Source organism: Polaribacter sp. (assembly GCF_051251875.1).
Classification (GTDB): Bacteria; Bacteroidota; Bacteroidia; order Flavobacteriales; family Flavobacteriaceae; genus Polaribacter.
Map to the genome: position 1 here is coordinate 57,672 of NZ_JBPOGL010000009.1, position 57,671 is coordinate 115,342.

Consider the following 57,671-nt stretch of genomic DNA (forward strand, 5'->3'; position numbering starts at 1 on the left):
TTAAAGGTCAAAAAAATATTAATGTAGAGTTTGTCTATGATAATATGAAACTTCTTAAGAAAAATCTTACAAATGAACAGTACATGACAGAACATGCTGCAGGTTTAGAAGAAAAAGCAAAAGGTAAAGGAAAAACATGGAAAAAAAGTTGGATTGCTAGTAGAGAACTTATTTATGCGCCTAAGTTTTTAGAGCTAATGAATAGAATTTTATATGAAGACCATGGCGTTTATTTTGAAGAAGGATTATCAGACACATAATACACATTAATTGTAGAAACTGTTTGGGTATATCCTGGATGGAATGCAATGGTTATGAGACAACCTGCAAAATTAAGTACTTTACTTACATTTGTAGAAACTGAAAATAGAGAAAATGTAGTTTTAGAATTATCAAGTACAAATGCACCAGGAAACAGATTTGGAGGCACTTTTAGTAATGAAGACCGTATTGGAGAAGGCTACGCTAAAACAGGAAAAACCTTAGCTAAAAAAATAGCAAAAAAGGCTTTTAAATAAAACAAATTACTTTTAAAATTGATACTATAAGCGAATAACTTCTGTTATTCGCTTTTTTCTTTTTCCATATCTATTAAGTATGCAATATTTTTTATCAGTCTTTTGTGTTTGGTAACAAACGGATTGGTTTTATCCCAAACATAACCCGCTAAAACTGCACAAATTTGGCTTTTAATTTCAGGGTTTTCTGGTTGATGAAAAAATAATTTTTGAAGATTTCCAGAATACCATTCTTTTACATAGGTAGAAAAAACCGCAACTCCTTGTTTCATATACCCTGCATATTCTTCTTCCCAATTAACCTGTTTGCCTTGTAAATCTTTCGTAATTAATTTAGCAGCTAACAAAGCAGATTCCGTTGCAAACGTTACGCCAGATGAAAACACCGGATCTAAAAACTCTGCACTATTACCGGTTAACACATACCCTTTGCCATATAATTGTTTTACGGATTTAGAATAGTTTTTTATTTCTCTAGGTTCAAAAATAAAGTCTTCATGCTCAAATCTAGGAAAGAAATATTTAGATAGTTTCAGCATTTCTTTTAATTTTTCTGAAGAATTTCCTTTAAAAGAATCTAAAAAATCTGTGGGACCAACATAACCCACACTTGTAATTCCATCAGAAAAAGGAATAACCCACAACCAAGCTTCTTTACTTATTACATCAAAAGTTATGGTAGTACCTTCTACTCCATTTGGTCTATTACTATCGTTTACATGGGTAAAAATTGATCCATATTTTGGCAATTCAGAAGGCTTTTCTAAATCTAATAATCTAGGCAAAACTCTTCCGTAACCACTAGAATCTATAATATATTTAGCCCTAATAGTGGTTAAACAATTGTGTTCATCTTTTATGGTTGTTATTGAATAATTTTCCTCAATTTTTACAGCAACCACTTCTTTTTTAAAATCAATTGTTATTCCTCTGCGTATAAGTTCATCGGTTAAGGTTTTATCAAAATCTGCTCTGGGTACTTGCCAGGTCCAATTCCATCCATCAGTATGTTTTTTACTAAAATCAAAATTACAGACTTCATCATTTCTAATAAACCTAGCTCCTTTTTTTAATTCATAGTTACGCGCCTTTAAACAATCTAACAAACCTACTTCATCAAAATGATCCATACAACGTGGTAACAAGCTCTCTCCTATTACAAATCTTGGAAATTCATTCTTTTCAACAACTTTTATTTTATAACCTTTTTGCTGTAAAAATGCAGCAGCAACAGACCCTGAAGGCCCTGCTCCAATTATTAAAACATCAATATTTTCATCATTCATAATACAATTTTGGTACAGGACTTTAATTATTATAGATTTGCACACCAAAATAACTGCTTTAATTTTAGTTATTAAAACAATATTATTAATTATTTGAGTAAACCAATAAATGCTAATACATAAAGAAGAATTAAATATAGAAGATTTTTATACCATTCTATTTCATAACAAATCTATTTCCATAGACACATCTACCATAGAAACTGTTGAAAAAAGTTTTGAATTTTTAAAAGAATTTGCTGAAGACAAAGTTATTTATGGTGTAAACACTGGCTTTGGGCCAATGGCACAATACAGAATTAATGATATAGAAAGAATTCAATTACAATATAATTTAATAAGAAGTCATGCTTCTGGTACAGGCAACCCAATTCCGCCAATGTATGTTAAAGCAGCTATGCTTGCCCGTTTAAATACTTTATGCTTAGGATTTTCTGGAGTTCACAAGTCTGTAATAGATGTTATGACAACGCTAATTAATAAAGACATTACCCCATTAATTTATGAACATGGTGGTGTTGGCGCAAGTGGCGATTTAGTACAACTAGCACATTTAGCCTTAACGCTTATTGGTGAAGGTGAAGTATTTTACAAAGGAGAAAGAAAACCCACAGCAGAAGTTTTTAAATTAGAAAAAATAGCACCCATAAAAGTAGCTCTTAGAGAAGGCTTAGCATTAATGAACGGTACCTCTGTAATGACAGGTATTGGTTTAGTAAACACTATTTACACACGCAGATTATTGGATTGGGTAATTACAGCATCGTGTGCAATTAACGAAATTGTAAACACCTACGACGACCATTTATCACATGAATTAAATCATGCTAAAAAACACATTGGTCAGCAACAAATTGCCAAACAAATGCGCTCGCATTTAAAAGACAGCACTCTTACTAAAAAACGAGAAGATCACCTGTACAACAAACAATCTACAGAAACTGTTTTTAAAGAAAAAGTACAAGAGTATTATTCGCTTCGTTGTGTTCCTCAAATATTAGGACCTGTTTTAGACACCCTAAATAATGTAGAAAAAATTTTAATTGAAGAAGTAAATTCTGCCAATGACAATCCTATTGTAGATGTTGCCAAAAAGCATGTATTTCATGGTGGTAATTTTCATGGAGACTATGTATCTTTAGAGATGGATAAATTAAAAATTGTAGTTGCAAAAATGACCATGTTAGCAGAACGACAATTAAATTATTTATTAAATCCAAGGTTAAATGATATTTTACCTCCATTTGTAAATCTTGCAAAACTGGGCTTAAACTTTGGTATGCAAGGTGTTCAATTTACGGCCACTTCTACCACGGCAGAAAGCCAAATGTTGGCCAACCCAATGTATGTTCATAGTATTCCAAACAATAATGACAATCAAGATATTGTGAGTATGGGAACTAATGCAGCATTAATTACTAAAAAAGTAATTGAAAATGCTTTTGAAGTTGTTGCCATAGAATTAATTACCATAATACAAGCAATAGAATATTTAGAAGTACAAGACAAAGTGTCTACAAACACAAAAAAAATGTACGATCAAATAAGAAAAATTGTCCCAGTATTTAAAGAAGATGTAGTTATGTATCCGTACGTGAATAGCGTAAAAGATTATATCATTAACAATAGCTAAAAGATTATATCATTAACAATAGCTAAAAGAATGAAATTTAGATTGCTTTTTTTTATCATTACCTCTTTATATATCTTCTACACTTTTTCTCAAGAGCTTGCCTTGGTTAGAGAAAATAGTACTTTTGGGTATCTTAATAAAGTAGGAAATTATGCTATAAAATCACAATTTAAGATAGTAAAAAGTTTTTCTAATGGAATGACTAATGTATTAAAAGAAGGTAAATGGAGCTCAATAAACTCTGATAGTAAAAGAGTCTTATTACCAGCAAAAAAACATATTAAACAATTTAATTCGGGTTTTATTTTAGCTTATAAAAATAAAAAATGGGGATACCTAACAACAGAAGGAAAACCTCTTGAAAACAAATGGTATAAAATGCTGAATTATGTATACATCAATAATAGAATTGTATGAAAAAAACATTAATAGAAAAAACTAAATATGCACTTGTAACAGGTGGATCTAGAGGAATTGGTAGAGCGGTTTGTATACAATTAGCTAAAGATACAGATTATATTATTTTAGTAAACTATAGAGGTAATGAAGCCGCCGCAAATGAAACCTTAGCACTTATAAAAGATGCCGGTGGAAAAGGAGAATTATTGCCTTTTGATGTTGCTAATAAAGACGAAGTAAAAACAGTCTTAGATACTTGGCACGAAACACATAAAGACACTATTATTGAAACCATTGTAAACAATGCTGGTATTACCAAAGACGGTTTATTTATGTGGATGAGCAATGATGATTGGTCTAGTGTTATAAATACCAGTTTACAAGGTTTTTTTAATGTTACAAATTATTTAATTCAAAAATTATTAGTAAACAGATACGGACGAATTATTAATATGGTTTCCTTATCTGGCCTAAAAGGTACAGCAGGACAAACAAACTATTCTGCGGCAAAAGGCGCAGTAATAGGAGCAACAAAAGCCTTAGCACAAGAGGTAGCTAAAAGAAATATTACAGTGAACGCAGTGGCACCTGGTTTTATAAAAACCGACATGACCAGTGCATTAGATGAAAAAGAATTAAAAAAATTAGTACCTTCCAATAGGTTTGGTGAGCCAGAAGAAGTAGCACATCTTGTTTCTTTTTTAGCTTCTAAAAAAGCTTCTTATATTACAGGTGAAGTTATCAATATTAATGGCGGAATTTATTCGTAAGTTAATACACATAAAATGAAAAGAGTTGTTATCACAGGAATGGGAATTTATTCTTGTATTGGAAAAAATTTAGAGGAAGTTAAAGAATCTTTATACCAGGGAACCTCTGGAATTGTTATAGACAAAGACCGTGAAGAATTTGGTTACAGATCTTGCCTAACGGGTATGGTTGATGAACCAAATTTAAAAAAATTACTATCTAGGCGTCAGCGCATTAGTCTTGGTCAAGAAGGCACGTACGCTTATGTGGCAACTTTAGAAGCATTAAAAAATGCACAAATAGACCAAGATTTTTTAGACAAGCACGAAGTGGGAATTCTTTACGGAAATGATAGCACAGCACAATCTGTAATAGAATCTGCAGATAAAATCAGAGAAAAAAAAGACACCACACTTGTAGGTTCTGGAGCCATTTTTAAAGGAATGAATTCTTCTGTAACCATGAACCTTTCTACCATTTTTAAACTTAAAGGTATTAACTTTACAATTAGTGCAGCTTGTGCCAGCGGTTCTCATGCAATTGGCATGGCGTATCACCTTATAAAAAGTGGTTTACAAGATTGTATTATTTGTGGCGGTTCTCAAGAAATAAATAAATTAGCAATGGGTAGTTTTGATGGTTTGGGAGTATTTTCTACAAACACTGAAGACCCCACAAAAGCTTGTCGTCCTTTTGATGCCAATCGTGATGGTTTAGTACCTAGCGGTGGCGGAGCAACGCTTGTTGTAGAAAGTTATGAATCTGCCATAAAAAGAGGCGCACCAATATTAGGCGAGATTATTGGTTACGGTTTTTCATCAAACGGAGAACATATTTCTACCCCAAATGTAGATGGCCCGTCAAGAGCTATGAACAAAGCTATTAGCCAGGCCAATATAAAAGCCTCTGATATAGATTATGTAAATGCGCATGCAACATCTACACCTGTTGGCGACTCAAATGAAGCAAAAGCAATTTTTGATGTTTTTGGAGAAAACGGACCTTCTGTAAGCTCTACAAAATCAATGACTGGGCACGAATGTTGGATGGCCGGCGCAAGTGAAGTTATATACTCTATGTTAATGATGCAACACTCATTTGTGGCGCCTAACATTAATTTAGAAACACCAGATGAAGATGCTGCCAAATTAAATTTAGTTCAAAAAACATTAGATAAAAAAATTGATGTATTTTTGTCGAATTCCTTTGGATTTGGGGGGACAAATTCTGCATTAATTATTAAAAAGATAGACCATGAATAAAGAAGTTATTATTGACAAAATAAACAACTTTCTTATAGATGAATTTGAAGTTGAAAGTGAAGACATTTCGCCAGAAGCTAACTTAAAAGAAACACTAGAACTAGATAGTTTAGATTTTGTAGATTTAGTAGTAGCCATAGAAGCTAACTTTAGTATAAAATTAATAGGTGAAGATTTTGTAGGTGTAGTAACCCTTGAGGATTTCTACAATCTTATTGAAAGAAAATTAAGCTAAAAACACCCCATAAATAATGGCAACTGAATGGAAAGGAAAATCCAGAGGTTCTGTACTAGGATATAAAATTTTTGTATTCAGCATTAAAAACCTTGGTATCCGTTCTGCTTATTTTATATTGTATTTTGTTGCAGTATATTTTTGTCTTTTCGCAAAAAAAAGCACCAAGGCCAGTTACTATTATTTTAGAAGTCGTCGTAATTATTCAGTAGTAAAAAGCTGTTTACTCGTTTATAGAAGTTACTATAAATTTGGTCAAACAATTATTGATAAAATTGCCATTTCTTCTGGCCTTAGAAATACGTTCACATATCATTTTGATGGAGTAGAAAAATTACAAGATTTACTGCATCAAAAAAAGGGTGGCGTTTTAATTAGTGCTCATATTGGTAACTTTGAAATTGCAGAATATTTTTTAAATGAGCTAGATGAAAGTCCGGCTATAAGTTTGCTTACAACAGATTCTGAACACAAAGCAATTAAAGAATATTTAGAAAGTGTTACTTCTAAATCTAGCATTAATTTTATCATTATAAAAAATGATTTGTCGCATATATTCGAAATAAACGCGGCATTATCTAGAAATGAATTAATTTGCATTACTGGAGATAGATATATAGAAGGTGCTAAGTTTTTAACCGCCCCTTTGCTAGGTAAAGACGCTAAGTTTCCTGCAGGTCCTTTTTTAATAGGATCAAGGTTAAAAGTACCTGTTGTTTTTGTTTATGTTATAAAAGAAACAACAAAACATTACCATTTATTTGCAAGAACAGCAGAAGTATCTCATAGAGATGAAATGGGTTTGTTAAAAAAATATACAGAAAGTGTTGAAGATATTTTAGATAAATATCCGTTACAATGGTTTAATTATTTTGACTTTTGGAACGACATAAAGTAATAAAGAAGCATGAATTTATTAAAGAAAAAAATAACTGACATTACCATAATAAAAAAGCTTATTCCGCAAAGAGAGCCTATAATTATGGTAGATTCTTTACACTATTATGACAGTTCTAAAGTAATATCTGGACTTACCATTACCGCTTCAAATATATTTGTTAAAAATAATACTTTTACAGAACCTGGCCTTATAGAACACATGGCACAAACTGTTGCTTTATATACTGGGTATCATTTTTACATTAAAAAATTACAAGCTCCTGAAGGTTATATAGGAGCAATTAAAGGTGTTGAAATTAAAAAACTTCCACTTGTGGGGACTGAAATAAAAACAGAAGTTATTATCTTACAAGAAATTATGGGAGTAACTTTAGTGGAAGGAGTTACACGTTTAAACAGTGAAATTATAATGACTGCACAAATGAAAACTGTGTTAAAAAAATAATATCAATGAAGAAAAAACAGGTAGCCGCAACTAAATTAAAAGCAACACACCAAATAAGAGTGCGTTTTAACGAAACAGATCCGTTAGGTATTGTTTGGCACGGAAATTATATAAAATATTTTGAAGATGGCAGAGAAGCTTTTGGTAGAAAATTTGGTATTTCTTATTTAGATGTTCATAAACACGGCTTTGCCACACCCATTGTAAAGTCTTCTTGCGAACATAAACTGCCATTAAAATATGGAGAATTAGCCAACATAGAAGCTACCTACATAAACAGTCCGGCAGCAAAAATGATATTTTCTTACAGCATTACCAATGAAGCAGGTAATATTGTTTGTATAGGCGAAACTGTTCAAGTTTTTGTAGATGATAATGGTATATTATCATTAACAAATCCTTCCTTTTTTGAAGAATGGAAACAGCAAATGGATATCGATTAAAACACTATGAGACCTGTATATATTTCAGCAAATAACATTATATCACCTTTAGGTTTTAATAGCGAAATTAATGTTGCTAACATTGAGCAGGAAAAATCTGGAATATCACTGCATACAATTGATTCCTTATCTGATTCTCCTTTTTACGCATCTATCATAAATAACCAGCTTTTAGAAGAAGCGTTTCAAAAAATAACAGACGGAAAAACATACACCAAGTTAGAAAAAATGATGATTTTATCTTTGCATGACACTATTGCAAAGGCATCTTTTACAATTACTGATAAAACGGTTTTAGTAATTTCTACTACCAAAGGAAACATAGATGTTTTAGAAAAAAACAGTCCTTTTTCAGAAGAACAAGCTTATTTACCAGTATTAGGAACTAAAATAAAAAACTTTTTTCAATTTAAAAACGAACCAATTATTGTTTCTAACGCCTGTGTTTCTGGCATTTTATCAGTAGCAATTGCCAAGCGTTTTATTCAAAGTAATTTTTATGACAACGCCTTTATAGTTAGTGGTGATATTGTTTCTAAATTCATTTTATCTGGTTTTAATTCTTTTCAAGCAATTAGCAACACGCCCTGTTTACCCTTTTCAAAAAACCGAAAAGGAATCACTATTGGCGAGGCTGCAGCTTCCGTTGCAATTTCTTCTGTGAAAGACACAAATACGGAGGTTATTAAAATAATTGGAGACGGATCTTGTAATGATGCCAATCATATTTCTGGTCCATCTAGAACTGGCGAAGGTTTGTATAGAAGTATTCAGTCGGCTATAAATGAAACCACCCTTAATGCCTCAGATATCGATTATATTTCTGCGCACGGAACAGCAACTTCATTTAATGATGAAATGGAAGCAATTGCATTAAACAGATGTAATTTAAGTAAAACTCCTGTAAATAGTTTAAAAGGATTTTACGGACATACACTTGGGTCTTCCGGCTTATTAGAAACCATTATTGGCATTCATTCCATCAAAAACAACACATTGTATACCTCTTTAGGTTTTGATGAATTAGGCGTTTCTATGCCTTTAAATATTATACAAAAAACCACTAAAAAAACATTGAATACGTTCTTAAAAACAGCTTCTGGTTTTGGTGGATGTAATACAGCAGTACTTTTTAAAAAATTATAACCGTTGAAAAATAAATTAAAAATAGCTTCTTTTTGTAGCATTAAAAATAACAAAGTGTATTGCAACGGTATACATGTTGCCGTCAAAGAAAACGCACTAGATATTAATGCTTTTTTAAAGGAAATCTATAAAGATCACATAAACGGCTATCCTAAATTTTTTAAAATGGATACAGCTAGTAAATTAGCATTTACTACTGCAGAGTTTTTAATAAACAATTCTAAAATTCCTTCGGAAGAAAAAGAAAATGTGGCTGTTATTTTATCAAACAATAGCGCGAGTTTAGATACTGATAGAAAACATCAAGAAACAATAAATAACAAAGATAGTTATTACCCAAGTCCTGCTATTTTTGTTTATACTTTACCAAATATTGGCATTGGTGAAATTAGTATTAGACATACCCTGTACGGAGAAAATGCTTTCTTTATATTTGACACTTTTAACGCCAAAGCATTATTTGAATACACCTTAACCTTAACTCAAGCAAAAAAAAGTAATCATGTAATTTGTGGCTGGGTAAATGTTGATAAAAACAACTACAATGCATTTATGTATTTGGTTAGCACAAAAGGTGATTACGAACATACAATAGAAAATATTTATAATTTATATAACAAGTAACCATGGAAACATTAAAAACTGAATTAAAAGAAAACATTATTGAGCAGTTAAATTTAGAAGAATTTACTGTTGAAGATATTGCAGATAATGATGCTTTATTTGGTGAAGGTTTAGGACTAGATTCAATTGATGCCTTAGAATTAATTGTTATGTTAGATAAAGATTACGGCATTAAATTAACAGACCCACTAGAGGGAAAAGAAATTTTTAAATCTATTGAAGTATTAGCAACCTATATTACTGCAAACAGAAAAAAATAAAAATGCTAAAAGGTGTTGCAATCACAGGAATGGGAATTATTTCTTCTATCGGAACAACGGTAGATGAAAACCTTGAGTCGCTAATTTCTTCTAAAAAAGGAATTGCACCAATTGTAAACATGCACACGCGTCATAAAAATGCTATAAAAGTTGGAGAAGTTTTACAAACCAACCAACAACTAGCCAATCAACTTCATTTACCAAATTCTCATAACTATTCTAGAACCGCTTTATTAGGAAGTATTGCAGCAAAACAAGCCTTAAAAGACGCCAGAATTACAAATATTTCTGAATACAAAACAGGTTTAATTTCTGCTACAAGTGTTGGTGGTATGGACATGACAGAACATCATTACAACAAATTTCAAACAAATAGTACAAGTGCTAAATTTATAAATAGTCATCATGCTGGTGATAGTACCCAAAAAATTGCTTCTCAATTAGGTATTACTCATTTTACAACCACTATTAGCACCGCTTGTTCTTCAGCAGCAAATGCTATTATGTTAGGTGCTCGTTTAATTACATCTGGTAAATTAGACAGAGTTATTGTTGGCGGAACAGATTGTTTATCAAAATTTACAATAAACGGATTTAAAACCTTACTCATTTTATCAGACACAGATTGTAAACCTTTTGATGCAAATAGAAAAGGATTAAATCTTGGTGAAGCAGCCGCCTATCTAGTTTTAGAATCTGATACTATTATCAAAAAAGAGCATAAAAAAGTACTAGCATATCTAACAGGTTACGCCAATGCAAATGATGCTTTTCATCAAACAGCATCTTCAGTAGAAGGAGAAGGAGCTTATTTAGCCATGCAAAAAGCTTTACAAAAAGCAAATTTACAAGCACAAAATATAGATTATATAAATGTACATGGCACTGCAACACCAAATAATGACGCTTCTGAAGGTACTGCAATACAAAGAGTTTTTAAAAATGAAATTCCAGATTATAGTTCTACAAAAGCGTTTACAGGTCATACTTTAGCCGCTGCAGGTGCCATTGAAGCCGTGTTTTCTATATTAACCTTACAACACAATACACTGTTTCCCAACTTAAATTTTGAGACTCAAATTTCAGAATTACCTAAAAATCCTATTACTAAAGTAACCAGAAAAAAAGTACAACATATACTTTCTAATTCGTTTGGCTTTGGCGGAAATTGTTCAACTCTTATATTCTCTAAAAGCGAATGAAACCATGTTACATACATAGTATTGCTTCAATTTCTGCACAAGATACCTTTGAAAATTCATTGTTTCTAAAAGATATTCTTGTTCATACAACAACTACCGTAAAAGCAATACCACCAACGTACAGAGATTATATTACACCTGCAGTTAGCCGAAGAATGGCTACTGGCGTAAAAATGGGCGTTGTTGCAGCTAAAATTGCTTTACAGGAAGCAGAAATTACAATGCCAGATGCCGTTATTATTGGAACAGGAATGGGATGTATTGAAGATTCTGAAAAATTTTTATCAACCATTATAGAAAATGATGAGCAGTACTTAACCCCTACTTCCTTTATACAATCTACACACAATACAGTGGGCGCACAAATAGCTTTGGGGTTAAAATGCAAAGGCTATAACATGACCTATGTACATGGCGCTTCTTCTTTTGAAAGTGCTTTATTAGACGCACAATTATTACTTCATGAAGAAGAAAAAGCTTCTATTTTAGTAGGAAGTGTAGATGAACTGGGTAAAAAGTTTATTACAGATTATGTTGCCCTTGAAGATCCTAAAAAAGTACCTTATAGCGAAGGAGCACATTTTTTTACATTAAGCAATTCTCCTAAAAATTATTATGCTATTTTAAAAGATGTAACCTGTATTCAAACGATACATGTAGATGATATTACAAAAAAAGCAATCGAATTTTTGGCTGAAAACAATTTAGAAGCGAAAGATATTGACCTTATTTTCTTAGGAAAAAATGGCGATATTTATGACACCTATTACAGCAATCTTCAAGATTCTCTATTTAAAAACACCACTCAATTACAATATAAACATTTATGTGGCGAATATCATACAGCTTCTGCTTTTGGTTTTTGGGCTGCATCAAAGATCTTAAAAGAACAAGCAATACCAGATTCTTTAGTACTAAACAATATTCAAAAATCGACCTATAAAACAATTTTATTGTACAACCAGTACAAAGGTGCTTTTCATAGTTTTACATTATTAACGGCATGATTTTTTTTAAAAACACAAACTACACGGTAGTTGTACTTCTTATTAGTTTATTCATCTGTGATTTTTATTTCACCCCAATTCCTGCAGGTATATTTCTTTTTTTAATAGCTTGTTGGTTCTTAATTACAACTTTAGGTTCTTTTAATATTAAGTGGAATTATCATTTAAAGGCATTTAATGGACATAAAAACAATGCTAAAAAACAAATTGCACTTACTTTTGATGATGGCCCTAATGAAAAATTTACTCAGCAAGTTTTAGATCTTTTAAAAAAACACCAGGCAACTGCCACTTTTTTCTGCATAGGAAAAAATATAGAAAAACATCCTGAGCTTGTTAAAAGCATCCTTAAAGATGGACATGTTATTGGAAATCACACCTATTCTCATAGTAATTTTTTCGGTTTTTATAATGCTAAAAAAGTAATTATAGAGCTTGAAAAAACAAATGCATTGGTAAAAAGCCAAACACATAAAGAGTTAAACTATTTTAGACCACCGTTTGGCGTTACCAATCCTGCCATATCAAAAGCGATAAAACACACCAAGCATACAGTTTTTGGGTGGAATATTAGATCGTATGATACGGTTCTAAAAGATGATAAAAAAATAACAAGCAGAATTTTAAAAAGAATATCTCCTGGCGCTATTATTTTATTACATGATACACATGATAGAATTATTCCTGTTTTGGAACAATTATTGATATTTTTGCAAGAGAATAATTACCAAACCGTTTCACTAGAAACTTTGTCAGATATAAAAGCCTATGCGTAATTTTATTTTTATCCTGTTAGTAAGCTGTTTTTTTCAAAAATTATCAGCACAAACTGTAATGAGTACAGAAGAAGCTTTGGCATTTAAAAAAGAGGTGGTAAAAACATCAAACTTAACAAAAACCATTGTCAGTGATTTTGAGCAATACAAACATCTTAGTTTTTTAACTAATGATATTAAAACCGAAGGAACACTACGCTTTAAATCTCCAAACTTAATAAAATGGCAATATCAAAAACCCTATAAATACACGGCAATATTTAAAGAAAATAAACTTTTTGTAGATGACAGTGGAGACAAAAATACCATTGATTTAAGCGCTAATAAGTTATTTAAAAATTTTAATCAACTAATTATTAACAGTGTAAAAGGCAATTTATTTAATGAAGATGAATTTACCATTCACTATTTTAAACTCGCTAAATTTTATCTTGTAAAATTTATTCCTAAAAACAAAGATATGGGCAACTTTATTGCCAGTTTCGAGTTAGTTTTTGACATAAAAACAGCCGATGTTGTAAAGGTAAAAATGATTGAACCTTCTGAAGATTACACCTTAATCATCTTTAAAAATAAACAACTAAATACTACAGTTTTAGATGCGGAATTTAATTAGTAGTATTTGTTTAATTCTAAGTTTTTATTCTTGTTCTTTACCTACCACAAAAGGATTACAGCAAGCAACTATTAGTTTACCAGAATTTTACAATCCTTATTTTTCAGACACTTCTATAGACTATATATACAAGGCTAAAATTAAAGCATTTGACACTAATTTTGGAGGAATATTAATTATCAAGAAACTAGAAAACAACAATCATCGGGTGGTTTTTACCACAGATTTTGGGAATAAAATATTTGATTTCGAAATTGGCCAAAATAGCTTTAAAACCAATTATTTAATGGCGCAATTAAATAAAAAAATAGTCGTTAATACACTTCGCCAAGACTTTGAAACACTTACAAAGGAAAAAAACCGCATTGCAAACTCTTTAAAAAACGATAATTTTCTAGTATATAAATCAAAAATAAAAAAGAGGTATAATTATTATTTTCTAAATACAGAAACAAATAGGTTGCAAAAAATTATACACACTTCAAAAACAAAAGAAAAAACAATTTTTAGTTTTTTAGAGATACAAAACAACATCGCCAAAAAAATAAAAATAGAACATAAAAACTTACCTATTCTTATTAATTTAGAAGCTCTAAACCCCTTTTAAACATTGTTCTTTCCTATTCTAAAAGGATTCAGTATTTTTGCAAAAAATTTAGAATGATAAAAAATATTTTTGCTTTATTTCTGCTATTTACAGTATTACAAACAACGGCTCAAGTAGAAATTAAACCCGTGGTTAAAGCTGGTTTAAATATTGCTAGTTTAACTAATTTAAATAATATTACTACAGTTACTTCTAGCGGGAATAGTTTAACATCTTTTCATATTGGTACTGCGCTAAATATTAGATTTAATGATATTTATACCTTATCACCAGAAATTTTATATTCAGAACAAGGAGCTCAAATAAATTCGAACGTTTTTGGACCACAAGATATAAAAGTTAATTACCTATCCATTATACCAAATAGCAAGTTTTTTATTGGCAGAGATAACTTTGATGTACAAGTTGCTCCCTTTTTAGATTTTTTGGTTAGTCATGAAAACATTAATGATCCTGAAGGTTTTGATTTTGGAATTCTAGTAGGTTTCGGATATGATTTCCCTATGGGTTTAACTATTGATGTAAGATTTAAACAAGGTCTTGTAGATCTTTTTGGCAGAAATGTTGACACAGGTTATGGAGCTGAAACTACAGATGTTAATGATTTAATATTAAATCAAGTATTTCTATTAAGTTTGGGCTATCAATTAAACATATAAAAGATGCTTATAAAGGGATTTTACCATGTAATATCTAAACAAATTATTTCTGATGACGTTTTTCATGTTACCATAAAATTACATGAAGAGCATGCTATATTTAAAGGACACTTTCCAGAAAACCCAATAACACCAGGTGTTTGCATGGTTCAGATTCTAAAAGAAATTACAGAAAATCATTTTAAGTGTACGCTGTTTTTACAAAAAATATCAAACATTAAATTTACTGCCTTAATAAATCCGTTTATCAATTCAGAACTTGTATTAGAAATAACTACCCAACAAGTAGATAACACTATAAAAGTGAAGAATATTAGTAAATTTGTTCAGGGTACAATTGCTTTAAAATGTAATGGTACTTTTGTTATTGCGTAATTTTACGAAAATCACATGAGAGAAAGTACAATTCAACATACTATAGAACAACTAAAATGTTGCGTAATTGTACCTACTTATAACAATCATAAAACGTTACAAAGAGTTTTAAACAATGTGTTACAGTATACAAAAAACATTATTGTTGTAAATGATGGCGCTACCGATACTACAAAAAATATTCTTGCAGAATATGAACAAATTACTCAAATTCACATCTTAAAAAATACAGGTAAAGGAAATGCATTGCGTAAAGGTTTTAAACGAGCTATTTCTTTAGGATTTGATTTTGCCATTACTATAGATTCTGACGGTCAACATTTTCCTGATGATATTCCTTTATTTATAGAGACTCTTCAAAATTCTGAAAATAAAAATCTACTCTTAATTGGTGCCAGAAACATGAACCAAGAGAGCGTACCAAAAAAAAGTAGTTTTGGTAATAAATTTTCTAATTTTTGGTATTGGGCAGAAACAGGTATAACATTACAAGACACACAATCTGGTTTTAGATTATACCCTTTAAAAGCCATAGAAAAACTTAGGTTTTATACTAAAAAATTTGAATTTGAAATTGAAGTTATTGTAAAAGCAGCTTGGCTTGGTGTAGCTGTTAAAAACATCCCCATAAAAGTATTGTATGATGAAACTGAACGTGTTTCTCATTTTAGACCTTTTAAAGATTTTACACGGATTAGTATATTAAATACATGGTTGGTTATTGTTACTTTTTTATATATAAAACCACGTGATTTATTTAGGCGATTAAAAAAAAAAGGACTTAAACAATTTTTTTTAACAGAGGTACTTGGCAATAATGATTCTCCAAGAAAAAAAGCCACATCAATAGCATTAGGTCTCTTTATTGGTTTGTCTCCTTTTTGGGGATTTCAAACGATACTTGTTCTTTCTTTAGCCGTTGTTTTTAAGCTCAATAAAACAATCTCATTTGTGTTTTCTAACATTAGTATTCCGCCTTTTATACCAATTATTGTGTATGTAGGTTTAAAAACAGGAAGTTTTATTTTAAATGAAGAACTACCTTCGTTTGATAATATTCAGCAAAATTTAGAAATTCTTAAAAATTTAAAAACATATATTGTTGGTAGCTTTACTTTTGCCACAATTGTATCAATAACTATAGGTTTGGTAAGTTTTTTATTCTTTTCAATTTTTTCTAAAAAAGACACATTTACATAGAATGGATAAAATTTTTTACAACATTTATCAATTTTTTTTCAAAAGAAAACGTATAGCTTTCCTTTTAACAACGTTGTTGTTTTCTCTGTTAATTTTTACCGCCTCAAAAATTAAATTTGAAGAAGATATTACCAAGCTTATTCCTACAAAAAATAAAACTAGTACGTTTCAAAAAGTATTAAAAACGGTAAACTTTGCTGATAAAATTATTGTAAATATCTCTAGAAATGAAAAAGGTTCTTTAGATGATTTAACAAAATATGCATCGCAATTTATAGATAGTCTTACTAAAAAATCATCTGTATATTTTAAAGATATTCAAGGCAAGGTTGATGATAAAGAAGTCTTGAAAACAATAGATTTTGTATATCAGAATTTACCACTATTTTTAAATTCAGAAGACTATAAAACAATACAAAATCGAATACATAAAGATAGTATTGAGGTGCTTACCAACAAAAATTACAACACGCTGATTTCTCCCACAGGAATTATTGCAAAAAAAACAATTTTAAAAGACCCGCTAGGATTGTCTTTTATCGCTTTAAACAAATTAAAAGAACTTAACGTAGGCAACCAATTTAAGTTGCATGATGGTTTTTTAGTAAGCAAAGATGAGCAACATATTTTACTTTTTATCAATCCTAAATTAGCTTCAAGTGAAACTGCTGAAAATGAAAAATTTGTAAGTCAATTATACAGCATAAATTCGCTTTTAAACAGGTCTTTTAAAGACAAGGTAACTAGCGAATATTTTGGAGCCACCATTATTGCTGTTGCCAATGCCCAACGCATAAAAAAAGACATTCAATTAACGGTTGGTATTGCCATTGGCGTTTTATTAATTATTCTTATTTTCTTTTATCGAAAACTTACAATTCCAATCATTTTATTTATTCCTACCTTATTTAGTGGTTTATTGGCTGTTAGTGTTCTAATGTTGCTTAGAGGAGAAATTTCTGCCATTTCTTTAGGAATAGGATCGGTTTTATTAGGTGTAACCTTAGATTATTCTTTGCACATACTAACACATATTAGAGGTGGCAACAGTATAAAAAATCTATACAAAGAAATAAGCAGCCCTATTTTAATGAGTAGTCTTACTACAACTTGCGCATTTCTCTGTTTACTGTTTTTAAAATCTGAAGCACTACAAGACCTTGGTATTTTTGCGTCTATTAGTGTTTTAAGCTCTTCTATATTTGCTTTACTATTTATTCCTTTGGTGTATAAAAATTCGGAAGTTAAAAACATCAAAAAAACAAGCATAGATACTCTTGCCAAGTATCCTTTTCATAAGAAAAAGTGGAGTATTATTAGCATTATTTGTTTTGTATGCATTAGCTTATTTACATATAATAATGTTTCTTTTAATAAAGATTTAGCAAAACTAAACTATACTTCTGATGCCTTAAAAAAAGCAGAACAACAAATACATACACTTATAAATATTTCTGAAAAATCTATGTATTTAGCAGCTTACGGAAATACTATAGACAACGCTTTATTGGTAAATGATGGTGTTTTTAAAGAACTAGACCTGCTAAAAAAACAAGGTAAAATTTTAGATTTTAGTACCATTGGTGCTTTTGTTCATTCAAAAAAAAATCAACAAGAAAAAATTAAAAAATGGCAACAATTCTGGACTACAAACCTGAAACAAGAAACAACAGAAAACCTTATAAATAGTGGCAAAAAATTAGGCTTTAAGGCAACTAGCTTTCAACCTTTTTATACTTTATTAAACAAAGAATTTACGCCAATTAAAAGTGATGCTTACAGAGAATTAACGGCGCTTTCTTTAGATGATTATATTACTACCAAAAACAACTTTACTACGGTTACTTCGCTTTTAAAAGTAGAGAATGAAAAAGCAGATGCTGTTCGATTATTGTTTAAAAACAAAGAAAACATAGTTCTTATTGATAGACAATATATGAACGAGCTCTTTTTAGGAGATTTAAAAACAGATTTTAACAAGTTAATTATCTATTCTTTTCTTGTTGTTCTTGTCATTCTTTACCTGTTTTACAGAAGTTTTTCATTAACACTTGTAACTAGTATTCCAATATTTTTAACCTGGTTATTAACTGTTGGTTTTATGGGGTTATTAGGTCTTGAATTTAATATTTTTAACATCATTATATCTACATTTATTTTTGGTTTGGGCGTAGACTATTGCATTTTTATTACCAATGGTTTATTACTAACCCATAGCACCGGAGAAGAAGCCTTACCAACACACAAAACGTCAATTATTCTTTCTGTGATTACCACTATTTTAGGCGTTGGAGTTTTAATTTTTGCAAAACACCCTGCACTCTACTCTATTTCTATTGTATCAATTATTGGTATTCTTTCTGCCGTTTTTGTTGCATTTACCATTCAACCTTTATTATTTCATCTTTTTATTGGTAGTAAAACAAAACGCCCAATTCCTTTTCTTGTATTTATTCATTCCATAATTTCTTTTACCTATTTTGGCTTAGGTGGTTTACTACTTTCTTTTTTTAGCGTAACTATTTTAAAAATAATTCCGGTAAGTAAGAAAACAAAAATGAAATGGTTTCATAAGGTAACATCAAAATTTATGAAATCGGTTTTACATTCTACGCCATTTTTAAGCAATAGAATTATAAATACCACACATGAAGATTTTAAAAAACAAGCGGTTATTATTGCAAATCACAGTTCATTTTTAGACATTTTAGCAATAGGAAAATTACATCCAAAAATTATATTTTTAGTGAATGATTGGGTTTATAATTCTCCCATTTTTGGCAAAGCTGTGCAATTGGCAGGTTTTTATCCTGTTTCAAGCGGACTCGAAAACGGCATGAGTCATTTAAAAGAAAAAGTAGCACAAGGCTATTCTTTAATGGCTTTTCCTGAAGGAACCAGATCTAAAACTCACAAAATAAATAGATTTCATAAAGGTGCTTTTTACTTAGCTGAACAATTTAATTTAGACATTATTCCTATATTGATTCATGGAAATTCCGAAACATTATCCAAAGGAACTTTTGTGATAAAAAAAGGAACATCAACCCTAAAAATTTTAGAACGCATTACCAATACAAATACTACTTTTGGAGATCGATATTCTAAAAGAACAAAGAATATTTCTGCCTATTTTAAAAAAGAACATCACCTGTTAAGATTGGCTTTAGAACCCTCTAATTACTTTCATAGAATTGTTTTAGATGAATACAGATATAAAGGAAATTCACTATACAAAAAAGTAAAAAATGATTTGCTTACCTATACAGAAACCTATGCCACTATTTTAAAATCTATTGATAAAAAAGCAAAAATTACACATCTTTCTAAGGAAGACGGACACTTAGATTTTTTACTATGCTTAGATCAACCAGATAGAAAAATAAACAGTTTTATAGAAAATTTAACGAGTATAAACATTTTAAACAACAGCTATCTTACAAATAGCAATAAGAATCTTACATTTGAAAATAGTATTGAAAAGGTTCTTGAAAAGCATGCAGATGTTTTAATTATAAATTACCCATTAACCCATAACCAATTCGCCGAAATTATTAAGAAAGAAATAAAACTACTTGTGCTACTTAAAGAAAGCACTTCTTTATTTTCTGATAAATTGATACACTTAGGCTATAAAATTAGTGCAAAGGATAAAGAATGTATCCTATTATTAAAATAAAAATTGATGAAAGAAACGTACGATGTTGTTATTATTGGTAGTGGTTTAGGAGGCTTGGTTTCTGCTAATATTCTTGCTCGTGAAGGCTATAGTGTTTGTGTACTAGAAAAAAACAATCAATATGGAGGAAATTTACAAACTTTTGTAAGAGAAAAAACCATTTTTGATACTGGTGTGCATTATATCGGAGGTCTTTCTGAAGGACAAAATCTATATCAATATTTCAAATATCTAGATATTATTGATGATTTAAGTTTAAAAAAATTAGACGAAGACGGTTTTGACGTTATTACTTTTGATGGAGACACAACCAACTACAAACATGCGCAAGGCTACGAAAACTTTATAAAAACCTTGGTAGCTCAATTTCCTGAAGAAGAACTTGCTATTAAAACATATTGTAAAAAATTAGTTGATACTTGTAATCAATTTCCGTTGTATTATTTAAAAAAGGGCGCTCCTTATTATGAGAAAACAGAATTATTTGAATTAAGCGCCAAAGAATATATAGACCATATTACCACCAATAAAAAGCTAAGAGCGGTATTGTCTGGAACTAATTTACTCTATGCCGGAGACGCAAATATTACACCTTTTTACGTACATGCGCTCTCTGTTAATTCTTATATAGAAAGTGCCTATCGTTGTGTAAATGGTGGCAGTCAAATTTCTAAAGTTTTAATTAAAAAGTTAAAACAATTTGGCGGAGAAACCTATAAACACAATGAAGTTATTCGTTTTGATTTTGATGATGAAAAAAAAATAACAGCCGCCATTACTAAAAACGGAACAAAAATAAAAGCAGCAACTTTTATATCTAACATAGACCCAAAACAAACCTTAAAATTAGTTGGCGATGGTAAGTTTAGAAAACCGTACGTAAGTAGAATACAAAATATTAAAAGTATCATTTCTACCTTTAGTTTATATATTGTCTTAAAACCCGAGTCTTTTTTATATCAAAATAAAAATTTTTATCATTTTAAAGACAAAAATACAGTATGGACAGCCCAAAATTACAGTCAAGAAAGTTGGCCAGAAACCTATATGATTTCTATGGGTATTAAGAAAAATATGGATCAATGGGGCGAAAGCATGACCATTATGACGTATATGAATTATGATGAAGTAATCCCTTGGGAAAACACGCACAATACCGTTGCTAATAAAAATTATCGAGGTTTAAACTATGAAGAATTTAAGGCCGATAAAGCAGAAATACTCTTGAAAGAAATAGAGAAAAAGTTTCCTAATATTAGAGAATGTATACAAAGCATACACACCTCTACACCGCTATCATACAGAGATTATATTGGCAATCATAGAGGTTCTGCTTACGGATATGTAAAAGACATAAACAACCCATTAACCTCTTTTGTATCACCAAAAACCAAAATAAAAAATTTACTATTAACGGGGCAAAGTTTAAATATGCACGGTATTTTAGGCGTTACTATAAGTGCAGTAACTACCTGTTCTGAAATTATTGGAAAAGATTATTTATTGCAAAAAATTGTTGCTGCTAATAAAAAAGAAAAGTCTTATGAACGCTCTTTGGATGAAAAAAATTAGCACTAAAAGAAACTCATAAAAACCAGAGAAACAGCTAGAATGTTATTGTATCAAAAAAAACTACATATTTATTTATTTATAATTTCAATATTTCTACTATTTGGGTCTTGTGGTATCTCTAAGTCTCTAAGTAACAGACCAGATATATCTAGTTATAATGGAAATATTGCAAAACGAATTAAAGTTTCTGATACGTTATACACTCTTGATGATAATTTTTTATCTAAAAATAAACATGGCTTGTGGGAATTATATGTTTCCGGAGATCCTTTAGAAAGAGGTTTAAAAACAGGAAGTTTAACAAAAGAATTATTTCAAAATCAGGAGACATTTTTTCTATCTAAAATAAATGAATTTGTACCTTCTAAATTTAAACAAGCTTTGTTGCGAAAATTTCTGGCGTGGTATAACAGAAAAATGTACACTCATATTACAGAAGAGTACAAATCAGAAATCTTTGGACTCTCTAAATATGCTTCTAATGAATATACTCATATTGCAAACAATTATTTAAGAATATTATACTTACATGGTGCTCATGATATTGGTCATGCCTTAAAAGATTTAGCATTGGTAGGTTGTTCTTCATTTGCCGCTTGGGGCAACAAAACAGAAGATGGTAGTTTATTAATTGGTAGAAATTTTGATTTTTATGCAGGCAATGATTTTGCGAAAGAAAAGATCATCTCATTTGTAAACCCTTCTGAAGGACACAAATTTATGTCTGTTACTTGGGGCGGCATGATTGGGGTAGTTTCTGGTATGAATGAACACGGACTTACCGTTACCATTAACGCCGGAAAATCTAAAATACCAAAAGTTGCTAAAACTCCTATTTCAATTTTAACAAGAGAAATTTTACAATATGCAACTACTATAAAAGAAGCCGTAGAGATTGCAAAAAAAAGACAAGTTTTTGTTTCTGAAGCTATTTTAATAGGAAGCGCAAAAGACAATAGAGCGGTTTCCATAGAAGTATCTCCTAAAAATTTTGGCGTTTATAAGGTAGAAAACTCTACCCAATTAATATGTTCTAATCATTTTCAAAGTGATGCTTATAAAGACGATAAAAACAACATAAAACATAGAAAAGAAAGCCACTCAGAATATCGCTATTTTAAAATGCAAGAACTTTTAGAAAATTCGCAAAAATTAACTCCACAAAATGCAGTAGATATTCTTAGAAACAAAAAAGGTTTGGCCGATAAAAATATAGGATTGGGTAACGAAAAAGCAATAAACCAACTATTAGCACATCATGCCGTTGTATTTAAGCCCAGCCAACGTTTGGTTTGGGTTTCATCAAACCCGTATCAATTAGGCGCATTTGTAGCCTATGATTTAAACGCCATTTTTAACAAAGATTCTTCTAAAGTAAAGCTATCAAATGCAGCATTAACCATAAAAGAAGATCCTTTTCTTTACACAGAAGCGTATCAAAATTATGAAAAATATCGAGTTATAAGCAGCACTTTCAAAAACGCCATTAAAAAGGGTGAAAATATGTTGCCCATAACAATTTCTGAATTTCAAAAAAGCAATCCAGATTATTGGGAAGTTTATTTTCTAATAGGAAAATATTATTATCAAAAAGGGTATGATGCAGCCGCTTTAAGTGCTTTTGAAAAAGCCAATACCAAAGAAATTACAACAATACCCAACAAACGGGAAATAGAATTGTATATTAAAAAATTAAAAAGGAGATTACATCTATGATTCCTAAAATAGAATCCGCATTATTAGAGGATATTAAAATTTTTCAAGAAGAAAAATTAACAGCACTACTAACCTATTTAAGCAAAAATTCTGCCTATTATCAACGTGTTTTTTCTAAGCATAAAATTAATATAAATACCATTACATCTTTAGAAGATTTAACCACAATACCAGTTACCACAAAAGATGAACTACAAATTTATAATGATGATTTTTTGTGTGTTCCTAAAAACAAAATTATAGATTATGTAACAACTTCTGGCACCTTAGGAAACCCTGTAACATTTGCTTTAACCGATAAAGATTTAGAGCGTTTAGCTTATAATGAAGCTATTTCTTTTGCCTGCGCTGGCGTAAACAAAGATGATGTTTTGCAACTAATGACAACCATAGACAGACGTTTTATGGCCGGAATAGCCTATTTTTTAGGTGTTAGAAAACTAGGCGCAGGTATTATACGTGTAGGTGCTGGTGTTCCTGAATTGCAATGGGATTCTATTGTAAAGTTTAAACCTAGTTATTTAATTGTTGTTCCTTCTTTTCTATTAAAATTGATAGAATATGCAGAGCAACATTCTATAGATATTAATGCCTCTGGAGTTAAAGGAGCAATTTGTATTGGAGAACCTTTGCGTGAACAAGATTTTTCTTTAAATACGTTATCACAAAAAATAAAAGCCAAGTGGGACATAGAATTGTTTTCTACCTATGCCTCTACAGAAATGAGCACTGCCTTTACAGAATGTAGTGAGCAACAAGGTGGACATCATCATCCAGAATTAATTATTGCCGAAATTTTAGATCATAAAAATAATCCTGTTAAAAAAGGCGAAGTAGGAGAATTAGTAATTACCACTTTGGGCGTAGAAGCCATGCCTTTATTGCGTTTTAAAACCGGAGACATGGTAAAACAACATACAGAAAAATGCAATTGTGGAAGATCTACAATGCGCTTAGGTCCTGTAGTTGGCAGAAAAAAACAAATGATAAAATACAAAGGCACAACTTTATATCCACCAGCGTTAAATAATGTTTTAGACGATTTTAACACGGTAGAAAGCTACGTTATTGAAATTTATCATAACAATATTGGTACAGATGAAATACGTATTAAAATTGCAACATCAACCCCAAGTGAAGCACTTTTACAAAATATAAAAGATCATTTTAGAGCAAAATTAAGAGTCAGTCCAAAAATTGAATTTCATAGTAAAAAAGAAATTCAAAAATTACAATTTCCAAAGATGAGTAGAAAGCCCATGATAGTTATAGACCAAAGAAAATAGCACACCATTATCATTTTAAAATCAAGGTAGTAAAACAACTTTCTATGACTAATAAAAAATACAAAACTTTTACTACATCCACAGATTTTTCTATGTATGATCATATCATAATTGGATCTGGTATTGGTGGTTTAACAGCCGCTTCTTGGCTAGCAAAAGCAGGTAAAAAAGTAGCTGTATTAGAGCGTCATTATGTGCCTGGTGGTTTTACACACAGTTTTAAAAGAAAGAAAGGTTTTCAATGGGATGTTGGTGTACATTATGTTGGTAATATGAATAAAAAAGATTCACTTCTTGGGTTATTCAATTTTATTACCGACAATAAACTAGCATGGGAATTTATAGGAGACGTTTATGACGTCGTTTATATTGGAGATAAAAAATTCGAAATTAAAGCGGGTAAAGAAAATTTCAGAAAGCAACTTATTGAATATTTCCCAAAAGAAGAACAAGCAATTAACAAATACATTACACTCATAGAAAAAGCAAATAAACGAGGTACATTATTCTTTTTTGAAAAAACATTTGAACCTTGGTTAAGTGATACCCTTGGCAGAATAATTAGAAAACGCTATACAAAATACTCTCAAAAAACCACGTGGAATGTTTTAAGTGAACTTACAGAAAACAAATTACTAATTGCTGTACTCTGCGGTCAATGCGGTAATTATGGACTTTCACCCAAATACAGCAGTTTTGCACTACATGCCATGGTTATTTCTCATTTTATGGAAGGCGGATATTACCCTATTGGTGGCGCTGATCAAATTAGCCACAATATTATAGACCAATTAACCAAGCTTGGAAGTAACGTTTTTATTAATGCTGATGTACAAAAAATTATCACCAATAATAACAAAGTAACTGGTATTAAAGTGAATGATACCATTATAAATTGTACCAGTGTAATTAGTAATGTGGGCGTAAATAACACCTTTAATTACTTGCTTTCTAAAAAGGATAAACTACAATGTAAATTTAACCTAAAAGATGTAAAACCTGCAATAGGACATCTTTGTTTGTACGTAGGACTTGATAAATCTAGTTCAGAATTAAATTTACCCAAGCATAACATTTGGTATTATGCAAATGAGAACACCAATGAACTGATTGAAAAAACAACACTTTCAGAAGCCCCAAATAAATTTGCTTACCTATCATTTCCATCAGCAAAAGATCCAAAATGGGATTCTAAACACAAAGCAACTATTCAAGCAATTTCTTTTGGTCATTATCATTGGTTTTCAGAATATGAAAATCAGCCTTGGATGAAACGAGAATTAGCATATAAAACACTAAAAGACAATTTTGAAACTAGTATGCTACAAAGATTGTATCAACTATTTCCTCAACTAAAAGGTCATGTAATAGTTACTGAAGTTTCCACACCACTTTCAACAAAGCATTTTTCTAACTATAAACACGAAGATATCTATGGTTTAGAACATACTCCAAAAAGATTAACGCTTTCATTTCTTAGACCCAAAACAAAAATAAAAGGATTAAAACTAGTAGGACAAGACATAACCATGGTTGGCATTGCAGCAGCCATGTTTTCTGGAGTTTTGTGCGCAACCACCATATTAAAACTAAAATCTAGACACTTATTTAAAGATTTAAAAAACTTTCAGAATAATTGATACAAATGCTTCGGCAGAATGCTCTTAATTTGAAGATTAAAACATAAAAAGCATCATTTAGAAGTGTTAGAAACGTAGAAACCTTCCTTTTTTAGACCTATAAATACGCATGATTACGTTATAAATTCTATAACTTTTGGAATTCATTTATATGAATAGGTTATCAGTTCATTTAAAATATGTCACTTACAAAAAACTAAAAACCTCTCCGATGGCGCGGATTTGTAATCCGTGAATACTTTAATAATAAAAATCTGTGTTCATATATACACTAAAAAGCATTTAAAACAACAACTTTTAATTCAAACTCTAAATCTGCATAATTTCTTGCAGAACTAAAAACGTAATCTTCTGAGTTTGCAACAATTTTGTCTATTACAGGGTTGTTATGTATGTAATTTAACTTTTGTAATATAAATTTGTTAGAACTGCATATTTCTGCGTGGTAGCCATCTTGCCAAACTTTATAGGTTTGTTTTCTTTTTAAATGTTGGCAGGCTTTATTAAAATATTCTAATAGCCATTCTCTTCTGCTTTCAGGAAAATTTATAATAGTTTCTATTATTTGTTTTGAAGTATGCTTTTTAAAATCTCGCATAATGTTAGATAATACATACCCATCTTTTGCCTTGCATAACATATGTATATGGCTTGGCATAATGCAATATGCGTAAATTTCTAGCCCTTTTTGTTTTTGGCAATAATCTAGTGCATTTATAATTACATAGCGTTGCTTTAACCTTGTAAAAACATCTACCCAACCTACCGTTGTAATGGTTACAAAGTAACCAGTATCTGGCATTGTTGCTTTATATTTTGTTGACATAACTTTTTTTTTACAATTTAATGTTTTATTTAATTAAATCCACACAAACAATACTCACAAAGAAACCACAGCTTTTAAACTGTGGTTTTTACTTTTATTTATCCCTACTGTTGTGTGCACGGATTACAAATCCGCGCCATCGGGTTATAATGAGTTGCTAATCTTGTCTTCCATTTCTTCAATGCACAAGTCAACTTTTGAGATATTTCCTAATAATACATCTGTTTCGATTTTATTTTGAATTACTAAAAATTGATCCAATTGTTTTTTATAATGACTAAAAACTTCAAAAAACCATTTTAATTCACTAATTAAACTGGTATTGGTCAAGAAATAAGACTCGTCTTCCGATGGCGCGGATTTGTAATCCGTGACTACTTTAATAATAAAAATCTGTGTTCATATATACACTAAAAAGCATTTAAAACAACAACTTTTAATTCAAACTCTAAATCTGCATAATTTCTTGCAGAACTAAAAACGTAATCTTCTGAGTTTGCAACAATTTTGTCTATTACAGGGTTGTTATGTATGTAATTTAACTTTTGTAATATAAATTTGTTAGAACTGCATATTTCTGCGTGGTAGCCATCTTGCCAAACTTTATAGGTTTGTTTTCTTTTTAAATGTTGGCAGGCTTTATTAAAATATTCTAATAGCCATTCTCTTCTGCTTTCAGGAAAATTTATAATAGTTTCTATTATTTGTTTTGAAGTATGCTTTTTAAAATCTCGCATAATGTTAGATAATACATACCCATCTTTTGCCTTGCATAACATATGTATATGGCTTGGCATAATGCAATATGCGTAAATTTCTAGCCCTTTTTGTTTTTGGCAATAATCTAGTGCATTTATAATTACATAGCGTTGCTTTAACCTTGTAAAAACATCTACCCAACCTACCGTTGTAATGGTTACAAAGTAACCAGTATCTGGCATTGTTGCTTTATATTTTGTTGACATAACTTTTTTTTTACAATTTAATGTTTTATTTAATTAAATCCACACAAACAATACTCACAAAGAAACCACAGCTTTTAAACTGTGGTTTTTACTTTTATTTATCCCTACTGTTGTGTGCACGGATTACAAATCCGCGCCATCGGGTTATAATGAGTTGCTAATCTTGTCTTCCATTTCTTCAATGCACAAGTCAACTTTTGAGATATTTCCTAATAATACATCTGTTTCGATTTTATTTTGAATTACTAAAAATTGATCCAATTGTTTTTTATAATGACTAAAAACTTCAAAAAACCATTTTAATTCACTAATTAAACTGGTATTGGTCAAGAAATAAGACTCTTCTCCTGTTAAATCTTCAAATGATTGCGGTAACGGATTACAAATCCGCGCCATCGGGTAGAACCCATTACGCCAATAACTAATAGGCTCTTCATTTTCAAAAACACCTTTTTCTTTTTTCTGTTCTTTTAAAACAAATTTATAAAGTGTTGCAATGATTTTTACTGAATTAACATCATAAATACTTTTTTGCTCTATAATTTTAGTTTCTTTTTTTAGAATATTATCAAGCAAGTCAATAGCTCTAAGATATGAAGAAGCTTTTTGGCTTCCTTTTTTATTATTCTTAATTAAATACTGTTTGAACTCTTCTTTCATATTTTTATTATAATTTCAGTAAACTTATGTTTTGTATTTTTATAGTTTTACACAAAAACATAAAGCTATAAATATATAAAATGATTCGCTTAGTTTACACTTAGTTTAATTTGGTAACAATACTTTAGTTATAACTCGCTTTAATTTTTCATAAATATCACATTAATCCTTTTCACTTTTTAACCAGCTTTCTCAGTGAGAATTAATCTCATTTTCAGCATATTGTTTTAAATAACTTCTTTCATCAAAATATAAGTTAGAAAGCCCTATTTTATTTAACTTATCTAGTATTTTATTGGCTAAATTTTTCCCTTTTTTATTAATCGCTAAATTATTAATAATTGCTAGTACCTGTAATATTAATCAATCAAATTCATTACTTCTAGGGCTTTGTGCCAATAGTAAAAACTTGATTTGTCTGGCTGTCTTTTTAGCCGGTTCAAGAAGTTCCAATCTTGATTTTCAATATTCCATTCCTTTATGTCTTGTTCTTGAAAATATTCGATAGGAGATACATCTTTGTTCAATATTTTAGCTGATAAATAAGCAATTCTTGCAGTAGCAGGAACAGCATCATCAAGTCTGAAATTTCCGTTCATTAAAAAACCTGTACCAAAAGCTCTTATTCCTTTTTGGAGTTCGGTGAACTTTTGTTTTTCATCTGTTGAGCCTTTTCCTTTTTTAGCGAGAATAGAACAAGTATCTATGGTGTCTTGCAGTACATTTTCTAAAGTCAAGTCTGATGTTTCAGTCTTACGATATTCAATTTCTTGTGCGGCAAAGGCTTCAAAGCTTTTAGAAACAACTTCCATATTTTCTATTCTTTCGAAGAGCTTACTTAAATCAAATAATTGTTTGCAAATTTCCATTGAAAACGGCTGTTGATCTCTTCCTTTAAAATAGGGAATACCAACGGTATTTGGAGCAAAAGCAGTAAGCTTATCTCCTGTTATAGCATCAATAGTAGGTACTACAATATTTGTTTCGTTTACTGTTTCAATCCATTTGGTTTGAACTGGTTTTTCAGTTAATTGAGGATAAAGAGAATCTTCAATTAAGATATCTAAGAGAATGGTTCCAGAATATTTTCCTTTCGTAGCAGAATCAAAAGTAAAAGAATAGTGCGCTTTTGGAACACCTTCTTTATAACTACGGTGTTCATCTAATTCAAATGATTTGAAGTTTGATGAATCAATAACCTTATTCAAAATATTTTCTAAAGTTTCTCTATCTGTTTTACAGATGATATCAATATCAATGGAGAATCTATTTCCTTCCTCCAACAAAAGCACTAGACTCGTTCCGCCTTTAAAAACAAAATCTAGACCATTGGTTTTTAGGCGTTCCAGTAAATGCAGCGCATAAATCATTTTTTCCAAAATAGCTTTATCTATTCTCCTATGGGCGGCCTGCTTTTTGAAACTGTCTAACCACTCTTCCGTAAAGCAATGTTCTTTTATCATTCTATTATGTCTTTAACTAAATGGAACATATAGTTAGTCATAAATTGCTTAATATCTTGTTCTCTATCTCTACGCTTTGCATAGCTAAATAGTTTGGTGTAATTCAGCGTATAATTCTTTAAGGCATTTTCAAATACGTGCATCAATTCTGCTCCTTGGTAGAAATAGAATAGTTTGTTTTCTGTAAAAAGGTCTACTAATATTTTTTCAAGCAGAGGAGTATAGAATTTGATTTTCTTTTCTGCTCTTTTTGAAATTGGTGACCTAGTTACTAGTTTTTTTATGACAACAGGATTTTGACTCTCTGAAATATAAAAGTCAATTGCTTTTTCGTCTGGATTTAGATAAAAGTCAAGTTTAAAGTTGTCTCTCAATTCGTAGTATAGAGATTCAACAAAGTCTTTTTCAATTTCAATTATTATCATTTTTTTACCTGATTGATGTTGCGCAAATTGATTTACCCAATCAGTATCCCATATACAATGTTTTACATCTTCAAAACTCTCTGAAATTACTTTAGCGAGTTTTAAAATTTCTCCAGAAATTTCAGGTTTATATTTCGGCTTGTACGAAATTGTGTAATGTCCTCTTTGAATTGATTTAATGATATCCTTTTTCTTGAGGTCATATATCCTCCATCCAAAAGTACCTTCTTTCAGGTTTGGTTCGAAATACCTAAAAAAGTCAAATAGCTCTTCTCTCGAAAAAATATCTCTGTCTTTAAATTCCTCTATAAGTCTATTTTCAATGATTCTTGGCATAACATATTTAACTTATGCCAAATATAGTAAAAATTGGCGAATATTGGATATCAAAAATACGCCAGTAAACAGAATTACTGGCAAATATTTGAAATGAAATTATAAATCATAGGGATAGTGAAAGCTCTTTTTATTTTGTGAAGTGGGAATACTTAACCTTACAGCAGCTTTCTTAAATTAATCGTTTTAACGCAACAAAACGCTATTTTAAGAAGTTACCTCTTCACACTTCTTTTCATCCACTTTCAACAAAGCATTTTTCTAACTATAAACACGAAGATATCTATGGTTTAGAACATACTCCAAAAAGATGAACGCTTCCATTTCTAAGACCCAAAACCAAAATAAAAGGATTAAAACTAGTGGGACAAGACACAACCATGGTTGGTATTGCAGCAGCCATGCTTTCCGGAGTTTTGTGCGCAACCACCATATTAAAACTAAAATCTAGACACTTATTTAAAGATTTAAAAAAATTTCAGAATAATTGATACAAATGCTTTGGCAGAATGCTCTTAATTTGAAGATTAAAACATGAAAAGTACCATTTAGAAGTGTTAGAAACGTAGGAACCTTCCTTTTTTAGACCTATAAATATGCATGATTACGTTATAAATTCTATAACTTTTGGAATTCATTTATATGAATAGGTTATCAGTTCATTTAAATTATGGCACTTACAAAAAAATAAAAACCTCATAATCTATTGATTATGAGGTTTAAAAGGTGGTCCCACTTGGGCTCGAACCAAGGACCCTCTGATTATGAGTCAGATGCTCTAACCAGCTGAGCTATGGGACCAAATTAATTGGCTGCAAATGTAGTACTTTTTTTATTTATTTTTAAAATAAATTTACAAAAAATTGTAATTAGATTTGTTCCTTGTTAAAAATCAACATTTCTAATCAATAAACCCTGTTTTAATGAAATCCCTGCTTACTTTACTACTCCTAATTTTTTCAACACACATAAGTGCTCAATTAATAGACAAAGCTTCAGAAATAGGTATAAACCATGTTGCAAATGACCTTGCAAACATGGGAGGTGGCGCAGTTTTTTTTGATTATAATAATGACAGTTGGGAAGACTTATACATCACTGGTGCTTTTGATGAAGATTCGCTTTATAAAAATAATGGTGATGGTACTTTTACAAAAACAACCAGCATTGGTTTTGCAAGTACACTTAATTATAATACTACGGCAGCGGTTAGTGGAGATGTAAATAACGATGGTTATAGAGATCTTTTGGTGACCACTTGGGGAGAAAATCAAGGTGGAAATAGATTTGGAAGAAACTTACTTTTTATAAATAATGGAGACGGAACATTTACAGAATCTGGTGTTTCTTGGGGCTTAACCGAAGAAAGTTTTTCTATGGGAGCCAGCCTATTTGATTATAATAATGACGGTTTTTTAGATATTTACGTTATAAATTATCAAAAACAAGCAAAAGTATTATATGATGACAATGGAGAAATCAATGGTTTTGACCATGAATGTTTTGATAATTATTTTTACGAAAACAATGGTAATAATACTTTCACAGAAAAAGCTGTAGCGCTCGGAATAAACAATAATGGCTGTGGTTTAGCTGTAATGCCAACAGATTATAATCAAGATTTTAATCAAGATATTTACCTTGCTAACGATTTTGGCGAATTTATTGTGCCTAACATATTGTATAAAAATAACAATGCAGGTACAAGTTTTACAGATGTTTCGGAAGCAACAAAAGCAAATGTTGCCAAATGTGCAATGGGAATTTCTTCTGCCGATATAGACAAAGATTTAGATTTTGATTACTATATCTGCAATCTAGGTAGAAACGTTTTATTGCAAAATGATGGCGAGAATATATTTACAGACATTAGCACAAATGCCGGTGTAGAAAACACGTATTCTCAAGAAGGTTCTGGGCTTTTTAGCACCAGTTGGGGAACTGCCTTTTTAGACATCAATAACGATACTTGGCAAGATTTATTTGTAGCCAATGGTAAAATTCCTGCAGCCCCTTTTATTTCAACCGGAGACAGCGACCCTAATTTTCTATTTACAAACAACGGAGATGGTACTTTTTCTGAAACCAAAATTAGCGTTCATGACAAAAATAGAGGAAGAGGAATGGCTTATTCAGATTATGATAAAGATGGCGATTTAGACCTTGTAGTAGTAGTTTTAAAAAATTCTATAAGTACAAATCCGAAAACAACTTTTTTTCAAAATCAATTAAATCCAAATGGTACGGACGGAAAAAATTGGGTACAATTCCAACTAGAGGGAAAAACCATCAATAAAGATGCAATAGGCGCAAAAGTTATAGTAACTGTGAATGGCGAAAAATTGATTCAAGAAGTTCATGGGCAAGGAAGTCATGCTAGTCAGCACTCTTTAATATTGCATTTTGGCTTGGCCAATAGCAGTACAGTTTCGGAGGTAGAAGTAGTATGGTCTGCCACAAAAAAGCAAACTGTTACAAATATCGAAGCAAATAAAAGATATGTTTTAAAAGAAGACGAAACTTTAAGTGCAGAAGAGTATTCTTTGGTTGATAAAAAAGCAATAAAAGTATTTCCAAATCCTATGAATGAAAATCTTTACGTTCAAAACATCAACCAAAAAAGCACCATTATTATAAGCACATTAGATGGTAAAACCATCTTAAAAAAAGAGTTACATATTGATGAAAAACTAAATGTATCTATCTTAAATTCTGGCATTTACTTTATACAAATCTTTAACAACAACCAAAACCATCATCAAATCATTGTAAAAGAATAATTACACAGATCTATTCATTAACCAAAGTCCGAAATTCTTTAAACCTTGTTTGTTTTCTTTAGAAATATTCATTTCTGACAAGGTTTCAAAAGCTTTTTCTGTATACATCTGAATCTGTTCTTTTATTAAAGCAGGAATCTGATTTACTTCAAAAATACGGGTTACTTCGGTTATTTTACTTGTATTCTCTTTTAGCTTTTGATTGTACAGCGCTTGTAATTTTTGTGTGTCTGAGGCATTAGAAATCTCTAAAGCTTTTAAATACAAAAATGTTTTCTTGTTTTCAATAATGTCTCCACCTATTTGTTTTCCAAAAGTTTCCGGATCTCCAAAAGTGTCTAAATAATCATCTTGTAATTGAAACGCTAGTCCTAAATTCAACCCAAAATCATAAATTAAATGGGCATTTTCTTCCGTAGTTTCTGCCACTATAGCGCCCATTTTTAATGCTGCAGCTACTAAAACTGAAGTTTTTAAACGAATCATGTTAATATATTCATCAATAGTTACATCATTTCTAGTTTCAAAATCTACGTCTAATTGTTGTCCGTCACAAACCTCTAAAGCTGTTTTACTAAAAAGTTGCGCTAATTTTTGAAATACAACAGGTTCATAATTCTCAAAATATTGATACGCTAAAATTAACATGGCGTCTCCAGATAAAATTCCAGTATTTGTATCCCATTTTTCATGAACAGTTTCCTGGCCTCTTCGTAACGGAGCAGCATCCATAATATCATCATGTATCAACGTAAAATTATGAAAAACCTCAATTGCCAAAGCCGCTGGCATTGCTTTTTGGTATTCATTAGAAAAAATATCTGCCGCCATTAAGGTTAGAATGGGTCGCATTCTTTTACCTCCCAATTTAATAATATAATCTATGGGTTCGTATAAATTTCTAGGCTCTCTAACCCATTTTTTAGATTCTAAATACGTGATAAAATCTTTTTGATAGTGTAAAATATCCAAATCTTTAATTTTTTGTAAAAATAGCGTAAACAATTTTCTCAATTTAATTCAAATGTAAAAAAATAATTAAACTTTGGAAACTTATTTTGTTTTTAAAGTTTCCTGTTGTACATTTGCCCCCGAATTATGAGAGAAAAAATATTAGAAAAATCGAAAGAACTCTTCTTAAACTTAGGTTTTAAAAGTGTTACCATGGATGAAATAGCCAATTCATTAGGCGTTTCTAAAAAAACAATATACAAATATTACAAGAACAAAACCGAACTAGTGGATGCTGTAACAAATCATATGTTTGATACAATTTGTGGCGGTATAGATAGTATCTGTGAGTTAAATATGAATCCTATTGAAGAGCTTTTTTCTATAAAAAGATTGGTACTAGAAAATTTAAAAGACGAAAAATCTTCACCTTTTTATCAACTTCAAAAATATTATCCTAAGATTTATGCATCTTTAAAGCAAAAACAGTTTCATATAATGCAAGATTGTGTCATAAACAATCTAAAAAACGGCATTGAAATGGAATTGTACAGACCTGCAATAGACTTAGAATTTATATCTAGAATATATTTTAACGGCATTGTTGGTATTAAAGATAAAGATTTATTTCCATTAACAAATTATTCTATGAACACCTTATTAAATTATTTTTTAGAGTATCATTTAAGAGGAATTTGCACAGAAAAAGGAATACTACAATTAGAAAACCAATTAAATTAGAGAAAAATAACATGAAAAAATTACTACTGGTTTGCTTAAGCACCTGTTTTTTCTTAGTCACAAACGCACAAGAAAAAACTATGAAACTATCTTTAAAAGAAGCCATAAGCTTTGGTATTGAAAATAGTTACAATACTAAAGCATCTAAAAACGATATTAAAGCCGCCAACCAAAAAGTTTGGGAAACAACGGCAACTGGTTTGCCTCAAATTAGTGGAACTGTAGATTATACAAATTGGTTAAAACAACAAGTTTCTTTGCTTCCGGCAGAATTAGTTGGTGGAACCGCAGGAACTTTTGAACCCGTTACTTTTAGTCCAAAACAAAATATGAGTGCTACCGTAACCTTAAAACAATTGATTTTTGACGGCTCTTATTTGGTAGGATTACAAGCATCAAAAACATATTTAAAAATATCTAAACAAGCAAATGAAAAAACAGAACTCTTAACTAGAGAAGCTATTATTAATGCCTATGGGAATGTTTTAGTTGCAGAAAATAGCATGGTTATTTTACAAGGAAACATTAAAATTTTAGAAAAAAACTTGCATGATGCTAAAAAAATCTATGAAAATGGTTTTAATGAAGAAGAAGATGTAGAACAATTAGAAATAACCTTAGGGAACTTAAAAAGCCAGTTAAATAGTGTTACTAGAATGAAAGACATTGCCTACAAAATGTTAAACCTATCTTTAGGAAACACTATTGAAACGCCACTTTTACTAACAGATTCTTTAGATTCTTTAGCCGAGCAAAACACCAATCTAAGTATCATTGCAAATGATTTTAATGTAGACAATCATATAGATTTTAAAATTGCACAAAACGACAGAGAATCTAAAAGATTACTTGTAAAGTTAGAAAAAAGCAAAGCCTTACCAAGTTTATCTGCGTATGTAAATTATGGAGCACAAGCATACTCAAGTGATTTTACATTTTTTAAAACAGAACAAAATTGGTTTAACTCTTCTTTATTGGGTGTAAGTTTAAACATCCCAATTTTTAGTAGTTTACAAAGAAGTTCTAAAACAGCACAAGCAAAAATTGCTTTAGAAACAGCAGATATTAGATTAGAAGAAACAAAACAACGTTTAACTTTATTGGCAGAAAATGCAAAAAGCGAATACCAATTAAGCATAGAAAACTATGGTACCGCAAAGAAAAACGTTGGTTTGGCAGAAAGAATAGAAAAAAAACAACGTATTAAATTCTTTGAAGGAATTTCTTCTAGTTTCGATTTACTACAAGCTCAAAACCAATTATACACCCAACAACAAACATATATACAATCTATGTTAGAAGTAATTGCCAAAAAAGCAACCTTAGAAAACGCATTAAACTTACCAATTAAACAATAACCAGGCATGAAAAAAATATATTCACTATTAGTAATCGCACTTGTTTTAAGCTCTTGTGGAGAGCAAAAACCAACATCAGTTGCAGCCATAATTTCTGCAGGAGATTTAAAGGAGTTAACGGCTAAAAAGAAAGAAATTACAGCAAAATTAGAAGCTATAAATATAGATTTAGAAGCTTTAAACGCTGCTATTTCAGAAAAAGACTCTGTTAAAAAACTACCTTTAATTACCACTATTAAAGCCAAAGAAGAAGTTTTTAAACATTTCTTAGAAATTCAAGGAAACGTAAAAACGAAACAAAATATTTTAATTTATCCAGAAACAGCAGGTATATTAAAAACTATTTTTGTAAAAGAAGGACAAAAAGTTTCTAAAGGACAATTATTAGCAACCATAGATGATGGAGGTTTAAGCAACCAAGTAGCACAATTAGAAGCAACAACACAATTGGCTAAAACTACTTTTGAGCGTCAAAACCGTTTGTGGGATCAAAAAATTGGTTCAGAAATTCAGTTTTTACAAGCAAAAGCTAATTATGTTGCACAAAACAACTCGCTAAAGCAACTTAAGAGTCAATTAGCAAAATCTTCTATTAAAGCTCCTTTTTCTGGTGTTATAGATGATGTTATCAAAGAATCTGGTTCTGTAGTTGCCCCAGGAATGGGTTCAGAAATTTTTAGAATCGTAAATCTTAACAACATGTATGTAGAAGCAGAAGTGCCAGAAAGATACATTACCAGCGTTCAAAAAAATAAAGAAGTAAAAGTAGAATTTCCTGTTCTTAATACTACTATAAACAGTACAATAAGACAGGTTGGTAGTTTTATCAACCCTAATAATAGATCATTTAAAATAGAAGTTCCGGTAGCAAATAAAAGTGGAAATATAAAACCAAATTTAACTGCAAAACTTCAAATTAATGATTATACAAATGAAAGTTCTATTTTAATTCCGCAGAGTATTATTTCTGAAAATGCCAACGGAGAACAATTTGTATATATTATAAAAAACAAAACAATTAACAACGAAGCTACTGCAGAAAGACACGTTATTAAAACAGGTAAAACACAAGGCAATTTTATTGAAATTTTAAGTGATTTTCCTATAGGAACAGAAATTATTGAAGAAGGTGCACGTAGTGTAAATAACGGACAATCAGTAAAAGTTATCAATAAATAAAAAAATTAGCGATGACAAAACAAAAAAAACAGGTAGATAAAGAGTTTAAATTATCTTCTTGGGCAATTCACAATAAAACAACCATTTACGTACTAATGGCTGTGCTATTTTTCTATGGTATTTCTGCTTACTTAAGCATGGCCAGAGAAAATTTCCCTGAGGTTAAAGAAACTAAAATTTACATTAGTACCATATACCCTGGTAATACAGCAGAAGATATAGAAAAACTAATTACAGACCCTTTAGAAGATAAAGTAAAAACAACAAGTAATGTGGTAGAAGTAACCTCTACCTCTCAGGAAGACTACTCAATGGTAATTGTTGAGTTTGATGAAAACATTTCTGTAGAACTTGCAAAACAAAAGGTTAAAGATGAAATAGACACGCAAACTTCTAGTGAAGATTGGCCAACTTTTAACGGAGCTAAAGTAGAACCCAATGTATTTGATTTAAGTTTGTCAGAAGAAATTGCCATCTTAAACATTAATATTTCTGGTGATTATCCTGTTTATAAATTAAAAGAATTTGGAGAGTATTTACAAGATGAAATAGAAGATTTAACGGAGATTAAAAAAGTAGATATCCGTGGAGCTCAAGAAAAAGAAGTAGAAGTTGCTGTAGATGTCTATAAAATGATGGCTGCCAAAGTAAGTTTTAATGATATAACCTCTGCTATTAGCAACGGAAACGTAACCATGTCTGCCGGTAATTTTATTACAAGCGGACAAAGAAGAACAGTTAGAATAATTGGTGAAATTGAAAAACCTAGCGCATTAGAAGACTTTGTTATTAAGTCTGAATTTAACAACCCAATATATCTAAAAGACGTAGCTACTGTTGCCTTTAAAGACAAAGACAAAACAACTTTTGCCCGAGAAAACGGAAAAGCAGTTGTAATGTTAGATGTTAAAAAAAGGGCCGGTAAAAACATGGTTGCGGCATCAGAACAAATACAGGCAATTGTAAAAAATGCCAAAGAAAATCATTTCCCAAAAGATTTAAAAGTAACCATTACCAATGATCAATCTCCAAAAACCATTGGTCAAGTAGATGATTTGGTAAACAACATTATTTTTGGAGTTATCTTAGTAGTAACCGTTTTAATGTTTTTCTTAGGCTTTAAAAATGCCGTTTTTGTTGGTTTTGCAATACCAATGTCTATGTTTATGTCTTTAATGATTTTAAACCTATTGGGCTATACCATGAATACCATGATACTTTTCGGATTAATTATGGGACTTGGAATGCTGGTGGATAACGGAATTGTTGTTGTTGAAAACGTGTATCGTTTAATGGATGAAGAAGGAATGAGTAGAATTGAAGCTGCCAAAAAAGGGATTAGCGAAATTGCATATCCTATTATTATATCTACAGCTACAACCGTTGCCGCATTTATTCCACTAGGTCTTTGGCCTGGAGTTATGGGAGATTTTATGGTATTATTACCTATAACTTTATCTACCGTTTTAGGATCTTCTTTATTAGTTGCAATTTTCTTTAACTCGGTGTTGGTTTCTCAATTTATGAGTGTAGAAGACGTTGATATGCCTATTAAAAAAATTGCTATTCTTACAGCAATAATGACGGTTTTAGGTATCATTATTTTAATAATCGGAGGTACGTATAGTGCGCTGGGTTCTTTAATGATTTTCACGGCAATTATGCTTTGGGTGTATCGTTTATTCTTAAGAGGTTGGGCAAATAGTTTTCAAAACAACGTATTACCTATCTTAGAAAAATGGTACGAAAATAGTTTAAGAAAATCTTTAACTGGCAAAAGGCCTTACTTTTTAGTCCTTGGAACTATCATTTTATTATTTGCTTCTTTTATTGCTTTCGGATGGTCTTTAGGTACTCAAAGAACCAAAGTAGAATTTTTTCCAGATAACAAACCAAATCAAATAATTGTCTATATAGAATACCCAGAAGGAACAGATATTCAAAAAACTAATGACATTACAAAACTAATTGAAGCAAAAGTAGAATCCGTTTTATATGGTGATGACTATATGGATGGTGACTATAACTTTATGGTAGAAAGTTTAGTTTCTCAAGTTGGTGAAGGCGCAGGAAACCCACAAACAGACGGCGGTTCTGCAGCAGAAATGCCTCATAAAGGAAAAGTAACGGCCTCTATGAGAGAGTATAAATATAGAAGAGGTTTAGACAGTGAGTTAATGCGCCAAAAAGTACAAACGGCATTAGTGGGTATTTATCCGGGGGTTTTAATTTCTGTAGAAAAAGATGCCAACGGACCACCTGTAGGATCGCCTATTAATATTGAAATTGAAGGAGATGATTATGCCGAATTGATTCACATAGCGCAAAGAATGCGAGATTTTATCAATACAAAAAGCATCTCTGGTATTGATGAATTAAAAATAGATGTGAACAGAGACAAACCAGGAATGGAAGTTTTAGTCGATAGAAAAAAAGCAGGAGAATTGGGCGTTTCTACCGGACAAGTTGGGCAACAATTAAGAGCTTCTATTTTTGGGAATAAAGCAGGCGTTTATAAAGAAGATGGTGACGATTATGATATTTATGTTCGTTTTAATAAAGAAGATAGATATAATACCAGCGCTCTATTTAATCAGAATATAATTTTTAGAGACATGGCTTCTGGTAAAATAAAAGAAATTCCGGTTTCTACAGTAGCCACACAAAAAAACAACTCTGGTTTTAGCGCTATAAAACACAAAGATGTAAAAAGAGTGGTAACTGTTTATTCTGCTTTAGCACCAGGAGAAACAGATGCAGCAGCTGTTGTTGGTAAAATTCAGAATGAAATGAAAAACTTTAAGAATTTACCAAATGGAATAAAAATAGATTATACAGGGCAAATTGAAGAACAAAACAAACAAATGTTATTTTTAGTAGGTGCTTTCTTTACTGGTTTGGCGTTAATTTTCTTTATTTTAATTTTTCAATTTAACTCGGTTTCTAAACCAGGAATTATCATGTTGGCTATTTTCTTAAGCTTTATTGGAGTTTTTGGCGGAATTGTAATTTCTGGAAGCTCTTTTGTAATTATGATGACCATGATGGGTATTATATCACTTGCAGGAATTGTTGTAAATAATGGTGTTGTACTTTTAGATTATGCTCAATTATTAATAGACAGAAAGAAAGGTGAATTAGAATTAGAGCACAATGAATACCTTGATAAGGAAAACTTATTTGAAGCAATTGTAAAAGCAGGAGGAGCACGTTTAAGACCCGTTTTATTAACTGCAATTACAACTATTTTAGGTTTAATTCCGTTAGCAATTGGTTTAAATATAAACTTCTTTAGTTTGTTTACAGAATACAACCCTCATATTTATATGGGAGGAGATAACGTTGTGTTTTGGGGACCTTTAGCTTGGACCGTAATTTATGGTTTGCTAATAGCTACTTTTTTAACATTGATTGTTGTACCTGTTTTATTCTACTTAATTACATTATTTAAAATGTGGTTAAAACGCTCTACAAGTAATCTAGATATGATTCCAGAACCTATTTTTAATGAAGATAAAAGAATAGACGAAAAAAATCAAATCTAATTTATAGAACTTTTATAATAAAAAAAGGGTTAAAATCAGTTTGATTTTAACCCTTTTTTACTTGCTTTATTTTTGTAACACTAATTTCTTGTACCAATCCAAACTGTGCCTTTTTTGTTAAAATACGTAGTTTCACCAAATGTATCTGTGTAAGATCTTACATTTTCTTTTAACTTTCTTTTGTACCATTTTTTACTTGCTATAAAATCTTCTTTAGTCATGTATTCATCCTCAGACATGGCAACATCTTCTGTTGTAAAATAATCTTCATCCAAAGCATATATCCAATCAAAGGTATCTAATTCATTTTTTAATGTACCATAATTCTGAGTTGGCATTTTCCTTTGTTCTTTAGGGCGATAAAAAGTAAGATCATAAAAGTTTAAAAAACCGTCTATTGCACAAACAACTTGGGAGTTTTCTAAGTGAGGTTCATACAACCAAATTGCTAAATAATAAGGCTTCTCTAAAGTTTTAAGTTGCCTTTCCCAACTATTAAAAATTGCCACTAAACTTTCTAAAATTAATTTTCGAGCCTTTCTTTTGGGAGTTGGAATTATGGACCCAGAAATAGAAAGATCGCTAAAAGGACGCACCCAAACTTTTTCATAATTTCTTTGAAATCGTTCTAAATTTTCTAAATCTAGAATAAGGCTATCTTTTTTCCAACTTTCTATATTTTTAAAAATACCTTTTGTACCTCTTATTTTTTTTCCGTTCATTTAACCTTTCAGACGTTTAAAAACCCTGCCTTTAAATATTATATTATTTTCATTAATTATAATAGCCTCTGTACTATTGATTACGAATTTGTTTTGTGGTGAATCTTTAAATATTTTTGTGTAAAGCGCCATCGTTAAATACGGATTCATAATATTTTTAAAATCTATTGGATGCGCAAGTAATTCTGATAAAGAACAATAATTAGTGTTGGTAAAATCAGAAACATCGTTGTAAAGCTCGTCATCTATTTTAATTTCATCTCTAACCTCGTTGTATTCCTGCTCAATTAATTGCTGAAGTTCAAAGGATGATAAAACAACTTCATACGCACCATAAACGGTAGTTTCATCATCAAAAAAACGACCATAATTTAAACCATCATTTACCGTAAGAATTTCAGAATTAATTTCATTTCCATTTAAAAACACTTTCATTATAATATGTATATAATCCGTTATTTTCCTAAATACTTATTCGTTTGTTCGGGCAGTATTACAGCTTCATAATCAAACTCAGAAATCCAATCAAATTCAAAGACATTAAAACCATCAAAACATTCTATAGGTATTAATCTAAACGCTTTTAACGACATTAAAAAACGATCCATGCCACCGTAAGGAAAATTGCCTGTAGAATATTTTACAATGCCTTCTTCATCTTTTAACAACTCTAAACAATCCAAATCAACTTCAAAACCATATTCCAAATAATTAAAATAAGATACAATATTTTCATCAACTAAAACACTACTAGCATTTTCCTTAGAAAAAAATTTGCGTAAAAATTGATCTGCATACTCAGGAAATAAGCTTTTATACAATTCAATTTTTGGCCTATCATCATTCATAAAATCATCAATTTCTTCTTCTGTAGCCGTGTTCCAATCAATTTCAAAAGTATCTTCCTTTTCCGTATAACCAGGTTCTCTAACAGCACACATGTGCTTATATACTTCTTTAAAAGCCTCAAAATATTCCTTCTCTAAAATCTTAAATTTAATGTAAAGCATCTATTCTAAAATTGTTTTTAATTTTCTCAACCATTAGTACTTCATCAATTCTTTACATTATTTATAATAGAATCTTTGTACATCATGATTGAAATTTTATTTTTTACTTCATCTATAAAAACATATTCTGTAAAACACATAATATCTTTATGTTCAAATAAAATATTAACGTGACTAAAACCTAATTTCGACTTTGGTTTTACAAAGCTTTTCATTAAATAATTTAATAAAATGCTAAATATAGTTTGATGATTTTCTTCAAAATAATGAATAGCATTTACCTCAAAGTCATTCATACTATGTAAATAACTAACACTAATGTTATCTGCATACATATTGCAATAGCCATCTGTTTCTTGCTCTAAGACTATCTCAGTGCCATCATCTGTAACTTTTCTAAATCCCAAGGTAGAACTTACATAAATATAATCGTCATAATCTCTTGTTTGCATGTTTTTAAACTAATGTATTAATTATATATGAATGCTATTTCAAATATATATTTTTTTAATCATAATAAAGACACACATTAGCAATACAACTTAGAATCATGATAAATTAAAACCTTTTTGTATGTTTGTTTCATGACAAAAAAGGTATTTACTGTTGATGAAATAAAACGCAAATTAGAACAATATTGTGTTTATCAAGATAGATGTCATAAAGAAGTTGAGCAAAAGTTAAGGGAGTTTAGTTTAATTCCAGAAGCAAAAGAAATTATTCTTTTAAGTTTAATGAAAGACAATTTTTTAAATGAAGAACGCTTTTCTAAGAGTTTTGCAAGAGGTAAATTCAGAATTAAAAGCTGGGGAAAACAACGTATTGTAAGAGAGCTAAAATTTAGAGATATATCTATTTATAATATAAATACGGCTCTCAAAGAAATTGATGAACATGAGTATCTACAAACAATTTACAGAATCACTGAAAAGAGAAATGAGGTTATTTCAGAATCTAACCCATACAAAAGAAAGAAAAAATTGGTTGATTTTTTAATGCGCAAAGGTTTTGAGTATGAATTAATTTATAAAACGGTAAATGATATTTTATCTTAGATTAAACTGCATTTTATGAGTTTAAAAATAACCCAGAAACAATGTATTCAAAATCAATAAAACAAATTTAAAACTAAACCTAAGAATTAAAAAAAAAAGACCTAAAAGCTTATAAACTCTTAGGTCTTTTTTAAAAAGAATGCCATAATTACATTAATCTCCTTTAGAAGCAGAATAACTTAATTTAAGAGCATTTACATCTCGTAATTTTAATCTTATATCAATTATTGTACCAACACTAGATTCTTTATCCGCTTTAATAGAAGTAGTCATAAATGGCACTTCAGCTTCAGAAACCTTAGATCTTGCATTGATAATAAAAGCCGGAATTGCTTCTGCTGTGGCAATTTTATCATTCAATTGAATTCTATTAAAACCTGCCCCATCTCTCTCGGTATCTTTAGATTTACCTACATAAATAGTAGTTACTAAACTCTTATGTTCTAGTTTTTTTACTTCAGAAGCCGATGGCAATCTAGGGTTTTCAATTCTTAAATCAGTTTCTCTCATAGTTGTTGTAACCATAAAGAAAAATAACAACATAAAAACGATGTCTGGTAAAGCGGCAGTATTCACTGCTGGCATTCCTTTTTTCTTTTTTCCAAATTTAGACATATTGTTCTATTTAAAAATTAGTTTGTTGGTTCTGCATCAGAAATAATTTGTGGGTAACTTGCTTTAATAAATTCCACTTTTCTCTTTAATGCTTCGTTTTCTCTATCATCTGAATACGCTTCTTCCAACTCATCAAAAGATAATTTATACTTTTCTTTTGACAATCTATTACGTAATTCCGTATAAGCTCTTAACAACTCATTCTGAACTTTAATATAGGTTCCGTATTCCGTTCCTCTATCACTTTGTACAGAAATAATTGCTTTATTAGGATGATCTGATGATGACTCACTCTTTTCCCCTTTACAATATGTACAAGGACCAGTTTTTACACCATTCTCTATCTTACCTTCTCCACCTCCGTTGTCTATAAACGCAAGAGCTGCTTCTTTAAGATTTTTTACATCCATTCTTTCACCTTCTACCAATAGTTCATTATTTCTATTGATATTTACTTCAAAAATGTTTTTTTCCTTAATAACAGGTGGTACATAATCTGCTGGTGGTTTTTCAGAAAGTTTTTTTGAAACTCCTGAATCCACGTTCATAGTAGTAGTTACTAAGAAAAATATTAATAGCAAGAAGGCAATATCTGCCATAGAACCTGCATTAATTTCTGGATTCTCTCTTCTTGCCATAGTTTATGATTTTATAAGTCCTTTTCCTAAATCTATTACAAAAAACGCACCAGCTACTAAAAGTAGTGCAATACTGTAATAAATTCCTGTTCCTACCCATTTATTGGTTGCAGTTCCTGCTTCTCCTCCATTTGGTATTATTTTTCCTGCAGTATCTAATACGGCATTATCATCTGCCATAAAATATGACACAGCTAATACAACACCCAATACACCAACACCTAATAAGGTCTTTTTCAAACTTTCTGGATTGCTAAATAAACTTAACATAGAAAGCACTACTGCAATAATTACAGCTGCATAGAATAAGAATGTAGAAAAATAAATAATTGGACTAATTACTTTGTTTTGTAATGCTCCGTCTGTTTGAAGTGCATCTGCATCTTCCATAAAAATTCTTATGAAAAGGATAGCACCTATTATTGCTATAACAGCAATTAAAATATTTAATATTTTATTACTTTTCATAGTTATTTTTATTTTTTATATTTTACTAATAAATCGATTAACTGAATAGAAGAATCTTCCATATTGTTAACAATACTATCTATCTTAGAAACAATATAATTATAAAATATTTGTAGAATAATTGCTACAATTAAACCAAATACTGTTGTTAATAATGCTACTTTAATACCACCTGCAACTACTGCTGGAGAGATATCATTTGCTACTGCAATTCTATCAAAAGCATCAATCATACCAATTACAGTACCCATGAAACCAAGCATTGGTGCTAGTGCAATAAATAAAGATAACCAAGAGATGTTTTTCTCTAATAATCCCATTTGAACACCACCATAAGATACTACTGCTTTTTCTGCAGCTTCTACTCCTTCACTATCTACTCTATCTAAACCTTGGTAAAAGATAGATGCTACAGGTCCTTTTGAGTTTCTACAAACTTCTTTTGCAGCTTCTACACCACCAGAACTTAAGGCATCATCTACACTTGCTACTAATTTCTTAGTATTGGTGCTTGCCATGTTTAAATAAATAATTCTTTCAATAGCAATAGCTAAACCTAAAATTAAGGCTACTAATACAATTCCCATAAAACCAGGGCTACCTTCAATAAAACGAAGTTTTAATTCTTGGTGGAAAGTTCTCGATTCTTCACTTGCTACTTCTTGAGCGAAAGTTGATTGAATAGCTCCAAAAAACATAAATCCTGTTACAGATAAGACATTTACTACTTTTTTCATCTTTGTTATAAATTATTTTTAATAGTTAACGGGTTAAAGATATTAATTTTTAAATTCAAATAAACTAAAATGTTGGTTACTTTTATAAAAAAAACTAAAAACCTCCATTTTTCATTTAAGAGACTGCCAAGTAACAAAAAAAATATGAGCATTTAAAAAAAAATAACATCTATTTCTTAGTAAAACGTAAACTTTTGTCATAATATTTTATTTATCCTACTATTATTAGGCCTTTTTATTACTTATTTCTCCGCGTAAAGGTTTCTCATAAAAGTTTTTAAACTGTTTTGTGGTTAAGTTTTCGCTCAACAAATACATTAACTTAGCAATAGCAGCTTCAGTAGTCATGTCTTTACCGCTAATTACACCCATTTCTTTTAAGGATACACTTGTATCATAATGTCCTAAAATTACACTACCTCCTGCACATTGTGTAATATTTATTATTTTAATTCCTTTGTTAATTGCTTCTTCTAATAATTTAATAAACCACGCTACATTAGGGGCATTTCCGGCGCCATAGCTTTCTAAAACAACACCTTTTAAGTTATTATTATTCAAAATACTTGCAACGGTAGTTTCTGTAATCCCCGGAAATAATTTTAAAATAACAACATCTGTTACCAAGTTTTTACGTACAATTAAACCGGCAGTTTCTTTTTTAGGTTGATAAATATATTGTTCATGAAAGGTAAGATGCACACCACTTTCCGCCAAAGGCGGATAATTCATAGAGGTAAATGCTTCAAATTGTTCTGCATTTATTTTGGTAGTTCTGTTGGCTCTATATAACTTGTATTCAAAATATAAACAAACTTCAGAAATTACAGGTTGGTTATTTTTTCTAGCACTTGCAACTTCTATAGAGGTTATTAAGTTTTCTTTAGCATCTGTTCTTAAATCTCCTATTGGTAATTGCGAACCCGTAAAAATAATGGGTTTTTGTAAGTTGTCTAGCATAAAACTAATTGCTGAAGATGTGTATGCCATGGTATCTGAGCCTGTTAAAACAACAAAACCATCGAATTTTGAATAATTTTCTTCAATAATTTCTACTATTTCTACATAATATGAGGTGTTCATATTAGAAGAATCTATAGGATCTTTAAAAGAAATACTGGTTATATTACAATTTAATTGTTGTAATTCTGGAATTTTATCTACAATCTGGCTAAAGTCAAATGCTTTTAACGCATTGGTTTTGTAGTCTTTGATCATACCAATTGTACCGCCAGTATAAACTATTAATATGTTGGGTTTATTTGTCATTTTGTCATTTTTTATACGCAAATAATAAATTGGAATACTTTATGTTGTAAATTTATCATACAAAAATGAAACAAAAATTTAAAAAATAAAGATTATGATCGGATTTTATATTTTAATTGGTGCAATCTCTCTGGTAAGTTGGCTAATTAGCAATACACTAAAAAATAAATTTAAAAAATATTCTGAAATTCAACTAAGAAACGGAATGAGCGGTGCAGAAATTGCAGAAAAAATGCTTGCCGATAACGGTATTTTTGATGTAAAAGTAATCTCTACACCTGGTCAATTAACAGATCATTACAATCCTAAAGACAAAACCGTTAATTTAAGTGAGTCTGTGTATAGCCAAAGAAATGCGGCTGCGGCTGCGGTTGCAGCACATGAATGTGGCCACGCTGTACAACATGCAAAAGCATATAGTTACTTAACAATGCGTTCTCAATTAGTACCTATTGTAAGTGTGACTTCTAAATTTTCTCAATGGTTGGTTATTGGCGGACTAGTTTTAGGTGCGGCTTCTAGTGCTTCTGGCATTGGTTTTTATGTAGCTATTGCAGGTTTACTATTTATGGCACTTGCAACACTTTTTAGTTTTGTTACTTTACCTGTAGAATACGATGCTAGTAATAGAGCATTGGCTTGGTTAAAAAATAAAAACATGGTTTCTCAACAAGAATTAGCAGGTGCAACAGATGCTTTAAAATGGGCCGCAAGAACGTATTTAGTAGCTGCTTTAGGTTCTTTAGCCATGTTATTATATTGGGGTTTTAAAATTTTAGGAAACAGAAACTAACCTCAAAAACCGTTTTTTACACATACTAAACAACTCTTAAAACATCAATCTATATGCGCTTTATAAAATACATCGTTATTTTTTTATGTGGATTTTTATGCGCAAAATTATGGAATGATAAAAAAGCTGAATCACATAAAAAAGAAGAAATTCAAGTAGTGGTACAGGCAATTAAAAACATGAGTAAATTGGTGGTTTCTAGCGGAACATTTTCTGAAGTTTATAATTATTCTGATTCTAAAAAATATTTTTATGATTATCTTTCTTTTGATAAAAAGGCCATTATTACCGTAAATGCAAAAGTAGAAGTAGGTTATAATTTGTCTGAATTAGAAATTCAAATAGATTCTATTGGTAAAAAAATAATTATTAATAGCATACCAAATGAGGAAATAACAATTTCTCCGGATGTAAAATATTTCGATGTACAACAAAGTCAATTTAACACATTTTCTAAAGATGAGTTAAATACAATTCACCAAAAAAGTATTGAAAAAATTAAAAAAACTATTGTTGTTACCAATTTAAAAGAAAAAGCAAAAACTAGATTGTTTGAAGAATTGTCTAAAATTTATCAACTCTCTGTAATTTACAATTGGCAAATTGTAGACAATACCTCTAACCATTACTGGGAAGATTTTAAATCGATAAAAAACTAATTTTTTTCAACTCAAAAAAAAACACCTAAACTTATAAAGTAAGATGTTTTTTAAATAGCAAATTTCCCCTTTGTGCTTATTAAAAAAGCACACTGCAAACATCTTAACAAATACAAAATTACGCAATAGTGTAAACCTTTTTTTAAACAGGGGAAAAACACCCTTTTAAAATAGTTGTTCCAATAATTTTTACAAAAAACAACAACTTAATTAACTTATTTTAAGCAATTTAACAAACAATTGGTAATTTTTGTTTTATAAAAAATAATTAAACCGTATTTTTATTAATCAATAATAATTAAAATAATAATTATGAAACCAACAACCAAAATTTTATTTCTACTAACAACTACTTTAGTTTTATCTTCTTGTGATAAAAAGCAAAAAAAACAAAACAACAAAATTGAACCTGTTAATTTAATAACTACCAGTCTTGCTCAACAGAAAATTGAAAAACCAAAAACAACTATTTCTTATGAAAAAGCAAAAGAACTACAGCAAGAATATATAGCTACCAGAGCCAAAGTATTAAACCAAGCTCTTAATAAAAATGGGCACTTTAAAGGCGTTACAATTTCTAAGGAAAAAAGATTTGTAGAAGATGTAAGAGATATCACTTTCGATTTAAAAACCTTAAAACAATACATTGCTTATGTAGAACAAGAAGCAGAAAACAAAGGATTAAAAGGCTTAGGCTTACGCGTATACCTAGGAGCATATCCAAAAAAGGATAAAGAATCTAAAGACCCAGGGTTTTCTACGGTATTTTTTATGCCAACATATCAAAAGGCGTCTGACTCTAATAAATCTAACAAATTCTATTATTGGTTTAAAGATATTGTTATGAAAGATATAGATGGATTAAATATGGGTCAAGGAGGAAAACCACCACAAGATTTAGATTAATTAATTGAACCAATAAGCAGATTACATAGTTAACAGTATGGATTATATAGTAAATATTTTTGAGTTAATAGCAGCCCTGTTAGCCACTTATCATTACAAGAAATACAATAAAACTACAGAAAAGTATTTTTTACATTTTTTATGGTTTGTTTTTATTCTTGATTTTGGTGTTGGTGGCTATGTGGGGAATGTTTTAAAGAAAAATAATTCTTGGGTATATAATATTTATTTTTTAATAAGTTATTTATTTTACTTTGTTTGGTATTTAAAAATTATACAAAAAACAATATATAAAAATATTATTTTACTTCTTACTTGTTTATTCATACTACTAGATATTTATTGTTTTGTTTTTGAACACAATAATAACTACCATATTAAAGTATTTGTATTTGGCGCAATTATTAATTTAATTGCTACACTTTTCTATTTTTCTGAATTATTAACTAGTAAAATAATGATTCATATAAAATATAAATTAAGTTTTTGGATAGCCACAGCACTACTACTTTTTAATGTAGGAATGATTCCTTTTATGATATTTACGGAAGAAATAATTAAGTCAAATGAAAATTTGTATCAAATAATTCTCATCTGTTTTAATCTAATTTTATATACTTGTTACGTAATAGGTTTTATATGGAGCAAGAAGGAGTACAATCTGTCTTAATAATTACATCAATATTTTTTTTATTGATGGTAAGTACTATTGTGATATTATTTACCATTTATCAAAGAAGAAAGAACACGCTTTTACAAGAACAAGAAGAATCAAAAAAACGATTTGAAAGAGAAATTGCAGAAACACAGATAGAAATTAGAGAAGAAACCCTGCGTAATATTAGCTGGGAATTGCACGATAATATTGGTCAACTTTTAACATTGGCAAAGATTCAATTACAAAATGCAACACCAGAAAATATTCAAGAAGTTTCTGAAACTATTTCTAAAGGATTAAAAGAAGTTCGTTCTTTGTCTAAATTAATTAATCCTGAAGCCCTAAAAAATATAGAATTAAAAGACGCTGTTCAATTAGAAATAGACAGATTTAATCGATTAAATTTTATCGATTCTACTTTAGAAGTTACCGGAAAAGAAAAACATATAGATCAAAAATCAACCATTATAATATTTAGAATTTTACAAGAATTTTTTTCAAATACTATTAAACATTCAAAAGCAACTCATTTAAAAGTAACCTTGTGTTTTATTGAAAATGAATTAAAAATTACAGCAAAAGATAATGGTGTTGGTTTTTCTTCAAAAACAAATATTTCTAACGGAATTGGTATTGGAAATATTAAAAAAAGAGCAGAATTAATTGGTGCTTCTGCCATTTTAACATCGGAAGAAAACAAAGGAACTATCTTAAAAATAACCTATAAATTATGATAAAACATTCTGTAGTAATCGTAGACGACCACACTTTGTTATCTCAAGCAATTGCCGGTATGGTAAACACTTTTGATAAATTTAAAGTTTTATATACTTGTAAAAACGGACAAGAATTAATAGACAAATTCTCTGCTTCTCCTAAATACATACCTGATGTAGTTTTAATGGACATAAATATGCCAATTATGAACGGAATAGAAACCACAGAATGGATTACTAAAAACCATACATCTGTTCATGTGATGGCATTGTCTGTAGAAGATGATAATAGTACAGTTCTAAAAATGTTAAAAGCCGGTGCTATTGGCTATTTACTAAAAGATACCGAAAAAGTTGTATTAGAAAAAGCCTTATTAGAAATTGTAGAAAACGGTTTTTTTCACACCAAAAGTGTTACCAATTTATTAATGAGATCTCTTACTGGCAATGCCTCTGAAGAACAAACTTTTAAAGATAGAGAACTTACCTTTATGAAGTTGGCTTGCACAGAACTCACCTACAAAGAAATTGCAGAAAAAATGTTTTTAAGTCCTAAAACAATAGATGGCTATAGAGATGTTTTATTTTCAAAATTAAACGTTAGAAATAGAGTTGGGTTGGTTATGTACGCTATAAAAAATAAAATTTACACAATTTAAATTGATAAAAAAGACATTTCAAACAAAATAAATTTCGACTTTCTATTTTTAAATAGAACCAGACCATCTGTTTTTTATTACTTGAAATATATCGCTAAACCAATCGGTTTTACCTCATTTTTCGGAAACTTGTATTATTTAAATCGTATGTTTTAATTTTCACTTTTTGTAATTGAATTTATCGTAAATTTGCCGCATGGAAGAAACCAACAGACAACGTAAAATTGCAGGCGTTCTGCAAAAAGATTTGGTAGATGTTTTACAAAAAGCAGCACAAGATGGCATGAAAGGAATTATCATTTCAGTCTCTAAAGTGCATGTAACCTCAGATTTAGGAGTTGCAAAAGTATATTTAAGTATTTTCCCTTCAGATAAAAGAGACGAATTGATAAAAGGAGTACAATCTAACACACCTTTAATTCGTCATGAAATGGCAAAAAGAACGAGACATCAATTACGTAGAATGCCAGAAATCTTATTTTTTGGTGATGATACTTTAGATTATAACGAAGAAATTGATAAATCTTTAAAAGGTGAAGATGATAATCCTATAAAAAACCCTGATGTTTTACCAAAACGTCAAAAAAGATAATTTTTTTCAATAGGAAAAATGATATTTTACATTCAAGGTAGCAAGCAAATCTTACAAAAACCTACCTTTTAAAAAACTATTTTATAGACACTTAAACTATTTCCTATCAATTTTCCACTGTACATAGCCAAGAGATATTTATTTACAAAAACAGGTAATAATGCTATCAATATTATTACCATAATTGCTTCTTTTGGTGTTATTGTTGGTTCATTAGCACTCTTTATTATTCTTTCAGGCTTTTCTGGTTTACGTACATTTAGTTATAGCTTGCTTGATGTTTCTGACCCAGACATTAAAATTTCAACTGTTAAAGGAAAATCTTTTTTTGTTACCGATAGTCTTATAAAGGTTTTAGAAAATGAAAAAGCAATAAAAGTAAGTTCTAAAATAATAGAAGAACGTGTATTTTTAGAATACAATAATAAATCTGAAATTGCGTATGTGAAAGGCGTTGAAGATAATTACAAAGCTATTTCTAACATAGAAGAATCTTTATACATAGGCAATTGGCTAGATACTGTTTTTACAAATACAGCCGTTATTGGAAGAGGAATTTCAAATAAATTATCTTTAGGAATCTTAAATTTTGGAGAACCATTATCTATCATGGTTCCTAAACCTGGTACAGGTTTTATTAGTTCTAAAAACGCATTTTTTACAACCAATGTTCAAGTTGTTGGCATCTATTCTGGCACAGAAGAATTTGAAGGAAAATTTGTTTTTGTACCTATTAATGAAGCCAGAAAACTACTAGATTATAAGGAAAACCAAGTTACAGGTATTGCTCTAAAATTAGCAGAAAATATGGATGCTGATACAGTTTCCGAACAACTTCAAAACCAACTTGGAAACTCATATAAAGTACAAACAAAAGAGCAATTAAACGAGGTTTTTTACAAAGTTATTAATACAGAAAATTTTGTTTCTTATCTTATTTTTACGCTGATTGTAATTATAGCGCTGTTCAATGTAATTGGCGCCATTATAATGATGATTATTGATAAAAAACACAATCTTAAAACGCTTTTTAGTTTAGGAGCCACTGTAAAAGACATTAAAAAAGTATTTGTTTTACAAGGCTTCTTACTCACCTTTTTTGGAATGTTAATTGGCTTAACTATTGGTATTATTATAGTGCTTCTTCAAAAACAATTCGGAATCTTTAAGATTACACAAAACTTAGCCTACCCAGTAGAATTTAGATTTTCTAACCTGTTTATTGTAATTGCTACCATTACAATTTTAGGCTTTATTGCTTCAAAAATTGCAAGTAGTAGAATTTCTATGGAATTTATAGAAAAATAATACTGCTGTTGTTTTACTTTTAGATGGATGCTACTCATCAACACAACACCTTTCTATTCGATCAAAAATGAAACAATTTTATATAAAAAATAAGAAAGATTATTTAAAAAGCTTTAAGGTAATAATCATAGTACTTTTAGCAACATTATCTCCTATAATAATTCCATTTTCTTGGCAATGGTTCTGTAGCCTTTTCGGAGAAAGAATAAACGAATCTAATAGTGCAGTCTTTTCCTTATTTTGGTTTTCTATTGTTACAATCCCAATTGGAGGACTACTTTTATTAGGAATACTCCTTGTAATAATTTGGGATACAATAGCTATAAAGGTGAATAAAAAATAATACAGCCATTTGAATATTCTCCTTAAGATGAAATAAATAGGAATTAAAATTGCGGAATAACCGTGTCTCCAAACTTCGCTTCCACTTCATCAAACGTAGCAAAAACATCTTTTGCATCATCAGAAGTTACCATTTTCATTCTGTATTCTTTAAAATGCGGAATTCCTTTAAAATAGTTGGTATAATGCCTTCTAGTTTCAAAAACACCCAAAACAGGTCCTTTCCAGTCAATTGCCATTTGTAAATGCCTTCTCGCCATTTCTACACGTTGTGCAATTGTAGGTTTGGCCAAATATTTCCCAGTATTAAAATAATGTTTTACTTCATTAAAAAACCAAGGATAGCCAATAGCAGCTCTACCAATCATACAGCCGTCTAAACCATAAGAATCTCTCATTTCCATTGCTTTTTCAGGAGTAGTTACATCACCATTCCCAAAAACAGGAATGTGCATTCTTGCATTGTTTTTAACATCAGCAATGGGTTTCCAATCTGCATCGCCTTTATACATTTGTGCACGCGTTCTTCCATGAATAGAAATTGCTTTACAACCAACATCTTGCAAGCGCTCTGCAACTTCAACAATTCTTATAGAATCATGATCCCACCCCAAACGAGTTTTTACTGTAATTGGTAAATTGGTGTGTTTTACCATGGCTTCTGTAAGCGAAACCATTAAATCTACATCTTTCAAAATCCCCGCTCCTGCTCCTTTAGAAACTACTTTTTTAACAGGACAACCAAAATTAATATCAATAATATCTGGGTTCGATTTTTCTACAATCTCCACCGTTCTTAACATAGATTCTAAATTGGCACCAAAAATCTGTATTCCAACCGGACGTTCTTTTTCGTAAATATCTAATTTCATGACGCTTTTTGCTGCGTCTCTAATCAATCCTTCTGAAGAAATAAACTCTGTATACACTACATCTGCCCCATTTTCTTTGCACAAAGCTCTAAAAGGTGGGTCTGATACATCTTCCATTGGCGCTAATAAAAGCGGAAAATCTGGGAGTTCTATATTGCCTATTTTTATCAAAATGATTTAATTTTTTGCAAATTTAGTGTTTTTTCATCCTTTAAAAGAATAAATATTTTCTTCTAACCCTAAAGTTAGAAACCGTTTAAGATATCAATTGTTGATAATAGCACAGCAAATACAGGTAATTTAATTCTTTTGTTTTCCTATTTTTTATAAAAACAAGAACTAAAAGATTGTATTTTTGTAATACATTTTAACTTTATTTTAGTATCTTAAAATATAATTAATACAAACAATAAACATGGGAGCAAAAGAAGATATTTTAAAAAAAATTAATTTCTTAATCAGCAGTAAATTTCAAAGTCCAACTGAAGCTTTTCAGTTTTTTGACAATGATAAAGACGGAAAATTAAATAAAGGTGAAGTAAAAGAACTATTAAAAGACGCTGATATTAGTGGTTTTTTTAGAGGAATTGTAGCCAATGAATTAATTAAAGGATATGATAAATCTGGAGATGAATGCATCAATTTAGAAGAGTTTAAAATTGCCATTGCAGAGTTAGAAAGAGATTTGTAAATCTATAAAAAATGCTAAAAAAAGTACAATGCCATACATTGTACTTTTTTTATTTGACAAGGTATGTAAATAACATATCTTTGTCAGTTGACAGTAGTTAGAAAACGACGTATGAAGAACATAAGAAACTTTTGCATTATCGCACATATAGATCATGGTAAAAGCACATTAGCAGATAGATTACTAGAATATACAGGTTCAGTAACAGATCGTGAAAAAAAAGATCAGTTATTAGATAATATGGATTTAGAACGCGAACGCGGAATTACCATAAAATCGCACGCCATTCAAATGGATTATACACACAAAGGAGAGCAATATGTTTTAAATTTAATAGACACTCCTGGTCATGTAGATTTCTCTTATGAAGTTTCTCGTTCTATTGCAGCTTGTGAAGGCGCTTTGTTAATTGTAGACGCAGCACAAAGTATACAAGCACAAACAATTTCTAACCTATACTTAGCTTTAGAGAACGATTTAGAAATTATTCCTATCTTAAATAAAGTAGATTTACCTTCTGCAAACCCCGAAGAAGTTACTGATGATATTGTAGATCTTTTAGGCTGTAATGCAGAAGATGTAATACACGCTAGTGGTAAAACTGGTTTTGGAGTTGAAAATATTCTAGAAGCAATTATTGATAAAATTCCAGCACCAAAAGGAGATCCTGATGCGCCATTACAAGCTTTAATTTTCGATTCTGTTTACAATTCTTATAGAGGTATTGAAACCTATTTTAGAGTTTTAAACGGAGAAATTAAAAAAGGTCAAGAGATTAAATTTATGGCAACTGGTAAAAATTATTTTGCCGATGAAGTTGGAACTTTAAAACTATCTCAAGTTGTAAAAAAATCTGTAAAAACAGGTGATGTTGGCTATCTTATTACCGGTATTAAAACGGCAAAAGAAGTAAAAGTAGGAGATACAATTACAGATGCACACAAACCAACCACAGAAATTATTGATGGTTTCGAAGACGTAAAACCAATGGTTTTTGCAGGAATTTACCCTGTAGATACAGAAGATTTTGAAGAATTGCGTTATTCTATGGAAAAACTGCAATTAAATGATGCTTCTTTGGTTTTTGTGCCAGAAAGTTCTGCCGCTTTAGGTTTTGGTTTCCGTTGCGGATTCTTAGGAATGTTGCACATGGAAATTATTCAAGAACGTTTAGAGCGTGAGTTTAATATGACCGTTATTACAACGGTTCCCAACGTTTCTTATCATGCGTATACAAAGAAAAATCCAAACGAAATATTACTTTTAAATAATCCAACAGATTTACCAGATCCATCAAGATTAGACAGAGTAGAAGAACCTTTTATAAAAGCTAGTATTATTACAAAGTCAGATTTTGTAGGACAAGTAATGAGTTTGTGTATCGAAAAACGTGGTGAAATTACCAATCAAACCTACTTAACAACAGAACGAGTAGAATTAACGTTTGACATGCCTTTGGCAGAAATTGTTTTCGATTTTTATGATCGATTAAAAAC

The 57,671-nt window shown here is 30.2% G+C and carries 60 protein-coding genes and 1 tRNA gene (2 of these 61 cut by a window edge); 43 read left to right on the forward strand and 18 right to left on the reverse strand.

Annotated features, from left to right (window positions below):
• Together ACSHW5_RS06130 and ACSHW5_RS06135 are read left to right on the forward strand one after the other, a co-directional pair.
• Nucleotides 1-260 carry the 3' portion of a hypothetical protein gene (locus ACSHW5_RS06130; protein WP_435675233.1) on the forward strand. Its footprint begins 94 nt before the window's first position, so only the last 260 of its 354 coding nucleotides appear in the window; the start codon falls outside the window, past its left edge; its stop codon occupies nucleotides 258-260.
• Nucleotides 261-314: 54 nt separating this feature from the next.
• Nucleotides 315-518, forward strand: a complete 204-nt coding sequence (locus tag ACSHW5_RS06135; RefSeq protein ID WP_435675234.1) for a hypothetical protein — start codon at nucleotides 315-317, stop codon at nucleotides 516-518.
• A 44-nt stretch (nucleotides 519-562) separates the two neighbouring features.
• Here the strand turns inward: ACSHW5_RS06135 and ACSHW5_RS06140 are convergent, their stop codons facing one another.
• Nucleotides 563-1,804: an NAD(P)/FAD-dependent oxidoreductase gene (locus tag ACSHW5_RS06140; RefSeq protein WP_435675235.1), complete on the reverse strand. Its 1,242-nt coding sequence runs from the start codon at nucleotides 1,802-1,804 to the stop codon at nucleotides 563-565.
• Between the two features lie 109 nt (nucleotides 1,805-1,913).
• Between ACSHW5_RS06140 and ACSHW5_RS06145 the strand changes: the two genes are divergently transcribed.
• Genes ACSHW5_RS06145 through ACSHW5_RS06260 form a run of 24 tightly spaced genes read left to right on the forward strand, consistent with a single transcriptional unit; the run spans nucleotide 1,914 to nucleotide 26,236 of the window.
• Complete coding sequence (locus ACSHW5_RS06145; RefSeq protein WP_435675236.1) at nucleotides 1,914-3,437, forward strand: HAL/PAL/TAL family ammonia-lyase; 1,524 nt, start codon at nucleotides 1,914-1,916, stop codon at nucleotides 3,435-3,437.
• A 30-nt stretch (nucleotides 3,438-3,467) separates the two neighbouring features.
• Nucleotides 3,468-3,854, forward strand: coding sequence for a WG repeat-containing protein (locus tag ACSHW5_RS06150; RefSeq protein ID WP_435675237.1), 387 nt, complete (start codon nucleotides 3,468-3,470; stop codon nucleotides 3,852-3,854).
• Nucleotides 3,851-4,606 (forward strand): 3-oxoacyl-ACP reductase FabG, encoded by a 756-nt coding sequence (fabG, locus tag ACSHW5_RS06155; protein WP_435675238.1) that lies wholly within the window; start codon nucleotides 3,851-3,853, stop codon nucleotides 4,604-4,606. The genes ACSHW5_RS06150 and fabG overlap by 4 nt, the downstream gene beginning before the upstream one ends.
• Before the next feature lie 15 nt (nucleotides 4,607-4,621).
• The gene (locus ACSHW5_RS06160; RefSeq protein WP_435675239.1) at nucleotides 4,622-5,848 is read left to right on the forward strand and encodes a beta-ketoacyl-[acyl-carrier-protein] synthase family protein; all 1,227 of its coding nucleotides are present in this window, start codon (nucleotides 4,622-4,624) and stop codon (nucleotides 5,846-5,848) included.
• Nucleotides 5,841-6,083 carry a phosphopantetheine-binding protein gene (locus ACSHW5_RS06165; protein ID WP_435675240.1) on the forward strand — a complete coding sequence of 81 codons (243 nt, stop codon included), beginning with the start codon at nucleotides 5,841-5,843 and terminating at the stop codon, nucleotides 6,081-6,083. The genes ACSHW5_RS06160 and ACSHW5_RS06165 overlap by 8 nt, the downstream gene beginning before the upstream one ends.
• 16 nt (nucleotides 6,084-6,099) lie before the next feature.
• A complete protein-coding gene (locus tag ACSHW5_RS06170; RefSeq protein WP_435675241.1) occupies nucleotides 6,100-6,981 on the forward strand; it encodes a lipid A biosynthesis acyltransferase in 882 nt (293 codons plus the stop codon).
• 9 nt (nucleotides 6,982-6,990) lie between these two features.
• The gene (locus tag ACSHW5_RS06175; protein ID WP_435675242.1) at nucleotides 6,991-7,428 is read left to right on the forward strand and encodes a hypothetical protein; all 438 of its coding nucleotides are present in this window, start codon (nucleotides 6,991-6,993) and stop codon (nucleotides 7,426-7,428) included.
• Nucleotides 7,429-7,433: 5 nt separating this feature from the next.
• The gene (locus tag ACSHW5_RS06180) at nucleotides 7,434-7,871 is read left to right on the forward strand and encodes an acyl-CoA thioesterase (protein ID WP_435675243.1); all 438 of its coding nucleotides are present in this window, start codon (nucleotides 7,434-7,436) and stop codon (nucleotides 7,869-7,871) included.
• Nucleotides 7,872-7,877: 6 nt separating this feature from the next.
• Nucleotides 7,878-9,017: a beta-ketoacyl synthase N-terminal-like domain-containing protein gene (locus tag ACSHW5_RS06185; RefSeq protein ID WP_435675244.1), complete on the forward strand. Its 1,140-nt coding sequence runs from the start codon at nucleotides 7,878-7,880 to the stop codon at nucleotides 9,015-9,017.
• 3 nt (nucleotides 9,018-9,020) lie between these two features.
• A complete protein-coding gene (locus ACSHW5_RS06190; protein ID WP_435675245.1) occupies nucleotides 9,021-9,641 on the forward strand; it encodes a 3-oxoacyl-ACP synthase in 621 nt (206 codons plus the stop codon).
• 2 nt (nucleotides 9,642-9,643) lie between these two features.
• Nucleotides 9,644-9,901: a phosphopantetheine-binding protein gene (locus tag ACSHW5_RS06195; protein WP_435675246.1), complete on the forward strand. Its 258-nt coding sequence runs from the start codon at nucleotides 9,644-9,646 to the stop codon at nucleotides 9,899-9,901.
• 2 nt (nucleotides 9,902-9,903) lie between these two features.
• The gene (locus ACSHW5_RS06200) at nucleotides 9,904-11,103 is read left to right on the forward strand and encodes a beta-ketoacyl-[acyl-carrier-protein] synthase family protein (protein ID WP_435675247.1); all 1,200 of its coding nucleotides are present in this window, start codon (nucleotides 9,904-9,906) and stop codon (nucleotides 11,101-11,103) included.
• On the forward strand, nucleotides 11,100-12,110 hold the full coding sequence (locus tag ACSHW5_RS06205; RefSeq protein WP_435675248.1) for a beta-ketoacyl synthase chain length factor: 1,011 nt from the start codon (nucleotides 11,100-11,102) through the stop codon (nucleotides 12,108-12,110). Before ACSHW5_RS06200 ends, ACSHW5_RS06205 begins: the two co-directional genes overlap by 4 nt.
• Complete coding sequence (locus ACSHW5_RS06210) at nucleotides 12,107-12,886, forward strand: polysaccharide deacetylase family protein (RefSeq protein ID WP_435675249.1); 780 nt, start codon at nucleotides 12,107-12,109, stop codon at nucleotides 12,884-12,886. Before ACSHW5_RS06205 ends, ACSHW5_RS06210 begins: the two co-directional genes overlap by 4 nt.
• Before the next feature lie 58 nt (nucleotides 12,887-12,944).
• The gene (locus ACSHW5_RS06215) at nucleotides 12,945-13,502 is read left to right on the forward strand and encodes an outer membrane lipoprotein carrier protein LolA (RefSeq protein ID WP_435675250.1); all 558 of its coding nucleotides are present in this window, start codon (nucleotides 12,945-12,947) and stop codon (nucleotides 13,500-13,502) included.
• Complete coding sequence (locus ACSHW5_RS06220; protein WP_435675251.1) at nucleotides 13,486-14,109, forward strand: hypothetical protein; 624 nt, start codon at nucleotides 13,486-13,488, stop codon at nucleotides 14,107-14,109. Before ACSHW5_RS06215 ends, ACSHW5_RS06220 begins: the two co-directional genes overlap by 17 nt.
• A gap of 53 nt (nucleotides 14,110-14,162) precedes the next feature.
• Nucleotides 14,163-14,768 (forward strand): outer membrane beta-barrel protein, encoded by a 606-nt coding sequence (locus tag ACSHW5_RS06225; protein ID WP_435675252.1) that lies wholly within the window; start codon nucleotides 14,163-14,165, stop codon nucleotides 14,766-14,768.
• Between the two features lie 3 nt (nucleotides 14,769-14,771).
• Nucleotides 14,772-15,143, forward strand: coding sequence for a 3-hydroxyacyl-ACP dehydratase (locus ACSHW5_RS06230; protein ID WP_435675253.1), 372 nt, complete (start codon nucleotides 14,772-14,774; stop codon nucleotides 15,141-15,143).
• Nucleotides 15,144-15,158: 15 nt separating this feature from the next.
• Nucleotides 15,159-16,343: a DUF2062 domain-containing protein gene (locus ACSHW5_RS06235; protein ID WP_435675254.1), complete on the forward strand. Its 1,185-nt coding sequence runs from the start codon at nucleotides 15,159-15,161 to the stop codon at nucleotides 16,341-16,343.
• Between the two features lies 1 nt (nucleotide 16,344).
• A complete protein-coding gene (locus tag ACSHW5_RS06240) occupies nucleotides 16,345-20,022 on the forward strand; it encodes an MMPL family transporter (protein WP_435675255.1) in 3,678 nt (1,225 codons plus the stop codon).
• Nucleotides 20,023-20,028: 6 nt separating this feature from the next.
• The gene (locus ACSHW5_RS06245) at nucleotides 20,029-21,594 is read left to right on the forward strand and encodes a phytoene desaturase family protein (RefSeq protein WP_435675256.1); all 1,566 of its coding nucleotides are present in this window, start codon (nucleotides 20,029-20,031) and stop codon (nucleotides 21,592-21,594) included.
• 39 nt (nucleotides 21,595-21,633) lie between these two features.
• Nucleotides 21,634-23,310: a C45 family autoproteolytic acyltransferase/hydolase gene (locus ACSHW5_RS06250; protein WP_435675257.1), complete on the forward strand. Its 1,677-nt coding sequence runs from the start codon at nucleotides 21,634-21,636 to the stop codon at nucleotides 23,308-23,310.
• Nucleotides 23,307-24,596 carry a phenylacetate--CoA ligase family protein gene (locus ACSHW5_RS06255; protein ID WP_435675258.1) on the forward strand — a complete coding sequence of 430 codons (1,290 nt, stop codon included), beginning with the start codon at nucleotides 23,307-23,309 and terminating at the stop codon, nucleotides 24,594-24,596. Before ACSHW5_RS06250 ends, ACSHW5_RS06255 begins: the two co-directional genes overlap by 4 nt.
• 44 nt (nucleotides 24,597-24,640) lie before the next feature.
• Complete coding sequence (locus tag ACSHW5_RS06260; protein WP_435675259.1) at nucleotides 24,641-26,236, forward strand: phytoene desaturase family protein; 1,596 nt, start codon at nucleotides 24,641-24,643, stop codon at nucleotides 26,234-26,236.
• A 271-nt stretch (nucleotides 26,237-26,507) separates the two neighbouring features.
• On the opposite strand, the gene ACSHW5_RS06265 is transcribed toward ACSHW5_RS06260, so the two are convergent.
• From ACSHW5_RS06265 to ACSHW5_RS06285, 5 genes are all read right to left on the reverse strand, one after another.
• Nucleotides 26,508-27,062 carry an REP-associated tyrosine transposase gene (locus tag ACSHW5_RS06265; RefSeq protein WP_435675260.1) on the reverse strand — a complete coding sequence of 185 codons (555 nt, stop codon included), beginning with the start codon at nucleotides 27,060-27,062 and terminating at the stop codon, nucleotides 26,508-26,510.
• Nucleotides 27,063-27,472: 410 nt separating this feature from the next.
• Nucleotides 27,473-28,027, reverse strand: a complete 555-nt coding sequence (locus tag ACSHW5_RS06270) for an REP-associated tyrosine transposase (RefSeq protein WP_435675260.1) — start codon at nucleotides 28,025-28,027, stop codon at nucleotides 27,473-27,475.
• Between the two features lie 144 nt (nucleotides 28,028-28,171).
• Nucleotides 28,172-28,687: a hypothetical protein gene (locus ACSHW5_RS06275; protein ID WP_435675261.1), complete on the reverse strand. Its 516-nt coding sequence runs from the start codon at nucleotides 28,685-28,687 to the stop codon at nucleotides 28,172-28,174.
• A 359-nt stretch (nucleotides 28,688-29,046) separates the two neighbouring features.
• Complete coding sequence (locus tag ACSHW5_RS06280) at nucleotides 29,047-30,150, reverse strand: nucleotidyl transferase AbiEii/AbiGii toxin family protein (RefSeq protein WP_435675262.1); 1,104 nt, start codon at nucleotides 30,148-30,150, stop codon at nucleotides 29,047-29,049.
• Nucleotides 30,147-30,911: a DUF6577 family protein gene (locus tag ACSHW5_RS06285; RefSeq protein ID WP_435675263.1), complete on the reverse strand. Its 765-nt coding sequence runs from the start codon at nucleotides 30,909-30,911 to the stop codon at nucleotides 30,147-30,149. The genes ACSHW5_RS06280 and ACSHW5_RS06285 overlap by 4 nt, the downstream gene beginning before the upstream one ends.
• A gap of 362 nt (nucleotides 30,912-31,273) precedes the next feature.
• On the opposite strand from ACSHW5_RS06285, the gene ACSHW5_RS06290 reads away from it, so the two are divergent.
• A complete protein-coding gene (locus ACSHW5_RS06290; RefSeq protein WP_435675264.1) occupies nucleotides 31,274-31,402 on the forward strand; it encodes a hypothetical protein in 129 nt (42 codons plus the stop codon).
• 236 nt (nucleotides 31,403-31,638) lie between these two features.
• Here ACSHW5_RS06290 and ACSHW5_RS06295 read toward each other — a convergent pair.
• A tRNA-Ile gene (locus tag ACSHW5_RS06295) sits at nucleotides 31,639-31,712 on the reverse strand.
• Nucleotides 31,713-31,834: 122 nt separating this feature from the next.
• Here ACSHW5_RS06295 and ACSHW5_RS06300 point away from each other — a divergent pair.
• A complete protein-coding gene (locus ACSHW5_RS06300) occupies nucleotides 31,835-33,691 on the forward strand; it encodes an FG-GAP-like repeat-containing protein (protein WP_435675265.1) in 1,857 nt (618 codons plus the stop codon).
• Here the strand turns inward: ACSHW5_RS06300 and ACSHW5_RS06305 are convergent, their stop codons facing one another.
• Nucleotides 33,692-34,663 (reverse strand): polyprenyl synthetase family protein, encoded by a 972-nt coding sequence (locus tag ACSHW5_RS06305; RefSeq protein ID WP_435675266.1) that lies wholly within the window; start codon nucleotides 34,661-34,663, stop codon nucleotides 33,692-33,694.
• Between the two features lie 126 nt (nucleotides 34,664-34,789).
• On the opposite strand from ACSHW5_RS06305, the gene ACSHW5_RS06310 reads away from it, so the two are divergent.
• From ACSHW5_RS06310 to ACSHW5_RS06325, 4 genes are read left to right on the forward strand one after another with little or no spacing between them, the layout of a single operon-like run.
• Nucleotides 34,790-35,383, forward strand: a complete 594-nt coding sequence (locus tag ACSHW5_RS06310; protein WP_435675267.1) for a TetR/AcrR family transcriptional regulator — start codon at nucleotides 34,790-34,792, stop codon at nucleotides 35,381-35,383.
• A gap of 11 nt (nucleotides 35,384-35,394) precedes the next feature.
• Nucleotides 35,395-36,741: a TolC family protein gene (locus ACSHW5_RS06315; RefSeq protein ID WP_435675268.1), complete on the forward strand. Its 1,347-nt coding sequence runs from the start codon at nucleotides 35,395-35,397 to the stop codon at nucleotides 36,739-36,741.
• Nucleotides 36,742-36,747: 6 nt separating this feature from the next.
• A complete protein-coding gene (locus ACSHW5_RS06320; RefSeq protein ID WP_435675269.1) occupies nucleotides 36,748-37,920 on the forward strand; it encodes an efflux RND transporter periplasmic adaptor subunit in 1,173 nt (390 codons plus the stop codon).
• Nucleotides 37,921-37,931: 11 nt separating this feature from the next.
• Nucleotides 37,932-41,465, forward strand: coding sequence for an efflux RND transporter permease subunit (locus tag ACSHW5_RS06325; RefSeq protein ID WP_435675270.1), 3,534 nt, complete (start codon nucleotides 37,932-37,934; stop codon nucleotides 41,463-41,465).
• A gap of 80 nt (nucleotides 41,466-41,545) precedes the next feature.
• Here the strand turns inward: ACSHW5_RS06325 and ACSHW5_RS06330 are convergent, their stop codons facing one another.
• From ACSHW5_RS06330 to ACSHW5_RS06345, 4 genes are read right to left on the reverse strand one after another with little or no spacing between them, the layout of a single operon-like run.
• The gene (locus ACSHW5_RS06330) at nucleotides 41,546-42,187 is read right to left on the reverse strand and encodes a hypothetical protein (RefSeq protein ID WP_435675271.1); all 642 of its coding nucleotides are present in this window, start codon (nucleotides 42,185-42,187) and stop codon (nucleotides 41,546-41,548) included.
• Nucleotides 42,188-42,622 carry a hypothetical protein gene (locus ACSHW5_RS06335; RefSeq protein WP_435675272.1) on the reverse strand — a complete coding sequence of 145 codons (435 nt, stop codon included), beginning with the start codon at nucleotides 42,620-42,622 and terminating at the stop codon, nucleotides 42,188-42,190. It lies immediately after the preceding gene.
• A gap of 20 nt (nucleotides 42,623-42,642) precedes the next feature.
• On the reverse strand, nucleotides 42,643-43,197 hold the full coding sequence (locus ACSHW5_RS06340; RefSeq protein ID WP_435675273.1) for a hypothetical protein: 555 nt from the start codon (nucleotides 43,195-43,197) through the stop codon (nucleotides 42,643-42,645).
• Between the two features lie 44 nt (nucleotides 43,198-43,241).
• Nucleotides 43,242-43,649: a hypothetical protein gene (locus tag ACSHW5_RS06345; RefSeq protein WP_435675274.1), complete on the reverse strand. Its 408-nt coding sequence runs from the start codon at nucleotides 43,647-43,649 to the stop codon at nucleotides 43,242-43,244.
• A 132-nt stretch (nucleotides 43,650-43,781) separates the two neighbouring features.
• On the opposite strand from ACSHW5_RS06345, the gene ACSHW5_RS06350 reads away from it, so the two are divergent.
• Complete coding sequence (locus ACSHW5_RS06350) at nucleotides 43,782-44,252, forward strand: regulatory protein RecX (protein ID WP_435675275.1); 471 nt, start codon at nucleotides 43,782-43,784, stop codon at nucleotides 44,250-44,252.
• 153 nt (nucleotides 44,253-44,405) lie between these two features.
• On the opposite strand, the gene ACSHW5_RS06355 is transcribed toward ACSHW5_RS06350, so the two are convergent.
• The 5 genes from ACSHW5_RS06355 to ACSHW5_RS06375 all read right to left on the reverse strand — a co-directional run bounded on the left by ACSHW5_RS06355 (nucleotide 44,406) and on the right by ACSHW5_RS06375 (nucleotide 47,979).
• Nucleotides 44,406-44,867 (reverse strand): ExbD/TolR family protein, encoded by a 462-nt coding sequence (locus tag ACSHW5_RS06355; RefSeq protein WP_435675276.1) that lies wholly within the window; start codon nucleotides 44,865-44,867, stop codon nucleotides 44,406-44,408.
• Between the two features lie 17 nt (nucleotides 44,868-44,884).
• Entirely contained in the window at nucleotides 44,885-45,505 is a 621-nt protein-coding gene (locus ACSHW5_RS06360; RefSeq protein ID WP_435675277.1) for an ExbD/TolR family protein, read from the reverse strand.
• 3 nt (nucleotides 45,506-45,508) lie between these two features.
• Complete coding sequence (locus tag ACSHW5_RS06365; RefSeq protein WP_435675278.1) at nucleotides 45,509-45,973, reverse strand: hypothetical protein; 465 nt, start codon at nucleotides 45,971-45,973, stop codon at nucleotides 45,509-45,511.
• A gap of 8 nt (nucleotides 45,974-45,981) precedes the next feature.
• The gene (locus ACSHW5_RS06370; RefSeq protein ID WP_435675279.1) at nucleotides 45,982-46,710 is read right to left on the reverse strand and encodes a MotA/TolQ/ExbB proton channel family protein; all 729 of its coding nucleotides are present in this window, start codon (nucleotides 46,708-46,710) and stop codon (nucleotides 45,982-45,984) included.
• A 225-nt stretch (nucleotides 46,711-46,935) separates the two neighbouring features.
• On the reverse strand, nucleotides 46,936-47,979 hold the full coding sequence (locus ACSHW5_RS06375; RefSeq protein ID WP_435675280.1) for an asparaginase: 1,044 nt from the start codon (nucleotides 47,977-47,979) through the stop codon (nucleotides 46,936-46,938).
• Nucleotides 47,980-48,073: 94 nt separating this feature from the next.
• Between ACSHW5_RS06375 and ACSHW5_RS06380 the strand changes: the two genes are divergently transcribed.
• The 8 genes from ACSHW5_RS06380 (at nucleotide 48,074) to ACSHW5_RS06415 (ending at nucleotide 54,270) form a co-directional block, all read left to right on the forward strand.
• Complete coding sequence (locus ACSHW5_RS06380; protein ID WP_435675281.1) at nucleotides 48,074-48,772, forward strand: zinc metallopeptidase; 699 nt, start codon at nucleotides 48,074-48,076, stop codon at nucleotides 48,770-48,772.
• Between the two features lie 53 nt (nucleotides 48,773-48,825).
• Nucleotides 48,826-49,431 (forward strand): DUF4230 domain-containing protein, encoded by a 606-nt coding sequence (locus tag ACSHW5_RS06385; RefSeq protein ID WP_435675282.1) that lies wholly within the window; start codon nucleotides 48,826-48,828, stop codon nucleotides 49,429-49,431.
• 312 nt (nucleotides 49,432-49,743) lie between these two features.
• A complete protein-coding gene (locus ACSHW5_RS06390; protein ID WP_435675283.1) occupies nucleotides 49,744-50,337 on the forward strand; it encodes a hypothetical protein in 594 nt (197 codons plus the stop codon).
• 37 nt (nucleotides 50,338-50,374) lie between these two features.
• Nucleotides 50,375-51,007, forward strand: coding sequence for a hypothetical protein (locus ACSHW5_RS06395; protein ID WP_435675284.1), 633 nt, complete (start codon nucleotides 50,375-50,377; stop codon nucleotides 51,005-51,007).
• The gene (locus tag ACSHW5_RS06400) at nucleotides 50,977-51,729 is read left to right on the forward strand and encodes a sensor histidine kinase (protein ID WP_435675285.1); all 753 of its coding nucleotides are present in this window, start codon (nucleotides 50,977-50,979) and stop codon (nucleotides 51,727-51,729) included. Before ACSHW5_RS06395 ends, ACSHW5_RS06400 begins: the two co-directional genes overlap by 31 nt.
• Entirely contained in the window at nucleotides 51,726-52,370 is a 645-nt protein-coding gene (locus tag ACSHW5_RS06405) for a response regulator transcription factor (protein WP_435675286.1), read from the forward strand. The genes ACSHW5_RS06400 and ACSHW5_RS06405 overlap by 4 nt, the downstream gene beginning before the upstream one ends.
• 196 nt (nucleotides 52,371-52,566) lie before the next feature.
• A complete protein-coding gene (gene rbfA / locus ACSHW5_RS06410) occupies nucleotides 52,567-52,962 on the forward strand; it encodes a 30S ribosome-binding factor RbfA (protein WP_435675287.1) in 396 nt (131 codons plus the stop codon).
• Between the two features lie 165 nt (nucleotides 52,963-53,127).
• Nucleotides 53,128-54,270 (forward strand): ABC transporter permease, encoded by a 1,143-nt coding sequence (locus ACSHW5_RS06415; RefSeq protein WP_435675291.1) that lies wholly within the window; start codon nucleotides 53,128-53,130, stop codon nucleotides 54,268-54,270.
• A 386-nt stretch (nucleotides 54,271-54,656) separates the two neighbouring features.
• On the opposite strand, the gene dusB is transcribed toward ACSHW5_RS06415, so the two are convergent.
• The gene (gene dusB, locus ACSHW5_RS06420; RefSeq protein ID WP_435675288.1) at nucleotides 54,657-55,655 is read right to left on the reverse strand and encodes a tRNA dihydrouridine synthase DusB; all 999 of its coding nucleotides are present in this window, start codon (nucleotides 55,653-55,655) and stop codon (nucleotides 54,657-54,659) included.
• A 244-nt stretch (nucleotides 55,656-55,899) separates the two neighbouring features.
• Here dusB and ACSHW5_RS06425 point away from each other — a divergent pair, with 244 nt between their 5' ends.
• Entirely contained in the window at nucleotides 55,900-56,175 is a 276-nt protein-coding gene (locus ACSHW5_RS06425; protein ID WP_435675289.1) for an EF-hand domain-containing protein, read from the forward strand.
• 111 nt (nucleotides 56,176-56,286) lie between these two features.
• On the forward strand, nucleotides 56,287-57,671 hold the 5' portion of the coding sequence (gene lepA, locus ACSHW5_RS06430; protein WP_435675290.1) for a translation elongation factor 4. It continues 412 nt past the right edge of the window; 1,385 of the gene's 1,797 nt are visible here — the first part of the coding sequence; it begins with the start codon at nucleotides 56,287-56,289; its stop codon lies beyond the right edge, outside the window.

Bases quoted from the DNA above. Each gene is read 5' to 3' on its own strand.
- ACSHW5_RS06205 (WP_435675248.1), top strand. From the start codon at position 11,100: ATGAAACCATGTTACATACATAGTATTGCTTCAATTTCTGCACAAGAT.
- ACSHW5_RS06325 (WP_435675270.1), top strand. From the start codon at position 37,932: ATGACAAAACAAAAAAAACAGGTAGATAAAGAGTTTAAATTATCTTCT.
- ACSHW5_RS06335 (WP_435675272.1), bottom strand. From the start codon at position 42,622: ATGAAAGTGTTTTTAAATGGAAATGAAATTAATTCTGAAATTCTTACG.
- ACSHW5_RS06350 (WP_435675275.1), top strand. From the start codon at position 43,782: ATGACAAAAAAGGTATTTACTGTTGATGAAATAAAACGCAAATTAGAA.
- ACSHW5_RS06220 (WP_435675251.1), top strand. From the start codon at position 13,486: ATGCGGAATTTAATTAGTAGTATTTGTTTAATTCTAAGTTTTTATTCT.
- ACSHW5_RS06160 (WP_435675239.1), top strand. From the start codon at position 4,622: ATGAAAAGAGTTGTTATCACAGGAATGGGAATTTATTCTTGTATTGGA.
- ACSHW5_RS06310 (WP_435675267.1), top strand. From the start codon at position 34,790: ATGAGAGAAAAAATATTAGAAAAATCGAAAGAACTCTTCTTAAACTTA.
- ACSHW5_RS06180 (WP_435675243.1), top strand. From the start codon at position 7,434: ATGAAGAAAAAACAGGTAGCCGCAACTAAATTAAAAGCAACACACCAA.
- ACSHW5_RS06395 (WP_435675284.1), top strand. From the start codon at position 50,375: ATGGATTATATAGTAAATATTTTTGAGTTAATAGCAGCCCTGTTAGCC.
- ACSHW5_RS06360 (WP_435675277.1), bottom strand. From the start codon at position 45,505: ATGGCAAGAAGAGAGAATCCAGAAATTAATGCAGGTTCTATGGCAGAT.
- ACSHW5_RS06175 (WP_435675242.1), top strand. From the start codon at position 6,991: ATGAATTTATTAAAGAAAAAAATAACTGACATTACCATAATAAAAAAG.
- ACSHW5_RS06145 (WP_435675236.1), top strand. From the start codon at position 1,914: ATGCTAATACATAAAGAAGAATTAAATATAGAAGATTTTTATACCATT.
- ACSHW5_RS06380 (WP_435675281.1), top strand. From the start codon at position 48,074: ATGATCGGATTTTATATTTTAATTGGTGCAATCTCTCTGGTAAGTTGG.
- ACSHW5_RS06185 (WP_435675244.1), top strand. From the start codon at position 7,878: ATGAGACCTGTATATATTTCAGCAAATAACATTATATCACCTTTAGGT.
- ACSHW5_RS06315 (WP_435675268.1), top strand. From the start codon at position 35,395: ATGAAAAAATTACTACTGGTTTGCTTAAGCACCTGTTTTTTCTTAGTC.
- ACSHW5_RS06230 (WP_435675253.1), top strand. From the start codon at position 14,772: ATGCTTATAAAGGGATTTTACCATGTAATATCTAAACAAATTATTTCT.
- ACSHW5_RS06250 (WP_435675257.1), top strand. From the start codon at position 21,634: ATGTTATTGTATCAAAAAAAACTACATATTTATTTATTTATAATTTCA.
- ACSHW5_RS06365 (WP_435675278.1), bottom strand. From the start codon at position 45,973: ATGAAAAGTAATAAAATATTAAATATTTTAATTGCTGTTATAGCAATA.
- ACSHW5_RS06165 (WP_435675240.1), top strand. From the start codon at position 5,841: ATGAATAAAGAAGTTATTATTGACAAAATAAACAACTTTCTTATAGAT.
- ACSHW5_RS06210 (WP_435675249.1), top strand. From the start codon at position 12,107: ATGATTTTTTTTAAAAACACAAACTACACGGTAGTTGTACTTCTTATT.
- ACSHW5_RS06270 (WP_435675260.1), bottom strand. From the start codon at position 28,027: ATGTCAACAAAATATAAAGCAACAATGCCAGATACTGGTTACTTTGTA.
- ACSHW5_RS06345 (WP_435675274.1), bottom strand. From the start codon at position 43,649: ATGCAAACAAGAGATTATGACGATTATATTTATGTAAGTTCTACCTTG.
- ACSHW5_RS06260 (WP_435675259.1), top strand. From the start codon at position 24,641: ATGACTAATAAAAAATACAAAACTTTTACTACATCCACAGATTTTTCT.
- ACSHW5_RS06385 (WP_435675282.1), top strand. From the start codon at position 48,826: ATGCGCTTTATAAAATACATCGTTATTTTTTTATGTGGATTTTTATGC.
- ACSHW5_RS06340 (WP_435675273.1), bottom strand. From the start codon at position 43,197: ATGCTTTACATTAAATTTAAGATTTTAGAGAAGGAATATTTTGAGGCT.
- ACSHW5_RS06150 (WP_435675237.1), top strand. From the start codon at position 3,468: ATGAAATTTAGATTGCTTTTTTTTATCATTACCTCTTTATATATCTTC.
- ACSHW5_RS06255 (WP_435675258.1), top strand. From the start codon at position 23,307: ATGATTCCTAAAATAGAATCCGCATTATTAGAGGATATTAAAATTTTT.
- ACSHW5_RS06135 (WP_435675234.1), top strand. From the start codon at position 315: ATGAGACAACCTGCAAAATTAAGTACTTTACTTACATTTGTAGAAACT.
- ACSHW5_RS06140 (WP_435675235.1), bottom strand. From the start codon at position 1,804: ATGAATGATGAAAATATTGATGTTTTAATAATTGGAGCAGGGCCTTCA.
- ACSHW5_RS06275 (WP_435675261.1), bottom strand. From the start codon at position 28,687: ATGAAAGAAGAGTTCAAACAGTATTTAATTAAGAATAATAAAAAAGGA.
- ACSHW5_RS06370 (WP_435675279.1), bottom strand. From the start codon at position 46,710: ATGAAAAAAGTAGTAAATGTCTTATCTGTAACAGGATTTATGTTTTTT.
- ACSHW5_RS06390 (WP_435675283.1), top strand. From the start codon at position 49,744: ATGAAACCAACAACCAAAATTTTATTTCTACTAACAACTACTTTAGTT.
- ACSHW5_RS06170 (WP_435675241.1), top strand. From the start codon at position 6,100: ATGGCAACTGAATGGAAAGGAAAATCCAGAGGTTCTGTACTAGGATAT.
- ACSHW5_RS06285 (WP_435675263.1), bottom strand. From the start codon at position 30,911: ATGCCAAGAATCATTGAAAATAGACTTATAGAGGAATTTAAAGACAGA.
- ACSHW5_RS06330 (WP_435675271.1), bottom strand. From the start codon at position 42,187: ATGAACGGAAAAAAAATAAGAGGTACAAAAGGTATTTTTAAAAATATA.
- ACSHW5_RS06245 (WP_435675256.1), top strand. From the start codon at position 20,029: ATGAAAGAAACGTACGATGTTGTTATTATTGGTAGTGGTTTAGGAGGC.
- ACSHW5_RS06300 (WP_435675265.1), top strand. From the start codon at position 31,835: ATGAAATCCCTGCTTACTTTACTACTCCTAATTTTTTCAACACACATA.
- ACSHW5_RS06375 (WP_435675280.1), bottom strand. From the start codon at position 47,979: ATGACAAATAAACCCAACATATTAATAGTTTATACTGGCGGTACAATT.
- ACSHW5_RS06225 (WP_435675252.1), top strand. From the start codon at position 14,163: ATGATAAAAAATATTTTTGCTTTATTTCTGCTATTTACAGTATTACAA.
- ACSHW5_RS06195 (WP_435675246.1), top strand. From the start codon at position 9,644: ATGGAAACATTAAAAACTGAATTAAAAGAAAACATTATTGAGCAGTTA.
- ACSHW5_RS06405 (WP_435675286.1), top strand. From the start codon at position 51,726: ATGATAAAACATTCTGTAGTAATCGTAGACGACCACACTTTGTTATCT.
- ACSHW5_RS06215 (WP_435675250.1), top strand. From the start codon at position 12,945: ATGAGTACAGAAGAAGCTTTGGCATTTAAAAAAGAGGTGGTAAAAACA.
- ACSHW5_RS06240 (WP_435675255.1), top strand. From the start codon at position 16,345: ATGGATAAAATTTTTTACAACATTTATCAATTTTTTTTCAAAAGAAAA.
- ACSHW5_RS06400 (WP_435675285.1), top strand. From the start codon at position 50,977: ATGGAGCAAGAAGGAGTACAATCTGTCTTAATAATTACATCAATATTT.
- ACSHW5_RS06355 (WP_435675276.1), bottom strand. From the start codon at position 44,867: ATGTCTAAATTTGGAAAAAAGAAAAAAGGAATGCCAGCAGTGAATACT.
- ACSHW5_RS06200 (WP_435675247.1), top strand. From the start codon at position 9,904: ATGCTAAAAGGTGTTGCAATCACAGGAATGGGAATTATTTCTTCTATC.
- ACSHW5_RS06320 (WP_435675269.1), top strand. From the start codon at position 36,748: ATGAAAAAAATATATTCACTATTAGTAATCGCACTTGTTTTAAGCTCT.
- ACSHW5_RS06425 (WP_435675289.1), top strand. From the start codon at position 55,900: ATGGGAGCAAAAGAAGATATTTTAAAAAAAATTAATTTCTTAATCAGC.
- fabG (WP_435675238.1), top strand. From the start codon at position 3,851: ATGAAAAAAACATTAATAGAAAAAACTAAATATGCACTTGTAACAGGT.
- rbfA (WP_435675287.1), top strand. From the start codon at position 52,567: ATGGAAGAAACCAACAGACAACGTAAAATTGCAGGCGTTCTGCAAAAA.
- ACSHW5_RS06235 (WP_435675254.1), top strand. From the start codon at position 15,159: ATGAGAGAAAGTACAATTCAACATACTATAGAACAACTAAAATGTTGC.
- ACSHW5_RS06265 (WP_435675260.1), bottom strand. From the start codon at position 27,062: ATGTCAACAAAATATAAAGCAACAATGCCAGATACTGGTTACTTTGTA.
- ACSHW5_RS06280 (WP_435675262.1), bottom strand. From the start codon at position 30,150: ATGATAAAAGAACATTGCTTTACGGAAGAGTGGTTAGACAGTTTCAAA.